At 63.4% G+C, this 56,252-nt stretch carries 53 protein-coding genes and 1 pseudogene (1 of these 54 cut by a window edge); 35 read left to right on the top strand and 19 right to left on the bottom strand.

The features are described from left to right. Positions 1-189: 189 nt before the first annotated feature. Entirely contained in the window at positions 190-801 is a 612-nt protein-coding gene (locus B5V02_RS03475; protein ID WP_111542839.1) for a thymidine kinase, read from the top strand. 112 nt (positions 802-913) lie between these two features. Here the strand turns inward: B5V02_RS03475 and B5V02_RS03470 are convergent, their stop codons facing one another. Beyond that, on the bottom strand, positions 914-1,810 hold the full coding sequence (locus B5V02_RS03470) for a DMT family transporter (protein WP_111543713.1): 897 nt from the start codon (positions 1,808-1,810) through the stop codon (positions 914-916). 100 nt (positions 1,811-1,910) lie between these two features. On the opposite strand from B5V02_RS03470, the gene B5V02_RS03465 reads away from it, so the two are divergent. The 9 genes from B5V02_RS03465 to B5V02_RS03425 all read left to right on the top strand — a co-directional run bounded on the left by B5V02_RS03465 (position 1,911) and on the right by B5V02_RS03425 (position 13,165). Continuing rightward, positions 1,911-2,768: a LysR substrate-binding domain-containing protein gene (locus tag B5V02_RS03465; protein WP_111542838.1), complete on the top strand. Its 858-nt coding sequence runs from the start codon at positions 1,911-1,913 to the stop codon at positions 2,766-2,768. A gap of 144 nt (positions 2,769-2,912) precedes the next feature. Further along, entirely contained in the window at positions 2,913-3,302 is a 390-nt protein-coding gene (locus tag B5V02_RS03460; protein ID WP_111542837.1) for a c-type cytochrome, read from the top strand. A 310-nt stretch (positions 3,303-3,612) separates the two neighbouring features. Continuing rightward, complete coding sequence (locus B5V02_RS03455; RefSeq protein WP_111543712.1) at positions 3,613-4,701, top strand: hypothetical protein; 1,089 nt, start codon at positions 3,613-3,615, stop codon at positions 4,699-4,701. A 31-nt stretch (positions 4,702-4,732) separates the two neighbouring features. After that, entirely contained in the window at positions 4,733-5,878 is a 1,146-nt protein-coding gene (locus B5V02_RS03450; RefSeq protein WP_111542836.1) for a hypothetical protein, read from the top strand. Between the two features lie 48 nt (positions 5,879-5,926). Next, positions 5,927-6,718: a Fic family protein gene (locus tag B5V02_RS03445; protein WP_111542835.1), complete on the top strand. Its 792-nt coding sequence runs from the start codon at positions 5,927-5,929 to the stop codon at positions 6,716-6,718. A gap of 2 nt (positions 6,719-6,720) precedes the next feature. Further along, positions 6,721-8,631 (top strand): AAA family ATPase, encoded by a 1,911-nt coding sequence (locus tag B5V02_RS03440; RefSeq protein ID WP_111542834.1) that lies wholly within the window; start codon positions 6,721-6,723, stop codon positions 8,629-8,631. A 9-nt stretch (positions 8,632-8,640) separates the two neighbouring features. Further along, entirely contained in the window at positions 8,641-9,945 is a 1,305-nt protein-coding gene (locus B5V02_RS03435; protein WP_111542833.1) for a DUF6638 family protein, read from the top strand. A gap of 103 nt (positions 9,946-10,048) precedes the next feature. Then, a complete protein-coding gene (locus B5V02_RS03430) occupies positions 10,049-11,173 on the top strand; it encodes a DUF2333 family protein (RefSeq protein ID WP_111542832.1) in 1,125 nt (374 codons plus the stop codon). Positions 11,174-11,485: 312 nt separating this feature from the next. Beyond that, the gene (locus tag B5V02_RS03425; RefSeq protein ID WP_111542831.1) at positions 11,486-13,165 is read left to right on the top strand and encodes a formate--tetrahydrofolate ligase; all 1,680 of its coding nucleotides are present in this window, start codon (positions 11,486-11,488) and stop codon (positions 13,163-13,165) included. A 67-nt stretch (positions 13,166-13,232) separates the two neighbouring features. Here the strand turns inward: B5V02_RS03425 and B5V02_RS03420 are convergent, their stop codons facing one another. Continuing rightward, entirely contained in the window at positions 13,233-13,877 is a 645-nt protein-coding gene (locus tag B5V02_RS03420) for a cysteine hydrolase family protein (protein ID WP_111543711.1), read from the bottom strand. A 127-nt stretch (positions 13,878-14,004) separates the two neighbouring features. Between B5V02_RS03420 and B5V02_RS03415 the strand changes: the two genes are divergently transcribed. After that, positions 14,005-14,997 carry a GlxA family transcriptional regulator gene (locus B5V02_RS03415; RefSeq protein WP_111542830.1) on the top strand — a complete coding sequence of 331 codons (993 nt, stop codon included), beginning with the start codon at positions 14,005-14,007 and terminating at the stop codon, positions 14,995-14,997. Positions 14,998-15,002: 5 nt separating this feature from the next. On the opposite strand, the gene B5V02_RS03410 is transcribed toward B5V02_RS03415, so the two are convergent. Continuing rightward, positions 15,003-15,560 carry a sugar O-acetyltransferase gene (locus B5V02_RS03410; RefSeq protein WP_111542829.1) on the bottom strand — a complete coding sequence of 186 codons (558 nt, stop codon included), beginning with the start codon at positions 15,558-15,560 and terminating at the stop codon, positions 15,003-15,005. Positions 15,561-15,745: 185 nt separating this feature from the next. Here B5V02_RS03410 and B5V02_RS03405 point away from each other — a divergent pair, with 185 nt between their 5' ends. From B5V02_RS03405 to B5V02_RS03390, 4 genes are all read left to right on the top strand, one after another. Beyond that, entirely contained in the window at positions 15,746-16,207 is a 462-nt protein-coding gene (locus B5V02_RS03405) for a DUF4126 domain-containing protein (RefSeq protein WP_111543710.1), read from the top strand. Beyond that, positions 16,204-17,580: an FAD-containing oxidoreductase gene (locus tag B5V02_RS03400; RefSeq protein ID WP_111542828.1), complete on the top strand. Its 1,377-nt coding sequence runs from the start codon at positions 16,204-16,206 to the stop codon at positions 17,578-17,580. Before B5V02_RS03405 ends, B5V02_RS03400 begins: the two co-directional genes overlap by 4 nt. Before the next feature lie 115 nt (positions 17,581-17,695). Further along, entirely contained in the window at positions 17,696-18,874 is a 1,179-nt protein-coding gene (locus B5V02_RS03395; RefSeq protein WP_111542827.1) for an MFS transporter, read from the top strand. Positions 18,875-18,963: 89 nt separating this feature from the next. Next, positions 18,964-20,019, top strand: a complete 1,056-nt coding sequence (locus B5V02_RS03390; RefSeq protein WP_111542826.1) for a M14 family metallopeptidase — start codon at positions 18,964-18,966, stop codon at positions 20,017-20,019. A 1-nt stretch (position 20,020) separates the two neighbouring features. Here B5V02_RS03390 and B5V02_RS03385 read toward each other — a convergent pair whose 3' ends face one another. After that, positions 20,021-20,791 (bottom strand): isocitrate lyase/PEP mutase family protein, encoded by a 771-nt coding sequence (locus B5V02_RS03385; RefSeq protein WP_111542825.1) that lies wholly within the window; start codon positions 20,789-20,791, stop codon positions 20,021-20,023. 318 nt (positions 20,792-21,109) lie between these two features. Between B5V02_RS03385 and B5V02_RS03380 the strand changes: the two genes are divergently transcribed. Then, the gene (locus B5V02_RS03380) at positions 21,110-23,299 is read left to right on the top strand and encodes an anthranilate synthase (RefSeq protein ID WP_111543709.1); all 2,190 of its coding nucleotides are present in this window, start codon (positions 21,110-21,112) and stop codon (positions 23,297-23,299) included. Positions 23,300-23,304: 5 nt separating this feature from the next. Next, the gene (locus B5V02_RS03375) at positions 23,305-24,252 is read left to right on the top strand and encodes a cation diffusion facilitator family transporter (protein ID WP_111542824.1); all 948 of its coding nucleotides are present in this window, start codon (positions 23,305-23,307) and stop codon (positions 24,250-24,252) included. An 8-nt stretch (positions 24,253-24,260) separates the two neighbouring features. On the opposite strand, the gene B5V02_RS41410 is transcribed toward B5V02_RS03375, so the two are convergent. Both B5V02_RS41410 and B5V02_RS41405 read right to left on the bottom strand, forming a co-directional pair. Beyond that, on the bottom strand, positions 24,261-24,620 hold the full coding sequence (locus tag B5V02_RS41410; protein WP_245445665.1) for a hypothetical protein: 360 nt from the start codon (positions 24,618-24,620) through the stop codon (positions 24,261-24,263). Between the two features lie 29 nt (positions 24,621-24,649). Then, a complete protein-coding gene (locus B5V02_RS41405; protein WP_245445663.1) occupies positions 24,650-25,342 on the bottom strand; it encodes a hypothetical protein in 693 nt (230 codons plus the stop codon). Between the two features lie 101 nt (positions 25,343-25,443). Here B5V02_RS41405 and B5V02_RS03365 point away from each other — a divergent pair, with 101 nt between their 5' ends. The 5 genes from B5V02_RS03365 to B5V02_RS03345 all read left to right on the top strand — a co-directional run bounded on the left by B5V02_RS03365 (position 25,444) and on the right by B5V02_RS03345 (position 30,536). Further along, positions 25,444-25,881, top strand: coding sequence for a DsrE family protein (locus B5V02_RS03365; RefSeq protein WP_111542823.1), 438 nt, complete (start codon positions 25,444-25,446; stop codon positions 25,879-25,881). 61 nt (positions 25,882-25,942) lie between these two features. Then, positions 25,943-26,725, top strand: coding sequence for an SDR family NAD(P)-dependent oxidoreductase (locus tag B5V02_RS03360; protein WP_111542822.1), 783 nt, complete (start codon positions 25,943-25,945; stop codon positions 26,723-26,725). Between the two features lie 58 nt (positions 26,726-26,783). Next, a complete protein-coding gene (locus B5V02_RS03355) occupies positions 26,784-27,098 on the top strand; it encodes a putative quinol monooxygenase (protein ID WP_111542821.1) in 315 nt (104 codons plus the stop codon). Between the two features lie 64 nt (positions 27,099-27,162). Further along, a complete protein-coding gene (locus B5V02_RS03350; protein WP_111542820.1) occupies positions 27,163-28,266 on the top strand; it encodes an AbrB family transcriptional regulator in 1,104 nt (367 codons plus the stop codon). A 158-nt stretch (positions 28,267-28,424) separates the two neighbouring features. Next, on the top strand, positions 28,425-30,536 hold the full coding sequence (locus B5V02_RS03345) for a TonB-dependent siderophore receptor (RefSeq protein ID WP_111542819.1): 2,112 nt from the start codon (positions 28,425-28,427) through the stop codon (positions 30,534-30,536). A 92-nt stretch (positions 30,537-30,628) separates the two neighbouring features. Here the strand turns inward: B5V02_RS03345 and B5V02_RS03340 are convergent, their stop codons facing one another. From B5V02_RS03340 to B5V02_RS03320, 5 genes are all read right to left on the bottom strand, one after another. Beyond that, positions 30,629-31,612: an ABC transporter ATP-binding protein gene (locus tag B5V02_RS03340; RefSeq protein WP_111542818.1), complete on the bottom strand. Its 984-nt coding sequence runs from the start codon at positions 31,610-31,612 to the stop codon at positions 30,629-30,631. Next, positions 31,609-32,628 carry an ABC transporter ATP-binding protein gene (locus tag B5V02_RS03335; protein ID WP_111542817.1) on the bottom strand — a complete coding sequence of 340 codons (1,020 nt, stop codon included), beginning with the start codon at positions 32,626-32,628 and terminating at the stop codon, positions 31,609-31,611. The genes B5V02_RS03340 and B5V02_RS03335 overlap by 4 nt, the downstream gene beginning before the upstream one ends. Then, positions 32,618-33,592: an ABC transporter permease gene (locus B5V02_RS03330; protein ID WP_111542816.1), complete on the bottom strand. Its 975-nt coding sequence runs from the start codon at positions 33,590-33,592 to the stop codon at positions 32,618-32,620. Before B5V02_RS03330 ends, B5V02_RS03335 begins: the two co-directional genes overlap by 11 nt. Next, complete coding sequence (locus B5V02_RS03325) at positions 33,592-34,620, bottom strand: ABC transporter permease (protein ID WP_111543708.1); 1,029 nt, start codon at positions 34,618-34,620, stop codon at positions 33,592-33,594. Before B5V02_RS03325 ends, B5V02_RS03330 begins: the two co-directional genes overlap by 1 nt. Before the next feature lie 100 nt (positions 34,621-34,720). Next, positions 34,721-36,394 carry an ABC transporter substrate-binding protein gene (locus tag B5V02_RS03320; protein ID WP_111542815.1) on the bottom strand — a complete coding sequence of 558 codons (1,674 nt, stop codon included), beginning with the start codon at positions 36,392-36,394 and terminating at the stop codon, positions 34,721-34,723. Between the two features lie 239 nt (positions 36,395-36,633). Here B5V02_RS03320 and B5V02_RS03315 point away from each other — a divergent pair, with 239 nt between their 5' ends. After that, the gene (locus B5V02_RS03315; protein ID WP_245445661.1) at positions 36,634-37,440 is read left to right on the top strand and encodes a helix-turn-helix transcriptional regulator; all 807 of its coding nucleotides are present in this window, start codon (positions 36,634-36,636) and stop codon (positions 37,438-37,440) included. 111 nt (positions 37,441-37,551) lie between these two features. After that, positions 37,552-38,451: a proline iminopeptidase-family hydrolase gene (locus B5V02_RS03310; protein ID WP_111542813.1), complete on the top strand. Its 900-nt coding sequence runs from the start codon at positions 37,552-37,554 to the stop codon at positions 38,449-38,451. Positions 38,452-38,477: 26 nt separating this feature from the next. On the opposite strand, the gene B5V02_RS03305 is transcribed toward B5V02_RS03310, so the two are convergent. The 5 genes and pseudogenes from B5V02_RS03305 to B5V02_RS03285 all read right to left on the bottom strand — a co-directional run bounded on the left by B5V02_RS03305 (position 38,478) and on the right by B5V02_RS03285 (position 42,319). Then, a complete protein-coding gene (locus B5V02_RS03305; RefSeq protein ID WP_111543707.1) occupies positions 38,478-39,557 on the bottom strand; it encodes a siderophore-interacting protein in 1,080 nt (359 codons plus the stop codon). 175 nt (positions 39,558-39,732) lie between these two features. Further along, positions 39,733-39,897, bottom strand: a pseudogene (locus B5V02_RS03300) (LysR substrate-binding domain-containing protein); the annotation flags it as partial. A 6-nt stretch (positions 39,898-39,903) separates the two neighbouring features. Beyond that, positions 39,904-40,218, bottom strand: a complete 315-nt coding sequence (locus B5V02_RS03295) for a nuclear transport factor 2 family protein (protein ID WP_111542812.1) — start codon at positions 40,216-40,218, stop codon at positions 39,904-39,906. 153 nt (positions 40,219-40,371) lie between these two features. Then, complete coding sequence (locus B5V02_RS03290) at positions 40,372-41,148, bottom strand: esterase family protein (RefSeq protein ID WP_111542811.1); 777 nt, start codon at positions 41,146-41,148, stop codon at positions 40,372-40,374. Between the two features lie 4 nt (positions 41,149-41,152). Beyond that, positions 41,153-42,319 carry an ATP-grasp domain-containing protein gene (locus tag B5V02_RS03285; protein ID WP_111542810.1) on the bottom strand — a complete coding sequence of 389 codons (1,167 nt, stop codon included), beginning with the start codon at positions 42,317-42,319 and terminating at the stop codon, positions 41,153-41,155. Positions 42,320-42,759: 440 nt separating this feature from the next. Here B5V02_RS03285 and leuA point away from each other — a divergent pair, with 440 nt between their 5' ends. The 4 genes from leuA (at position 42,760) to B5V02_RS03260 (ending at position 48,234) form a co-directional block, all read left to right on the top strand. Further along, positions 42,760-44,523, top strand: a complete 1,764-nt coding sequence (gene leuA, locus B5V02_RS03275; RefSeq protein ID WP_111542809.1) for a 2-isopropylmalate synthase — start codon at positions 42,760-42,762, stop codon at positions 44,521-44,523. Between the two features lie 183 nt (positions 44,524-44,706). Beyond that, positions 44,707-46,467, top strand: a complete 1,761-nt coding sequence (locus tag B5V02_RS03270) for a tetratricopeptide repeat protein (RefSeq protein WP_111542808.1) — start codon at positions 44,707-44,709, stop codon at positions 46,465-46,467. A 231-nt stretch (positions 46,468-46,698) separates the two neighbouring features. Further along, the gene (locus B5V02_RS03265) at positions 46,699-47,502 is read left to right on the top strand and encodes an alpha/beta fold hydrolase (protein WP_111542807.1); all 804 of its coding nucleotides are present in this window, start codon (positions 46,699-46,701) and stop codon (positions 47,500-47,502) included. Positions 47,503-47,616: 114 nt separating this feature from the next. Then, positions 47,617-48,234: a hypothetical protein gene (locus B5V02_RS03260; protein ID WP_111542806.1), complete on the top strand. Its 618-nt coding sequence runs from the start codon at positions 47,617-47,619 to the stop codon at positions 48,232-48,234. On the opposite strand, the gene B5V02_RS03255 is transcribed toward B5V02_RS03260, so the two are convergent. Continuing rightward, positions 48,218-49,147: a metallophosphoesterase family protein gene (locus B5V02_RS03255; protein ID WP_111543705.1), complete on the bottom strand. Its 930-nt coding sequence runs from the start codon at positions 49,145-49,147 to the stop codon at positions 48,218-48,220. The genes B5V02_RS03260 and B5V02_RS03255 overlap by 17 nt on opposite strands. A 71-nt stretch (positions 49,148-49,218) precedes the next feature. Between B5V02_RS03255 and B5V02_RS03250 the strand changes: the two genes are divergently transcribed. Continuing rightward, positions 49,219-49,716, top strand: coding sequence for an NUDIX domain-containing protein (locus B5V02_RS03250; protein WP_111542805.1), 498 nt, complete (start codon positions 49,219-49,221; stop codon positions 49,714-49,716). Position 49,717: 1 nt separating this feature from the next. Here the strand turns inward: B5V02_RS03250 and B5V02_RS03245 are convergent, their stop codons facing one another. Continuing rightward, positions 49,718-50,707 (bottom strand): glutathione S-transferase family protein, encoded by a 990-nt coding sequence (locus tag B5V02_RS03245; RefSeq protein WP_111542804.1) that lies wholly within the window; start codon positions 50,705-50,707, stop codon positions 49,718-49,720. A gap of 272 nt (positions 50,708-50,979) precedes the next feature. Between B5V02_RS03245 and B5V02_RS03240 the strand changes: the two genes are divergently transcribed. The 6 genes from B5V02_RS03240 (at position 50,980) to B5V02_RS03215 (ending at position 55,786) form a co-directional block, all read left to right on the top strand. Next, positions 50,980-51,516, top strand: a complete 537-nt coding sequence (locus B5V02_RS03240) for a GNAT family N-acetyltransferase (protein WP_111542803.1) — start codon at positions 50,980-50,982, stop codon at positions 51,514-51,516. 61 nt (positions 51,517-51,577) lie between these two features. Next, a complete protein-coding gene (locus tag B5V02_RS03235) occupies positions 51,578-52,339 on the top strand; it encodes a 3-hydroxyacyl-CoA dehydrogenase (protein ID WP_111542802.1) in 762 nt (253 codons plus the stop codon). A 6-nt stretch (positions 52,340-52,345) separates the two neighbouring features. Then, positions 52,346-53,521, top strand: coding sequence for a CaiB/BaiF CoA transferase family protein (locus tag B5V02_RS03230; RefSeq protein WP_111542801.1), 1,176 nt, complete (start codon positions 52,346-52,348; stop codon positions 53,519-53,521). Positions 53,522-53,556: 35 nt separating this feature from the next. Further along, positions 53,557-54,348, top strand: a complete 792-nt coding sequence (locus tag B5V02_RS03225) for a HugZ family pyridoxamine 5'-phosphate oxidase (RefSeq protein ID WP_111542800.1) — start codon at positions 53,557-53,559, stop codon at positions 54,346-54,348. 141 nt (positions 54,349-54,489) lie between these two features. Next, a complete protein-coding gene (locus B5V02_RS03220; protein ID WP_111543704.1) occupies positions 54,490-54,831 on the top strand; it encodes an ArsR/SmtB family transcription factor in 342 nt (113 codons plus the stop codon). 151 nt (positions 54,832-54,982) lie between these two features. Beyond that, a complete protein-coding gene (locus tag B5V02_RS03215) occupies positions 54,983-55,786 on the top strand; it encodes a TrmH family RNA methyltransferase (RefSeq protein WP_111543703.1) in 804 nt (267 codons plus the stop codon). A gap of 2 nt (positions 55,787-55,788) precedes the next feature. Here B5V02_RS03215 and B5V02_RS03210 read toward each other — a convergent pair whose 3' ends face one another. Beyond that, a protein-coding gene (locus tag B5V02_RS03210) for a coiled-coil domain-containing protein (protein ID WP_111542799.1) crosses the window boundary here: on the bottom strand, positions 55,789-56,252 show its end. It continues 673 nt past the right edge of the window; only the last 464 of its 1,137 coding nucleotides appear in the window; its start codon lies off the right edge, out of view — the gene reads right to left on this strand; the stop codon is at positions 55,789-55,791.

Here is a 56,252-nt window from a genome sequence, read left to right as displayed (position 1 = left end):
CAAACACCATTCTGGTGTGGTTTCAAGCATCAAGGCAATCACGATCAACGGCGCAGGCTGGCCAATCAGCGACACGCTTCCTGCTTTTGCACTGCGCGGGCGTCGTTTTTTTGGGGCGGGGGTCGTTTCTTGGGGGAATGCGGCGGCGCCCCCTCCCCGCGTCGGGATAAGTCGGCTTAAAAGGGCGGCATGGCCAAGCTCTACTTCCACTATGCGACGATGAACGCCGGCAAGACGACGATGCTGTTGCAGGCGTCGTACAATTATCGCGAACGCGGCATGCGCACCATGCTGTTCGTCGCCGGCCACTACCAAAAGGGCGACAGCGGCCTGATCTCGTCGCGCATCGGCCTGGAGACGGAAGCCGAGATGTTCCGCGACGGCGACGATCTGTTCGCCCGCGTCGCCGATCACCATGAGCATACGACCGTGCATTGCGTCTTCGTCGACGAGGCGCAGTTCCTCGAGGAGGAGCAGGTCTGGCAGCTCGCCCGCATCGCCGACCGGCTGAACATCCCGGTCATGTGCTACGGCCTGCGCACCGATTTCCAGGGCAAGCTGTTTTCCGGCTCGCGCGCGCTGCTGGCGATCGCCGACGATTTGCGCGAGGTCCGCACCATCTGCCGCTGCGGCCGCAAGGCGACGATGGTGGTGCGCCTCGGCCCCGACGGCAAGGTGGCACGTCAGGGCGAGCAGGTGGCGATCGGCAAGGACGTCTATGTCTCGCTCTGCCGCCGCCACTGGGAGGAAGAGATGGGCCGCGCCGCGCCCGAGGATTTCATCGGCTTCACCCAGGCCTGACCAGAGCGGTTCTTCGTTTCACGGAAACGCAGAACCGCTCTATCTCTCTCTTTGTTTTGACGCAATTCCGGACGGAAAACCGTTTCACACTTTTCCTGGAATTGCTTTGGGCTCACACAGTCGAGACACGCCGTCTCGGAAGCCGCCAGCCGAGCCGCACACCAAGCGTCGCCAGCGCAATCAGCGCCATGCCGGCAGCCTGCGCCGGTCGGAGCGGATGCCCATAGATCGCCCAGTCGACCATGATGGCGACGACAGGGTAGATGAAGGTGATGACGCCGATCACCGGTGTCGTCAGGCGCGGAAAGGCCGAATTCATCAGCACATAGGCAATGCCGGTATGCAGGATGCCAATGCCGAGCAGCCAGCCCCATGACGCAGGCGCAATATGTTGGCCGATGTCAGCGAACGGAGCGAGCATGACGACACCCACCACCGTCTGGCAAAGCACCGTGATTTCCGGGCGCTGTTGCCCAAGGCCCTTGGCAAGGATCGTCGCAACGGCATAGAGCAGGGCAGCACCCAGGGTCAGCGCAATACCCAGGGCCCAGTATGGGTCGGCATGGCCGTGCGCGACAACGAGGCCGCTGGCCAGCACGACGCCGAGAAATGCGCCAAGCATCCATAGAATCTGGTCAAGCGAGATGCGCTCCTTGAGAAAGACCACGCCGATCAGCACCACGAAGAATGGCTGCACATGGTAGACGATCGTCGTCGTGCCGATCGACGTCATAGCGAAACCGGCGAAGAAGGCCGTCCAGCTCAGCACCATGCAGACGCCGGCAAGCGCAGCGAGGCCAAGCCGGGACAGAGACAGCGTTCGGTCCGGCAGATAGCCGCGCAGCAGGCACCATGCGGCCAGGAATATCGTGCCGAACACGCATCGCCAGAAGACGACGGTGACGGGATGAAGCCCCGATTCCGTGACGAAGGCGCCGACCGTGCCGGCAATCACCATCGCCAGGGCGAGGCTCGCGGCCGGGAAACGGGCGGTCGATGTATCTGTCATGAGGCGTTCTTCCAGATGGTGCGGCAGCATCTGGCCAGTTCGGAAGCTCTCAAACAAGCGAATAGATTTGTAACTAGCTATTCGATATGTTGATAGCACCATGGCCACTCCGCTCGACCTCAACCTGCTGAAAACCTTCGTCGCCGTCGTCGAGAGCGGCAGTCTTTCCAATGCCGCACCACGGGTCGGCCGCAGCCAGTCCGCCGTCAGCATGCAGATGCAGCGGCTGGAGGAGATGGTCGGCAACCAGCTTCTGGTGCGTGGTCCCAGAACCGTCACCCCTAACGCGATCGGCGAGGATTTCCTGATCTATGCGCGCCGGCTGCTGAAATTGTCGGATGAGGCATGGGCCAGCGTCACCCGGCCGAAGGAAACCGGCAGCGTGCGCCTCGGCGTGCCGGACGACTACGCTGCCTTCCTCTTGCCGCCCGTGCTGTCGCGTTTCGCGGCGGAACACCCGTTGGTGACGGTGGAACTGATCTGCGAACAATCGACCGCGCTGGTGAAAACGTTGGCGGAGGGACGGCTCGACCTGGCAATCGTCACTCGACTGCCGGAACAGCCGCTCGACGTGATCCGGCTGGAGCGCTTCGTCTGGGTGGCCTCGCCCAACCATGTCGCCTGGGAGAACGATCCCTTGCCCGTCGCTTTGTTCGAACCCGGCTGCGCCGCCAGGATGAATGTCCTGCAGGCGCTTGGCGATGCCGACCGGTCCTATCGCTGCACCTATTCCAGCGCCTCCCTGCTTGGCCTGATCGCAGTCGTCCAGGCCGGTCTTGCGGTCGCCGGCCTCGCCCAGCGCAGCGTGCCGCCGTCACTGCGCATCATCGGCGGCAATGAAGGGCTTCCCGTGCTGCCGGATCTCGAAATCGGCATCCTGCGCAACCCGCTATCGACGACACCGGCGGTCGAGCGGCTGAGCGATTTTCTGCGCCGTGACCTGGCACAGCAGGCCTGACTGCAGTGCCCCCGACTTGCGATAACATTGTCATGGCATTCGACATCAAGAGCCGCCGGGCATCCTCCCAGTCCCGCCACGATGCAGCGTTTGTTAAGGCCTCGGTCCTATAAGACCGTCAGCCAGAACTCTCCGGGGTCAGCCATGTTTCGAGCCGCTTCGTCTGCCAGCATTCTTCTCCTTGCCACCTCGCTTGCCGCTCATGCCGGCGGTGACCCGGCGCTGGGCAAGCATGTCTTCAACCGGTGCATCGCCTGCCATGAAGCCGCCACCGACCGCGACAAGGTCGGCCCGCATCTGATGGGCGTCGTCGGCCGCACCGCTGGTAGCGCCGAGAGCTTCCTTGGTCACTACTCCGGGGCGATGAAGAGCGCCGGTGCTGCCGGCCTGGTCTGGGATGAAGCCAACCTCGCCGAATATCTCAAGGCGCCTCGGCTCAAGGTGCCCGGCAACAAGATGATGTTTGCGGGCCTGACCAATGACGACGATATCGCCAATGTCATTGCCTATCTGAAGGCCGATCCCAAGCCCTGAGCAACCGCCGGGTACGTCGCATGACGACGCCGGCTTCACCGGATATGATACGCCTGCAACTGGAATTCCAGGGGCGTCCGCGCCTGCGGGGATCGACTGCCTTGCCGGCACAGAAGTTCAATGACAGTTGAACTACGCTTGGCCTGCAAGCTAATCACGCCATGACCCCGTCTTCACTATCTTTCAAGACCGTGACGAATTCTTTTGTTTTCGGGGCGGGTCTTGTCTTGCGTCTTTCAATCCCCGGATGCCCCACATATATTCGCCGCTGTTCGCGACCAGCGACGTGATGCCGAAGCGGGAGGCCCCAATGGCGACATTGCAGAATTTTGATGCCGAAATTGCCAAGACCAAGCAGGTCGTGCAGGACATGCGCACCAAGATCGAGCAGTCCGGCACCGTGCTTGATACGCTCGCCACCGCCGACAAGAAGATCGGCGACGCCAATTTCGACATCGAGAACGCCCGCATCGAGGACGTGCTGAAACAGCAGAAGGTGATGGAAGGCAACATCGCCGACCTGATCATCGGTCTGGAGGACGCCACCAACGTCTTCGGCGCAGAGTTCGAGAGCATGAAGAACTACACCGGCTGGGAAAACTTCGTCGGTATGTTCTCCAGCCAGAGCAAGCAGCGCATGCGCACCGACCGCGTCCGCAACATGTCGCTGGCCGGCAACCTGCAGGAATTGCTGGCCAAGTCCGACACCATTGTCGGCATCCTGAAGGCGCAGAAAGAGGTCCTCGACCAGCGCTACAAGACCTCCGAGGCCAGCCTGTCGCAGGTCATCGAGCGCCGCAAGACCACCATGTCCAACCTCGAAGCCGTGCAGAAGCGCATCGAGGAGCTCAACCCGATGCTGCTCGACATCGAAAACAAGATCGCCGCTTCCACCAGCCAGAAGGACCGCACGCAACTCGAGGGCGAACGCTCCAAGCTGGCGACGGAATACAACGAAAAGCAGGCCAAGGAGCAGGAGTTGCTGGCCGAGAGCCAGACGCTCGAGCGCTACACCTCGATGTTCCAGACCTTCGTCGATTCGCTCAACAACCAGATCGCCGCGCAGTCGACACTGATCAACAAGCTGACCATCGATACCGAACAGCGTATCGTGCTCTACAAGGCGCTGGAAGATTCGCTGAAGACCGCCGCCCAGCAGGACGTCGCCCACAAGATCAACACGCTGGGCAGCCAGGTCGACAACACCGCCGAGGAAACCATGGCCGGGATCGGCGCAGCTTCGCAAAAGCACATTGGCGACCTGCTCGAAATGCACGAGAAGAACATGGTCGCCAGCGCCGACATCCAGCGCCGCAAAAAGCTGGCCGACGATGCCTTTGCCCGCCGCTTCGACGAGGTGCTGAAGAAGCACAACGCGGCAAACTACGTGCAGTCGTAGGGGTGACAGGACTGCCCGCGAGCGCACAGGCATGACCCCCGAAAACGAAGCGGCGGCACGGTATTTCTCCGCCATCACGGCCGCATTGAGCGGCCTTGAAGTGTTCATGCGCGACGACCGCTCGCCGCTCTACCGGCATGGCATCGTCGCCAAGATCGTCGCCGAATACATCGCCCGGCTCGACAAGTCGTTTGCCTGCTGGCGCAACCGGCTGGGTTTCATGGACACGTTCCGCATTTCGCGCGCCGAAAGCGGCTTCCCGGTGTTCCAGAACCTGCTCGAACTGGAAAACGACCGTCGCCAGGCCGACGCGCGGCTTGCCAACATTCCGCTGGCCGGCGAGTTGCGCGAGGAAATGGCCGACTTCATCCTGCGCCACAAGGAATTCCCCGAGGCGCTGCAGAAGTCGATGGCCGAACGGCTCTATCTCGAGGACGTGAAAAGCGAGAACACGTTCGGCCCGTTCACGCTGGCGCAGACAGCCAAGGTCTCGGTCAATCCAAAGACGGCGCGCCCCTATTATCTCGTCCACTGGGCGACGTTCGACGGCAGCGCCAACCTGCCGCTGGTCTACATGGTGACGGTGGAGGATTCTTCCGAAGCGATGATCAGCCAGCTTGTCGACAGCAACGGAAAGCTCAACGAAAAGGTCGACATTCCGCTGCCGGTCGACGGCCTGCTCAATCCTGAACTTGCCCACCGCTTCGACGATTTCACCGAGAAGAATTCGGCCTATACGCTGTCACCGGCGACCATCGCGGTCAACCTCGACAAGGATTTCGAGCCGCTGCACCCCAAGCAGCTGCGCCGTGTCGTGCTCGGCCCCTTCTACTCGGCAGGGATTACCGACAACAATTCGACGGTGACCGAGGTGCTGGCCAAGGTGCGCAAGCCGGAGAATGCCTGGCTGCTGACCTGGACCATCCAGGAGGTCTATTCCAAGGCCGAGAAACCCGGCCGCAAGGGGCTGTTTTCAAGTGAGAAGACGACGCAGGAATTCTTCGTCAACACCGACGATCTGGAAGCCGCGCGCCAGGGCGTTTCGAGCTACGAGAACCATGCATTGATCCCGCACGAGGCCTACCAGGCACTCTACGCCGCCGGCGAGGCGCAGAAGATCTTTGCCGGCTACAAGGTCCACATCCTGTCGAATGGGCAGGTGATCAGCGATGTGTGAGAGCTCCGCTCACATCGGGCAACGTCACGCCCAATCGAGGCGTAAACAATGACGCCCGCAGGCACAGTTTTCGCCAAGAAGCGTCAGCTTGACGCCTTAAGGAAGAGAGTTCGACCCGGCGCTTTGGACGGCCTGGAGCACAGTCAGCGGATCGACATAACCTATACGTCAAACGCGATCGAGGGCAATACGCTGACGGCGGGCGAAACCGCCTTGGTCCTGGAGAAAGGCATCACGATCAGTGGAAAGCCGCTTAAGGACCACCTTGAGGCCATCGACCATGCAAGGGCGTTGAACTGGGTATTGGAAATCGCTTCCCAAAGCGATACGCCGATAGTTGAAGCGGATATCCGTAACCTGCACCATCTGGTTGTAGGAAATTCCAAGCCCGAAATTGCCGGTCGTTATGCCGACAGCGCCCGCTATGTGAACACCGATGTCGGTGTTCACAATTTCCCAACACCGACGGAAGTACCCGCGCTTATGGAAACGTTCTGCCACTGGCTGGGCGCAGCACGCCAATCGCCGCAGACCGCCTTCGAAGCCCATCGACGGCTCGTCGGCATTCACCCCTTCAACGACGGCAATGGCCGCACGGCACGTCTCCTGATGAACCTTGTGCTGGCGCGCGCGGGCTATCCGCCTGTGGCGATCCGCCCCGAAGATCGCCCAGCCTACATCGCCGCGCTTGAAATCGCCCAGCGCGGCGGGGGTCACGCTACCTTGGACAGGTTGCTTTTCGACAGGCTGGATCAGACGCTGGACATGTACCTCGGCGCCGCGCGCCAGGCGCAGGATGCTTCTGCCGAGGCCAGCAAAGTAATCCCGATAAGGAGCTGAGCATGGATACCGGCCTGACCACCATCCCGGAAGCATCGATCGAAAAGCACCGCGCCACCGCGCAGAGCTTCATCACCCGCATCGTCGTGCTGGAAGACCCCTCACGCGAGTCCGGCACCGCGCTTGCCGGCACCAACCGGCGCTTCGTCTCGACCGTCTCGGTCGGCTCGGTGCGGCGCACGCGCGAGGTCGAGCTCTCGAAGACCGTCGGCGCCGTCCACCCCGACGACCAGCTGCTGACCATCCCGCAGCACACTCTGTTGTTTCGCGCCCGGCGCGGCACGGCCATCGCGCTGGCCATATCGGACGTCTTTGCCGAAGGCTCGGACCTCGAAGGCCTGCAGGCCAGGAACACCCGCGCCCCGCTCGAAGGCGACGAGGCGTCCACTTTCAAGAAGCTTCTGTCGGCCTCGGCCTACATCTCGGCCTTCAGCCTCACTTCCTATCTGTTCCAGCTGATCGACAGCGACGGCGAAGCGCCCAACGACATTCCCGAGCCGGACTTCCTGTTCGACACGCAGCAGGATGCGGTGAAGTCGATCCTGGCCGGCCTCGACAAGGCGATATCAGGCGCGTCGGACGACGCCGACCTGATGACCAGGGCTCGCGCCTTCGCCCGCGTTGCCATCGACGGACTTCTGGCGCGCAAGGGCCGCTTCGACGGCATCGGCCCGTTCGAGAACGCCCATATCCGCATCGATGCCGATGACTTCACTCTCGATGGTTTCGACGTCGCGCCGGGCAAGCGGTCGAAGCCGCTGGTGATGACCTTCAAGAAACCGGAAGAGGTGGTCGGCAACCACATTGCCAAGTACCAGTCGGTCAAGCTCGCCAGGATGCTGATGGCCTACGATTTCGAGCGCGAGCTCAACCCGTTCGTCGAGCTCGGCGGCTTCCTGTTCACCTTCATCGGCGACGGCGCGCCCGGCACCGGCAAGACGACGCTGATCCAGATGATCGCCGGCCTCGTCAACGGCTACTGCCAGGTCGCCGGCTACCCCTTCGCCTATGAGAATTTCGGCGTCGACCAGATCTCCTCTTACCAGGGCAAATCAGGCCAGAACTGCCGCCAGTTCCTCAACAATGTCTTGAACCCGCGCGTCATCGGCTTTGGCACCATCGACGACATCGACCAGGTGGCGGCGCGCCGCTCCGACGACCGCGCCTCGGCCGGCCAGCAGGAGATCACCGGCGTTTTGATGGATGCCTTCGCCGGTGCTGCCACCGTGGTGCGCGGCAACTGCTCGTTCGGCATGTTCTCCAACTACCCTGAAAATGTCGACGATGCGCTGCGCCAGCGCGCCGGCGCCCGCTGGCTGGTCGATGGACCCCAGACGCGCGACGACTACATCGACATCTTCGTGCTGCTTGCCGGCAAGAACCACAAGATCCCGCTCGGCGACCACGATCTCTACGCCGCGCAGGAGATCCAGCGCGCCGTGACCGAGGCCTATGAGGAGCATGAGAAGCCGCAGGAAGACGGCTTGATGAAGGTCTACGAGCGCTACATGAAGGAGAACGGCGCGCCGAAATCGATGGCCGATATCGGCACCTATCTGCACCTGATCAAGGATGCCGAGCCGCGCTTCACCGGCCGCGCCATCAAGAACGTCACCGACGCCATCAAGATGCGGGCCATGGACATCGAGCTTCCCGACGACTGGTTCGAGAAGCCGGAAGCTTTCATGCACAAGGGCTATGACGAGAAGAAAGCGATGATCGAGGAACTGCGCGGACCCTTCTCGATGGACATGGTCATGCAGGAGATCAACCGCTACGCCGACAGCGAGTTCCGCTATTCCGACAAGTCCGACGATTCCGCCGTCGAAAAACTGCTGCGCGACGCACGCCTGCGCGAACGGGCCGCGCGCGAGATGGAAGAGATGAAGAAAAAGGGGCTGTGGAATGCGTGAAGGTACGCAATGACCCACGCCAAGAAACCCGACCTTTTGCGCGACAATGAGCTGATCTATGGCCGGCTGCTGACGGTCGACGAGCCGCATCTGATCCAGCGCTACAACAAGGCGCTGGCCGCGTTCGGCTTGAAGCCGACGAAACTGAAGAGCTTCCAGATCGACCGCACCGGATTCTCGCCCGAAGTGGCCGAGGAATGCGGCGACTATGACTACCTCGACCCCAACGAGGTCAATCGCCGCTTTATCATCCTGACGCCGTCGCAGATCGACCTGCCGGTGGTGCACACCGCCTTCTCCAACACCTCGCAGCTGATGTTCGAGTTCATGTCCAAGAACCAGCGAGCCATCGACGCGCTGACCATCAAGGACGTCATCTACGGCGAGATCGAGGATTCCGTTCCCAAGGTCAACGACATCGAGGACCTGCTGTCGATCAGCCAGGTCGAGTTCAAGGTGCTGTCGGCCGAAGACGTGCTGGGCAAGGCCGCCGAACTCGGCAAGCTCGTCGACCGGCTGAAGCAGGAGCCCGACGCCTGGCGCGACAACGCCATGCTGACCCGCATGGTGGAACTCGCCAAGATATGCGGCGACATCCGCGAGAATGCACTGGTGCCCGACCAGGTGATCTTCCGCCACAATGCCTATTGGACCAGCCATTTCGGCGGTCTCTACGTGTTCGTCGATCCGGACATGACGACGGTGATCAGCGATCCGGCCGCACCCGGCTTCCGCCGCTCGCGGCCGTGGCAGGTCAGCTATCTCTCGATCAACGACGCCGACAAGGTGTTCAAGTTCCTCGCCACCACCGGCCGCATCGAGCTGCCGCGCGCTTCCTGGATCGAAGCCTCGGGCTATCTCGAGCATCGCGCCGAGATGGTGGTGCGCGCGCTGATCCGCGACGCCGAGCCCGACCGCAACCTGACCGACGTCGACAAGGTCTGGCTGCAGACCTGGATCCAGAGCCATGCCGACCTGATCACCAGGGATGGCGACTTTCCCTTCCTCAACGCCGCCAAGCGCGAGATCGCCCAGCTCGGCCACCTCAAGATCGAGGATGTGTTCCCAACGCAGCGTTTTCTGGTGATCCGCGCCAAACCCGACCATCCCGACGCCTGGCTGACCAACCGCCTGATCTCGGATTTCGTGCCGTCGGACTTCGTCTCGCGCTACATCTTCAACAAGCAGGGCTTCTACAAGGACTATGACGGCTTCAGCGACGCCTGGCGATCGCATGTTGTGGACGTTCTCAAAACCACATATTTGAAGGACAAGGTGGCGTTTCGCACACGCCTCTACGGCCTGACTGATTAGAACGAAATGACCCGTCATTTCGTTCTAACTTATTGTTTTAGCGCATGATGTAATCCAAAAAGTCTGCAACTTTTTGGCATTATGCTGAGGGGGTGACATCGCCATGCTCGATCCGATCGTGAACTTCTTCACCCGGATTTTCCAGTGGATCGGCCGTGGTATCGGCCTCTTGATCGGTGTCATCCTGTGGCCGTTCCTATGGGCCGGGCGCTGGTACACGCAGCGCGGCTGGATCCTGAAGGCGGCGGTCGGCGTCGCCTTGCTGGTGCTGATCGGCCTCTATGCCAACTTCTTCTACGCCACCCAGTGGTGGAACAATTTCAACCCGAACTATCCCGACACCTACACTTTCGACAAGCGCAACGTGTCCGCCGGCGAACAGGTTGCCGCCGGCGCTGGCACGGATACCGCCAAGACCTGCGGCAACTCCGGTATTGCCCAGATCGCCGCCGACCTGACCGACTTCAACGTCAACCAGAATGCTTGGATCTCGTCGATGATCCTCTACAAGCTCGGCCTGTTCGGCATCGATTGGGACCACACGCCGTGGATGGACAACCAGGCCTCGTTCCAGCGCGGCATCAACCAGGCGGTGCGGCGCACCGCGACGGAACTCGCCGACAACCTCGGCCGTGTCCGCACCACATCGCAGATCGATGCCGATCTGCAGGACGCGCGCGGCAATCTGCAGTTCGACGAATACACCTGGTATTTCGGCGTGAGCCCGTTCGGCCCGAAGACGCCGACACCGAGCTACTATCGCGACGCGGTGCGCAAGCTGCGCTCCTTCAACGCCCGGCTCGCCACCTGCCAGGCGACCTTCGATGCCCGCGCCGACAATCTGAAACAATATATCGATCGCATCGCTTCGGACATCGGCTCGACCTCGGCCATCCTCAAGGAACGTGCCGAAAACCACAACAATGGCTGGTTCGATTTCCGCGCCGACGATCGCTACTGGTTCGCCTATGGCCAGCTCTACGCCTATTACGGCCTGATGAAGGGCGCCCAGGCCGACTTCGAGGACGTCATCAAGGAAAAACACCTGCAGAGCCTGTGGGACACGATGGATGCGCAGTTTGTCTCGGCGCTGAAGATACAGCCCTTCATCATCGCCAATGGCCGCGAGGATGGCTGGCTGCTGCCGACGCATCTGACGACGATGGGTTTTTACGTGCTCAGGGTGCGCTCCAACATGGTCGAAATCAGCAACGTGCTGACACAGTAACGCTGCTCTGCCACAGCCATTGCGATGGCGAATTTGCGCCGTCGCTTCTGTCGCATTCCGTGCATTGTGCGGCTGTTTTGAGACGGCGGAGCGCCGCGTCCTCTGGCTTCTATACGGCGCGGCAACGGAGCCAGGAAGAACCGATGACAGGTCGGCCGATCCGCAGAGGAATTTTCTTCATAGGAAACATAGTTGCATGCAAGTTGACGCCGCGGCTGCGACAGGGTTAGAACATGCCCGCGCCCGGTTCCAACCTGCTTGCGAGTGAGATCAAACCCGTCCCCTCCACCGTCCAATCAGAGGAAAGCCGTCATGGCCGAAGTGAAGTCCGACATCGAGATCGCGCGCGGCGCCAAAAAGAAGCAGATCCAGGAGATCGGCCAGAAAATCGGCATTCCGACTGAACACCTTTTGCCTTACGGCCACGACAAGGCCAAGATTTCCGCCGAGTTCATCAAGTCGGTGAAGGGCAACAAGGACGGCAGGCTGATCCTCGTCACCGCCATCAACCCAACGCCCGCCGGCGAAGGCAAGACGACGACCACGGTCGGTCTCGGCGACGGCCTGAACCGCATCGGCAAGAAGGCGATCGTCTGCATCCGCGAGGCTTCGCTCGGCCCGAATTTCGGCGTCAAGGGCGGTGCCGCCGGCGGCGGCTACGCACAGGTCGTGCCAATGGAGGACATGAACCTCCACTTCACCGGCGACTTCCACGCCATCACCACGGCGCACAACCTTTTGTCGGCACTGATCGACAACCACATCTACTGGGGCAATGAGCTCGGCATCGACACCCGCCGTGTCGTCTGGCGCCGCGTCATGGACATGAACGACCGGGCGCTGCGCGAGATGATCTGTTCGCTCGGCGGCGTCGCCAACGGCTTTCCGCGCGAGGGCGGCTTCGATATCACCGTTGCCTCGGAAGTCATGGCCATCCTGTGCCTGTCCACCGATCTGAAGGACCTTGAAAAGCGCCTCGGCGACATCATCGTCGCCTATCGCCGCGACAAGTCGGCCGTCTATGCCCGCGACCTCAAGGCCGATGGCGCCATGGCCGTGCTGCTCAAGGACGCCATGCAGCCGAATTTGGTGCAGACGCTGGAGAACAACCCGGCCTTCGTGCATGGCGGCCCGTTCGCCAACATCGCGCATGGCTGCAACTCGGTGGTCGCCACCACGACGGCACTGAAACTGGCAGACTATGTCGTCACCGAAGCCGGCTTCGGCGCAGACCTTGGCGCGGAAAAATTCTTCGACATCAAGTGCCGCAAGGCCGGCCTGAAGCCGGCGGCGGCGGTCATCGTCGCCACTGTGCGCGCCATGAAGATGAACGGCGGCGTCAAGAAGGAAGATCTCGGCAAGGAAAACGTCGAGGCAGTGAAGAAGGGCTGCGCCAACCTTGGCCGCCACATCGAGAACATCAGGCAGTTCGGCGTGCCGGCGGTGGTGGCCATCAACCACTTCTATTCCGACACCGACGCCGAAATCCAGGCGATGAAGGACTATGTCGCCTCGATGGGCGAAGAGGCGATCCTGTGCAAGCACTGGGCCAAGGGCTCGGCCGGCATCGAGGAACTCGCCAACAAGGTGGTGGCGCTGGCTGAATCCGGTGCCTCGCAGTTCGCACCGCTCTACCCCGACGCCATGCCGCTGTTCGAGAAGATCAACACTATCGTCCAGCGCATCTATCGCGGCTCGGAAGCGATCGCCGACAAGTCGGTGCGCGACCAGTTGCACGCCTGGGAGCAGGCCGGCTACGGCCACCTGCCGGTCTGCATGGCCAAGACGCAGTATTCCTTCTCGACCGATCCAAACCTGCGCGGCGCGCCGACCGGCCACACCGTGCCGGTGCGCGAGGTCAGGCTGTCGGCGGGTGCGGGCTTCGTCGTCATCATCTGCGGCGAGGTCATGACCATGCCCGGCCTGCCCAAGGCGCCGTCCTCGGAGAAGATCTTCCTCAACGAGATGGGCCAGATCGAAGGCTTGTTCTGATATCTAACGTCTCGACAACAAAAAGGGTGCCGCAGCGATGCGGCGCCCTTTTTGTTTCCGGATATTGCTATGCCGCGTTGCGCGACAGCGCCCGCTGATTGGAGCCGAAGATCGTGTCGCGTTCCGGCAGTGTCCCGGTCTTCAGGCATTCGACCCATTCGGCGATCTTCAGCACCGCCGCGAAGCGCGACTGCAGGATGATCGTCACCACGCGGTGGATCTCCTCGGCCGAGGCGTAGCCGGCGCTGTTGGCGTAAGGCACGGAGCCGGTCGCGTCGGACAGGAACTCGACCGCAAAGCCCATGTGGACGGCGTGGATGATGGTCGACAGATCGCAATTGTGCGTCATGTAGCCGACCACCGTGAGCGTATCGATGGCGTTGGCGCGAAGCCAGTCCTCCAGATCGGTGCCGGTGAAGGCGGAGGGCAGGTTCTTTTCGACGTAGTGGTCGCGGCTGCGCCTGGCGATTTCGGGGTGCAGTTCACCGCCATGGCTGCCCTTGGCGAAGATCGGCGAGGTCTCGGGCGCCATCTGCTTGACGACCACCACCTTGATACCGGCTGCCGCCGCCGCATCCATGGCGCGTGCCACATTGACGACGCTGTCGCGGAACGGCGGATGCTGGATGGCGAGATTGCCGCCATCATAATCATTCTGGACGTCGATGACGACGAGCGCGCGGCGCGGCGTGGTGTTGGCTGGGTCAGACATGGTGTTTTCCTTTCCGGCTTGAATGCGATGGGGCCGAAAATAGGCGGGTCGCCAAGCGGTCGAAAGTGTCCCGATTGACATCATTCGAAAGAATTGGGACAATCCGCTTTCACTTGCTGGAAGCACCATGACCGACCCGATCATTGCCGTCCTTGCCTTCGACGGCATCAGCCCGTTCCATCTCTCCGTGCCATGCCTGGTGTTCGGCGAGGACAGGACGGCGCTTGGGCTGCCGCGCTTCGACTTCCGCATTTGCGCGGTCAAGGCCGGCCCGGTCCACACCGAAGCCGGATTGACCGTTGCCGCGCCGCATGGGCTCGAGGGCCTCGACGGCGCCGACATCGTCATCATCCCAAGCTGGTATCATCTGGGCGAGGCGCCAGCGCCAGTGTTGATGGAGGCGCTGCGCAGAGCGCATCAGCATGGCGCATTGATTGTCGGCCTGTGTCTGGGAACCTTTGCCATTGCCGCAGCCGGGCTGCTTTCAGGGCGCCGTGCCGCGACGCACTGGGCCTATTCCGAACGGCTGCAAAAACTCCATCCCGACATCACTGTCGATGCCACGGTGCTCTATGTCGACAATGGCGATGTCGTGACATCGGCCGGCGTTGCGGCTGGCCTCGACTGCTGTCTCCACATCGTACGCGCCCGTTATGGCGCGGAAGCCGCACTCCGGCTCGCCCGCCAGATCGTCCTTTCGCCGCATCGCCAGGGCGGGCAGGCACAATTCATCGAGCATCCGGTGGCGAAAAGCGAGAACGCCGACCGCTTCACCCAGGCGCTTGACGCGGTTCGCGCGACGCTTGCCGCGACGCACAGCCTGGACCGCGTTGCCGAGGCCGCCGGCCTGACCCGGCGCACCTTCACCCGCCGCTTTCAGAAATCGATCGGCACGAGTTTCGGCGAATGGCTGACCAGCCATCGCATCGAACTGGCGCAGCGGCTGCTGGAGGCAACGGAGAAGTCGATGGACATGGTGGCCTTCGAGGCCGGCTTCGGCAGCGCCACATCGCTGCGCCAGCATTTTTCAGCACGGCTCAAGACGTCACCGGTGCAATACCGGCGTGAGTTCTCCAGGCGGACCGATCAGAAGGACGAACGCATGGTGCTTTCGTCCTGATCTGTTCAATCCCGTTTGACCGCCCGCGCCGGATTGCCGACCACCGTGGTATTCGCGGCCACATCGCGCGTCACCACTGCGCCGGCGCCGACGATGGCGCCCTCGCCGATGCTGACGCCACCAAGGATGATCGCGCTGCCGCCTATCCAGGCGTTGGTGCCGATCTCGATCGGCCTGGCGATCTCAAGTCCGGCTTGCCGTCCGGCGGCGGCCTTGTGATGCTCGGCGCAATAGATCTGCACATTGGGGCCAAGCAGCGTTCCCTTGCCGATGCGCACGCTTGCCGTGTCGAGAATGGTGCAGCCGGCATTGAGAAAGACGCCGTCGCCGAGAAAGATGTTGAAGCCGTAGGCGCAGTGGAACGGCGCCTCGATGCGGGCGCCCTCGCCCGCCCTGCCGAGCAATGCTTTCAAGCCCGGCCCGAGGTTTCTACGCTGCCGTGGCGGCAGCGAATTGTGCTCGAACACCGCGTCGCGCGCCGTCATGCGCAATGCCTCGAGTTCGTCGTCGAGGCAGGTGTACCATTCGCCGGCCGCCATCTTTGCACGCTCGCTTCCAGCCATGACGGTGTCTCCCTGTGACATCCTTGCCAAAGCACACTTGCAATGAACGGGAAAGTGCCAGCGTCCCGCAACACCGGGCGCAAAATCCATTCGGATTTTTCGAGGTCATGTGCTGGTCAAATGCCCGGCCTATGCTAGCCTGTTCTTGCAAGGCTGTCCTGGCCGGCGATGAGGGGAAATCGACCATGTTGTATATTCTTGCACTTCTGATCGGCGTCATTGCCGGCCTTCGTGCCATGACCGCGCCGGCTGCCGTCGCCTGGGGCGCTTATCTCGGCTGGCTGCCGGTCGCCGGCACCTGGGCCAGCTTCATGAGCCACTGGGCCGCTGTCGGCATCTTCACCATCCTTGCCATCGTCGAGCTGGTCACTGATCAGCTGCCGTCGACGCCGAGCCGGAAGGTGCCGCAGCAGTTCGGCGCCCGCATCATCATGGGCGCCTTCACCGGCGCCGTCATCGGCGCCACCGGTGGCGCCACCATCGGCGGCCTGATCGCGGGCGCCATCGGCGCTGTCATCGGCACGCTGGGCGGCGCCGAAGCACGCGGCCGGCTGGCGGCCGCCTTCGGCAAGGACCCGCCCGCCGCCTTCATCGAGGACGCAGTGGCGATCATCGGCGGCCTGCTGATCGTAGCGGCGGTGGCATGACGGCCAAGACTTTCGACGCCATCATCATCGGCGCCGGACAGGCCGGCCCTTCCCTGGCCGGCCGGCTGAACGCTGCCGGCATGAGCGTGGCGCTGATCGAGCGCAAGCTGGTCGGCGGCACCTGCGTCAACACCGGCTGCATGCCGACCAAGACCATGGTCGCCAGCGCCTATGCCGCGCATCTGGCGCGACGCGCCGCCGACTATGGCGTGACGCTCGGCGGCCCCGTTGGCGTCGACTACAAGGCGATCAAGGCGCGCAAGGACAAGGTGTCGAACGACGCCCGAACCGGGCTCGAGACCTGGATCGCCGGCATGGACAAATGCACGCTCTATCGCGGTCATGCGCGTTTCGAATCCGCCAACACCGTGCGCGTCGGCGACGATCTTTTGACCGCCGGGAAGATCTTCCTCAACACCGGCGGCCGCGCCTCGGTGCCCGACCTGCCCGGCGTCCACGAAATCGGCTATCTGACCAACTCCTCGATGATGGATCTCGACGTGCTGCCGCGCCATCTCGTCGTCGTCGGCGGCAGCTATATCTCGCTCGAATTCGCGCAGATGTTCCGCCGCTTCGGTAGCGAAGTCACCGTCATCGAAAAGAGCCCGCGCCTGACCGGCCGCGAGGACGAGGACGTCTCGGCCACCATCCTGTCGATCCTCGAAAACGAAGGCATTGCGGTTCATGTCGGTGCCGACGACATCGCTTTCGCCAGACAGGGCAAGGACATTGCCGTCACCTTCTCCGCCGGCAAGCCGCCTGCGGTCGGCTCGCATGTGCTGCTGGCTCTCGGGCGCACACCCAACACCGACGATCTCGGCCTCGACAAGGCGGGCGTCGAGGTCGACCGGCGCGGTTTCGTCACCGTCGACGACCAGCTGCGCACCAGCGTGCCCGGCATCTGGGCGATGGGCGACTGCAACGGCAAGGGCGCCTTCACCCACACCTCCTACAACGACTATGAGATCGTCGCCGCCAACCTGCTGGATAACGATCCACGCAAGGTCAGCGACCGTATCGAGGCCTATGCGCTCTACATCGATCCGCCACTCGGCCGCTGCGGCATGACCGAGGCTGCGGTGAAGAAATCCGGGCGCCGGGCGCTGGTCGGCCAACGGCCGATGACCCGCGTCGGCCGCGCCGTCGAAAAGGGCGAGACGCAAGGCTTTATGAAGATCCTGGTCGACGCCGACACCAGGGAGATCCTAGGCTGTTCGGTGCTTGGTCCCGGCGGCGACGAGGCGGTGCATTGCGTGCTCGACCTGATGTACGCCAAGGCGCCCGTCGACACGCTGGCACGTGCCGTTCATATCCACCCGAATGTCTCGGAACTGCTGCCCACCATTGCCCAGGAACTGAAGCCGCTGGCCTGATGTACCGGCCATTAAGCTCTCGACTTTATGCATTGCTGCATTGCAGCAATGCATGTTGCGATTGGCAAGAGTCTACGCGCATTCTCGGATTGAACCGATTCAGTCTGGACGCTCCATGCCCTTGCCGATCCTTGCGCTTGCCATTGCGTCCTTCTGCATCGGCACCACCGAATTCGTCATCATGGGCCTGCTGCCGGAGGTCGCCGCCGACCTCGGCGTGTCCATCCCTTCGGCTGGCCTGCTGGTCACCGGCTATGCGCTCGGCGTCGTCTTCGGCGCGCCAATCGTGGCGATGGCCACCGCGCATCTGCCGCGCAAGCCGGTGCTGGTGGGTCTCGCCGCGCTGTTCGTCGTCGGCAATCTGTTCTGCGCCATCGCACCCAACTACTGGATGCTGATGGCCGCGCGCGTCTTCACCGCCTTCGGCCACGGCGCCTTCTTCGGCATCGGCTCGGTCGTTGCCGCGAGCCTTGTGCCGCGCAACAGGCGGGCCAGCGCCATCGCGCTGATGTTCGCTGGGCTGACGCTGGCCAACATCCTTGGCGTCCCGGCCGGCACCGCCCTTGGCGAGGCCTTCGGCTGGCGCGCCACCTTCCTTGCCGTCGTCGGCATCGGCCTGATCTCGGTCGCTTGCATCGCCTGGCTGGTGCCATCGGACGTCGCCGAGCCAAGCGGTGGCGGCCTGCGCGGCGAGCTGCGCGTGCTGGGCAAGCTGCAGGTCTGGCTGGCGATGCTGATCGCCGCCCTTGCCTCGGCCAGCCTGTTTGCCGTCTTCACCTACATAAAGCCCTATCTGACCGACGTGTCCGGCCTGTCCACCTCCGCGGTCACCTGGGTGCTGCTGCTGTTCGGCGCCGGCATGACCATCGGCAACATCATCGGCGGCAGGCTCGCCGACTGGAAATTGATGCCGACGGTTATCGGCACGCTGCTGTTGCTGGCGCTGCTGTTTGTCGGCTTCATGCAGTTCGGCGCCATAGCCGGCGTTGCCATCGGCATCGTCTTCCTGTGGGGCCTGCTCATCTTCGTCGTCGTGCCGCCGCTGCAGATCCGCGTCGTCGAGGCGGCTTCCGAAGGGCCGAACCTCGCCGCCACGCTGAACCAGGGCGCCTTCAACGTCGGCAATGCCGGCGGCGCCTGGATCGGTGGCGTGGCCCTTTCCGCGGGCGTTTCCTATGCCAATCTGCCGCTGGTCGGCGCGGCATTGGCACTGCTGGCGGTCATCGTCGCGGTGCTGTCGCAGACGCTGGATCGGCGCGCGCCTGTCGTCCCGCTTCAGGCTGCCGCGGAATAGCCGCTTGCGCCCATAGCGCGGCAGGCTGGACCAATCGACATCGGCACCTTCCAATGGGCATGTCTTGTCGCTCTTGATGGAGGAAAGTCATGCAGAAATCGATCGAGCGCATTGCCGGCGAAAGCGAAGGTGTTTCCTACGAATTTCCGCTGTTCCGCTTTGCCGGAACCGACAAGGCCGCTCCGTCAGCCTATCTGCAGGCAGCACTCCATGCCGGCGAGTTGCCGGGCGTCGTCGCCATCGACGCGCTGATGCCGATGCTGGCCAAGGCCGAGGCTGAAGGCCGCGTCAAGGGCGACATCACCGTCGTGCCCTGGGCCAACCCGATCGGCCGCGCCCAATATCATTTCGGCGAGCATCAGGGCCGCTTCCATATCGGCACCCGCACCAACTTCAATCGCGGCTTTCCGCTGCTTGCCGCGCCCGACGCAGCACTCTTGCCCGACACCACCCTTGGCTCCGTCGACCAGCGGCTGAAGACCCGGCTGGTGCGGCTTTCCCTCGGCCACGACATCGTGCTCGACCTGCATTGCGACGACGAGGGCCTCGCCTATCTCTATGTCCATACCAGCCTGTGGCCGGCGATGGCCGATTGTGCCGCCGCCATGGGCGTCGATGCGGTGATGCTGTGGAGCGAAGACACCGACGGCACGTTCGAGGGCGCCTCGATCATGCCCTACCAGAACGTTCCCGATGAGGTGGCCAAGCTCGACCGTCGCGTCGCCACCACGGTCGAATATCGCGGCATCCTCGATGTCGACGGTGCCTTGGCCGCCGCCGATGCCGAAGGCCTCTACCGGCTGCTGGTGGCGCGCGGCGTGATCACCGATACCGCCCTGCCCGCAACTGATCCTTTCACCGGTGTCGTGGCCCCGCTGGAAAACATCGACATGATGCCGGCACCCCGGGCAGGTGCCGTGCTTTACGATGTGAAGCCCGGCGACCGCGTCGCCAAGGGCGCGCGCCTCGCCACCATCGTCCACGCACCGGGTGAAACCGATGGCCGCACCGAAGTGTTCGCGCCGCAGGACGGCATCGTCTTGACCCGCCGCTCGCGCCGCATCATCCGCGCCGGCGAGGATCTTTTGAAACTCGTCGGCGACAGCAGGAGCGCCAACGCGCGCTCCGGGACACTGGAGGACTGAACTAACCTGAGATCGCCTGGCGCGCCTTCGCCTCCAGCCATTCGGCCATCTGCCGGTAGGGCACCGGGCCGTGGCTGATGCGGGCGACGCCGAGTTCCGCCAGCCGCTGGCGCGGCGGCACATGCGCCAGCGCGATAATGTTGACCGGCAACGCGATCGCCTTGCAGAGCGCCTCGATCAAACCTTCATCGCCAAGACCCGGCGCGAAAAAGCCGTTCGCCCCGGCCTTTTCAAAGGCATTCGCCCGCTCGATCGCCTGGTCGAGCAGCGCCTTGTCGTGCGCATCCGGCTTGGCCTTGAGGAAGATGTCGGTTCGGGCGTTGAGGAAGGCCGGGATAGCCGAGGCCTTGACCGCCGCGGCGGCGGCTTCGATCCGCTTCACCTGCACGGCGATGTCGTGCAGTCCGGTGCCGCCGACAATCTGATCCTCGAAATTGAAGCCGATGGCGCCGGCCTGAACGGCAAGCCTCACGGTGCGGGCGACGGTGTCCGGATCGACGCCATAGCCGCCCTCGAGATCCATGGTCACCGGCAGGTCGACTGCGGCGGCGATGCGCCTGATGTTGTCGAGTGCCAGTTCCAGCGGGATTTTCTCGCCATCGGCGTATCCAAAGGCCGCCGCCACCGGCCAGCTTCCCGTGGCGATGGCTTTGGCCCCTGCTTTCTCGACGATCTTTGCCGAGCCCGGGTCCCAGGCATTGTAGAGAACGATCGGGTTTCCCTTGACGTGGAGGGAATGGAACGTCCGTGCGCGGTCGATCTGCTCGGTCATTGGTGTTTTCCCATATTCTGCTGTTGGACATCCAGCCTAGACGGGACCGCTGGCTCAGGCGATGTGCCATGAGCCGCAGAAGCGGCGGCCAACGAACAGACTTTTCAAACCTGTTGCGCATCCCGCTATTCGCAGCTATGGATTTCGTCATGAACATGCGTTCGACCAAGACCATTTGGTGGTGGGCCTGCTGACAGCGGCCTGTTCGAACGCGTGCGCGTGAAAATAGAAGGTGGCCGCAACGGAATGTCCGGGCGGCCATTTGTTTTTTCAAGCCATTCCCGGGTCCGTTGCCCCAAGAAGCTGATGGAGACGGCAGTGACGATGAAAGTTCTGGAAAACGGGGCGGAAAGTTTCGTGACGGCGGGTGGCATCACCATCATCCGCGAGCGCCACGACCGGCCCTATGCGGGCGCGATTGACGCTTATGTCGACGGGCTGAATGCGCGCCGGGGCGCGGTGTTTTCCTCGAACTACGAATATCCCGGCCGCTACACGCGCTGGGACACCGCCATCATCGATCCGCCGCTGGTCATTTCGGCGCGTGGCCGCGCCATGCGCATCGAGGCGCTGAACGGCCGTGGCGAGGCGCTGTTGCCGGTCATCGGCAAGACGCTCGGCAGCCTGGCCGATGTCGCCATCGTCGAGAACTCCAAGAAACTGATCCGCCTCGACGTCGCCAAACCCGGCCGTGTCTTCACCGAGGAGGAACGCAGCCGCGTCCCCTCGGTGTTCACCGTGCTACGCGCCATCACCGCTCTGTTCAAGACCGAGGAAGACGCCAATCTCGGCCTCTACGGCGCCTTCGGCTACGACCTCGCCTTCCAGTTCGACCCGGTCGACTACAAGCTCGAGCGCAAGCCAAGCCAGCGCGATCTCGTCCTGTTCCTGCCCGACGAGATCCTGGTCGTCGACCATTATTCGGCCAAGGCCTGGACCGACCGCTACGACTATTCGGGCGATGGGTTTTCGACGGAAGGCCTGCCCCGCGACGAAATCGCCGAGCCGTTCAAGAGCCCCGACTGCATCCCGCCGCGCGGCGACCACGATCCGGGCGAATACGCCAATCTGGTTCGCAAGGCCATGGATTCGTTCAAGCGCGGCGATCTGTTCGAGGTCGTGCCCGGCCAGATGTTCTATGAGCACTGCGAGACGCAGCCGTCCGAGATTTCGCGCAAGCTGAAGTCGATCAACCCCTCGCCCTATTCCTTCTTCATCAACCTGGGCGAAGGCGAATATCTGATCGGCGCCTCGCCGGAAATGTTCGTGCGCGTCAACGGCCGCCGTGTCGAGACCTGCCCGATCTCGGGCACCATCAAGCGCGGCGACGACGCCATTTCGGACTCCGAGCAGATCCTGAAGCTGCTCAACTCCAAGAAGGACGAATCCGAGCTCACAATGTGCTCCGACGTCGACCGCAACGACAAGTCGCGGGTCTGCGAGCCGGGCTCGGTGCGCGTCATCGGCCGCCGCCAGATCGAGATGTATTCGCGCCTGATCCACACCGTGGACCACATTGAAGGGCGGCTGCGCGAAGGCATGGATGCCTTCGACGCCTTCCTGTCGCATGCCTGGGCGGTCACCGTCACCGGCGCGCCGAAACTGTGGGCCATGCGCTTCATCGAGCAGAACGAGAAGAGCCCGCGCGCCTGGTATGGCGGCGCGATCGGCATGGTCAATTTCAACGGCGACATGAACACCGGCCTCACCTTGCGCACCATCCGCATCAAGGATGGCATTGCCGAAGTGCGCGCCGGCGCCACATTGCTCTTCGACAGCATTCCCGAGGAAGAAGAAGCCGAAACCGAACTGAAGGCATCCGCCATGCTCTCCGCCATCCGCGACGCCAAGACAGGCAATTCCGCCAGCACCGAGCGCACCACCGCCCGCGTCGGCGACGGCGTCAACATCCTGCTCGTCGACCACGAGGACAGCTTCGTCCACACGCTGGCCAATTATTTCCGCCAGACCGGCGCCAACGTCTCGACCGTGCGCACGCCGGTGCCTGAGGAAGTCTTCGACCGGCTGAAGCCTGATCTTGTCGTGCTGTCACCCGGCCCCGGCACCCCGAAGGATTTCGATTGCGCCGCCACCATCAAGAAGGCCCGCGCCCGTGACCTGCCGATCTTCGGCGTCTGCCTTGGCCTGCAGGCGCTGGCCGAGGCCTATGGCGGCGAGCTCAGGCAACTGCATGTGCCGATGCACGGCAAGCCGTCGCGCATCCGTGTCTCGAAGCCGGGCATCATCTTTTCGGGCCTGCCCAAGGAAGTCACCGTCGGCCGCTATCACTCGATCTTTGCCGATCCGGTGCGCCTGCCCGATGATTTCATCGTCACGGCCGAGACCGAGGACGGCGTCATCATGGCCTTCGAGCACCGCAAGGAGCCGATTGCCGCGGTGCAGTTCCACCCGGAATCGATCATGACGCTCGGCCACAATGCCGGCATGCGCATCATCGAGAACATCGTCGCCCACCTGCCGCGCAAGGCCAAGGAAAAGGCCGCCTGACGACCATGGCCGAAGCCGAGAACACGATGGCGATCGCGGCCAAAGCCGCCGCGAAGCGCAAGGTCGCCAACCTTGCCTTCTGGTCGATCATCATTGCCGCAATCGTACTCGGCCTGAAGCTCGCCGCCTGGTACATCACCGGCTCGGTGGCGCTCTATTCGGACGCGCTGGAATCGATCGTCAACGTCATTGCCTCGATGGCCGCCTTCTGGGCGATCCAGGTCAGCTACAAGCCGGCCGACCAGGATCATCCCTTCGGCCATCACAAGGCCGAGTATTTCTCGGCGGTGCTCGAAGGCGTGCTGATCGTTCTCGCCGCCCTTTTGATCCTCAACGAGGTCTGGCGCTCCTGGCAGGCGCCGGCGCCCATGGAAAAGCCTTGGAACGGCCTCGCGGTCAACGGCATCGCGACGGTCATCAACGCCTTCTGGGCCTGGACGCTGATCCGCGCCGGCAGGGCCGAGAAATCGCCGGCGCTGGTCGCCGACGGCAACCACATCATGACCGATGTGGTGACCTCGGTCGGTGTGTTCGGCGGCCTGGTCGGGGCAATCCTGACCGGCTGGCAGATCCTCGACCCGGCACTGGCCGTCCTCGTAGCGCTCAACATCCTGTGGCAGGGCTGGCATGTCATCGGCTCGTCGATGAACGGCCTGATGGACCGCGCTGTCGACACGGCAGAACACATGCACATCCGCGACGTCATCTCGGCCAACTGCAAGGGCGCATTGGAGGTGCATGACCTCAAGACGCGCATCGCCGGCCGCGCCACCTTCATCGAGTTCCATCTGGTCGTCGACGCCGACATGTCGGTCGGCGCCAGCCATGTCATCTGCGACCGCATCGAGGACGCGCTGAAAGCCGAAATCCCCTCGGTGCGCGTCACCATCCATGTCGAGCCCGACGACGAAGCCAAGCTGCCCAAGGGCACGACCGCTGTGCCCTTCGCCTGAAGTTCAGCTCACGGCGCGCAGGCCGATTGCGGCATCGGCTGCAGCCGGTAGACCTTGTCGTCGGACTTCGTCTTGCCGTCGGCGGCCTTTGAGCACAGGTCGACGATCGCCAGGCTGCTGTTGGGATTGGCCAGCATCATCGTGCCATTGGCGCCGCGCTTGAGGAAAATCTCCTTCTGCGCGATGTCGCAGGAAAAATCGCTCATCTTCGAACTTGCCGCGCAGCGCCACTGGTCGGCCTCGCCCTGGCAGGAATAGGTCTGCGTGACCTTGGCCGATTTCTGCCGCGTGGTAACGGTAACGGCAATGTCGGCGCCGTCGGGCCAGTTGGCCGCGTCGCCCCCTGAAGCAAAAGACGCCAGTTCCACCGGGCCGCGGAAAACCCGGATCGATTGCGTCAACTGGTCGGGATGGGAGCATCGTAGTCGCGCCCATAGCAGAAGGCCTGATCCGGCTTCAGCCGTTCGCGCAGCGGGGGCCCGAGCGCCGGGTCGATCGGATCGATGCGCGCGAACTCCGCCTTGCAGGTCGCGGCCGGCATCGGGTCGAGGCGGAAATTGTCATCCTCCTTGCCCAGCGCCTGCCTGTCATATTCCGCCGCGCCCAGTTCCTCTTCCGACCCGGCATCGAGATAAAGATCTGGCTGCACGTCGGTGAGGATCAGGCGTCCTTTGTCATCGACTTTCAGCGAGGCCAGGGTGCGGTCGCAGTCCATGCCGCAATGGATCGGGCCTGTCTTGCCGTCCTCGGACTCGTGATTGCACCAGCCGCCGGCCCATTCCGGCGCCTTGGCGCCGCGCACGGTCGTGGCAACGAAGGCGTTGTAGGACGAGTCGGAATTCGCCGTCGGCTCCTCGTTCGGCCGGCTGACCGGATCATGGCCGTAGTAGAAAAAGATCCGCGCCACCTTCTGCTTCGGATGCGCCTTGAGATGTGCTGCGTCATAGACGCGGCCGAAACAGGCATCGGCGCCGTTGGGGCTGAGTTCGGTGAGCTTGAGTGCGTCATCGGCGAAGGCCGAGCCGGCAAGCACAGCAAGCAGCGCGCCAAATCCGGCGCTGGCTACTGTCTTCCATTTCCCAGACGCCATGTAACCCCTCCTCGCATCGACAGGACGCCACGTCAATTTATGCTAGTATTACGGCCGCAGCCACGCATTTTGCGGTGCGCCGCCAAGCGGAGGAGAATGCGATGCGCCGGCGCGATATGTTCCGCGCGGTTCTTGCCGGAACCGGGACGTTTTTTGGCCTGCGGGTGGTGCAGGCAGCCGCCACGGAGCCTGCCAGGCAGAAGGTGGCCTTTCATCTGAGCGATCTCGACAAGGTCAATTTCGTTCTCGGCAACATCAAGAACCACTATGACGGCACCGGCGGTAATGTCGACATCGTGCTGGTCGTGCATGGTCCGGCCCTTGCCGCCTTCAAGTCGAAAGGCATATCGGCCGCGATTTCCGGTCGCTTCGCCAGCCTGGTGCAGCAGGGGCTCAATCCGCATGCCTGCGCCAACACCATGCAAGGCATGGATATTTCCTTGACCGACCTGCTCGACGGTTTCCATGCCGCCGACAGGGGCGGCGTCGTCAAACTCGCGGAACTGCAGGGCCAGGGCTACGTCTATCTGCGCCCCTGAGGCTTGAACATCCGGGCACCAAAGGCCTACGAAGGACTGGCAGAAATCCCGGAGGACGCGCGTGCCAGCCACCACCACACTCAGCATTCCCGATCTCGCCGGCAAGGCGGTACTGGTCACCGGTGCATCGACCGGCATAGGCGCGGCCCTGGCGTCGGCTTACGCCGCGCAGAAATGCAAGGTGGCGTTGCACTACAATTCGAGCCGCGACGCCACCGAGGCTCTGGCCAAGACCATTGCCGACGAGGGCGGCGAGGTGTTCCTCGTCCAGGGTGATTTCTCCGTTCCCGCCGATGTCGAGCGCGTCGTCGAGGACAGCGCGCAGCATTTCGGCCGCCTCGACGGGTTGGTCAACAATGCCGGCGGCATGCTCGGTCGCGTGCCCTATGCCGAGCAGACCGAGGCGCATTACGACGCGGTGATGGACCTCAATGCACGTTCGGTACTGACCGCCTCGCGCAAGGCGATCCCGTGGCTGAAGAAACAGGGCGGCTTCATCGTCAACACCTCGTCGATCGCCGCGCGCAACGGCGCCGGCGGCGGCGCCGGCCTCTACGGCTCGGCCAAGGCCTTCGTCTCCAACGTGACGCGCGGCATGGCCAAGGAGCTGATCGGCTTCGGCATCCGCGTCAACGCGGTGGCGCCCGGCACCATCCTCACGCCGTTCCACGAGCGCTATTCGACCGACGAGCAGATGAAGGGCATGGTCGCCACCATTCCACAGGGACGTGCCGGCACCGCGCAGGATTGCGTCGGCGCCTACCTGTTCCTCTCTTCCGACCTCTTGAGCGGCTACATCACCGGCCAGGTGATCGAGGTGAATGGCGGCCAGTTGATGCCTTGACCGGCTATCTGCATACTGACGATCTATCTTGTCGAAAACCTTGAAGGGAGACAGAGGAATGTACGGACTGATCGGCAAGATGCGAGCGGCGCGCGGCCAGCGCGACGCGGTCATGGATGTCCTGCGCGCCAGCACCAGCACCGGCGCCCTGCCGGGCTGCCTGAGCTACATCATCGCCCGCGACCCCGCGGATGCCGATGCGATCTGGGTCACCGAAGTGTGGACCGACGCCGAAAGCCACAAGGCCTCGCTGCAGCTCCCAGAAGTCCAGGCGGCAATCGCCAAGGCGCGGCCGTTCATCGCCGGCTTTGAATTCCAGGTCGAAACCCACCCTGTCGGCGGCTTCGGCCTCGCCGACGCCAAGACCGGCTGAGGCAAGCATCCTTTTTCGGCGCAGCGGGGTTCGCATCGCCCGGCTTCGAGTCTAAGACCAAAACATGGATTCCTCGGCCGAGCCGTCACCCCCGGATCTGCCCGCCATCGAGCGCATGGCGCGCATGCGCAAGCTCTGGCAATGGCTGGCGATCCTGACCGTCTCCGCCCTGTTTGCCGGCGCGCTGGAATTCGCCGCCCTGCCGGCGGCGCTGCTGATCGGACCGATGCTGGCGGCCATCGTCGCCGGCACCAATGGCGCCACGGTGCGCGTGCCGCGTCTTCTGTTCGGCGCCGCCCAGGCGATTGTCGGCGGCCTCGTCGCCAGTTCGATCTCGGCCGACATCTTTCCCGTCTTTTACCAGGAATGGCCGCTGTTTCTCGGCGTCGTGGTGGCCACCGTCACAGCCTCCAGCCTGCTCGGCTGGCTGATCAGCCGCTGGCGCATCCTGCCCGGCACCACCGCCGTCTGGGGCTCGTCGCCAGGTGCCGCCACCGCCATGGTGCTGATGGCCGGTGCCTTCGGCGCCGACCAGCGCCTCGTCGCCTTCATGCAGTACCTGCGCGTCATCTTCGTTTCGATGACGGCGGCGCTCGTCGCCAAGATGTGGGTCGACACGTCGGGCGTCGAAATCCCGCCCATTATCTGGTTTCCGCCGATCGACCGCCAAGCTTTCGCCGCCACCATCGGCATCGCACTTGTCGGCGGCCTGGCGGGAAAGCTTTGCGGGCTGCCCTCGCCCTTCTTTCTCGGCACCTTCATCTTCGGCACCGTCATCCATCTCGGCCTTGGCGTGGAGATGCAATTGCCGCAATGGCTGCTGGCCTTGAGCTACGCGATGGTCGGCTGGTCGATCGGCCTGAACTTCACCCGACCGATCCTGCGCCATGCGACGCGCGCCTTGCCGCAGATCATCGCCTCGATCGTGGCGTTGATCGCCTTTTGCGGCGGCCTTGCCTTCATGATCAGCCATCTGCTCGGCATCGATCCGCTGACCGCCTACCTGGCGACCAGCCCCGGTGGCATGGACAGCATCGCCATCATTGCCGCCGCCGCGCAGAACGTCGACATCTCCTTCGTCATGGCGCTGCAATCGGCGCGCTTCCTGATCGTGCTGCTGGTCGGCCCGAGCGTGGCGCGGCTGGTGGCGAGAAGCGTCAGGCAATAGAGCAAGGTCGCCCGTGGTTGGCCGAACCCCGACCAGCGTTGCCGCTGTGTGACAGCACCCGGCAGTCTGCGCACAAGTCCCGAAAAAATACTTGACTCACATACTCATATTTGAGAGCGCGGGAGCGCAATCCTGCATGAGACAGTGGAGACGAGTTGATGCGAACGCGGCCGACGACATGGCGCCTGGGGATATCATTGCTGGGCGGTACGGCGATGCTCGGCCAGCCTGGCGCCGCACGCGCCCAGGACAGCGAGACTGCCCCCGTCCTTGGCAAGATCGAGGTCACTGCGCAGAGCAACGAGATCCTAGTTCAGGATGGCTACGTCGCCAAGAAGGACCGCATCGGCACCAAGACCGATACGCCGATCGCCAGGATTCCACAGGCCATTTCGGTGGTGACGCAGAAGCAGATCGAGGACCAGAAGCCGCGCACACTGAACGAAACGCTCGGCTACACGGCCAGCGCCAATCCCAACAGCTTCGGCTTCGACACCCGCTACGACGCGTTCTTCCTGCGCGGCTTCCAGGCCTTCTACAACGGCATGTTCCGCGACGGGCTGCGCCAGTACAACGGCCCCTCCGCCTGGTTCAAGACCGAGCCCTACGGCATTGAGGGCGTCACCATCCTGAAGGGCCCGGCATCGTCCCTTTACGGCGTCAGCGGCCCGGGTGGCATCGTCAATGTCGTCACCAAGCGCCCCAAGGATGAGCCGTTCCGCGAAATCGAACTGCTTGCCGGCGAACACAACCGGTTCCAGGCCGCGCTTGACGCTTCCGGGCCGGTGACCGAGGACGGCAGCATCCTCTATCGCTTCACCAGCCTCGGCCGCAAAAGCGAGACCGAATTGCCTGCCTATCCCGACGACAAGATCTATCTGGCGCCGGCTGTCACCTTCAAGCCGGACGAGGATACGAAGCTGACAATCCTCGGCGAATATTCGAAATCGGTCACCGGCGGCACGGCGGCCTTCTACAATTCGAGCTATGGCGTGCTGTCCAACGTCTATGAGGGCGATCCGGCCTGGAACGATTTTGCCCAGAACCAGGGCCGTATCGGCTACGAGTTCGAGCACCGTTTCAACGACCTGCTGACGGTGCGGCAGAACCTGCGCTACAACGCCGTCGACAGCGACATCGAGTACGCAGGCCACTACTCGATCGGCGCCGACCAGCCACTGCAGCGCTACTGGGGCCACTACACCGAGAACATGAAGAACTTCGTCGTCGACAACATGGCGCAGTTCGAGTTCGACACCGGCCCGGTCAAGCATACCGCTGTCGGCGGCATCGACTATGCCTGGTCGGACTATGATGCCGGCAGCGGTCTGTCCTATGTCTCGGTCGACGACATCAAGGCGGCTGCGGTTCCCCACTCTGGCGGACAGGAGATGAACCAGCTCGGCGCCTACCTGCATGACCAGATGGAGTGGAACGACTTCACCCTGTTCGCCAGCGGCCGCTACGACTGGGTCGACACCACCTCCACCGCCGCCGATTTCAGCACGTCGAAGCAGAAGGACAGCGCCTTTTCGGGCCGGCTTGGCCTGTCCTACCAGACCGAATGGGGCATCACGCCCTATGTCAACTATTCGACCTCGTTCTCGCCAAACATCGGCTTCGTCTATGACGACGTCTCCAGCACTGTCGGCCGCGTCGCCCGCCCGACCATCGCGACGCAGAAGGAGATCGGCGTCAAATACGAGATCCCGGACCACAATGCGACCGTCAGCGCCGCGCTGTTCGACATCGACCAGAAGGACGGCGTCGTCTTCGACGCCTCGACCGGCATCAACAAGCAGCGCCAGCTCGACCTGAATTCGCGCGGCGTCGAACTGGAGGCCAATGCCTCGCTCGACAACGGCTTCAGCTTCATCGCCTCCTACACCTATCTGCGCGTCAGGATCGAGCGCGGCGCCGAAGGAACCGATGGGAACGAGCTGTCGGCGACGCCGAACCACATCCTGTCGCTATGGGGCCACTACCAGTTCGAGAACGGCACGCTGGAGGGACTGGGGCTGGGCGCGGGCGTGCGCGTCGCCGGCTCGAGCTATGGCGACGACACCAACACCTTCAAGAACGACGCACGCGCCTTCGTCGACGCCTCGCTGTCCTACGATTTCGGCACCCGCAACCCGAAGCTCGAAGGCGTCAAGCTGCAGGTCAACGCCAAGAACCTGTTCGACAACCGGCAGACCATCTGCTCGGCCGGCTATTGCTACCGCGACGAGGGCCGCTCGCTGTTCGCCAGCCTGCGCTATCGCTTCTGAAGGCAGGCTAGAGCCACATCGGGATGTGCTCTATCTTATTGTTTGAGCATGATCTTTCCCGAAAACCGGACGCCACTTTTCGGGATCATGCTTTAGCCTGCCCTCGGATGGTGGCAGGCGACGAAGTGGTTCTTGTCGACGAGCGAAAGCACGGGACGTTCGTGGCGGCACATCGAAGTCGCCGCCACGCAGCGCGTATGGAAACGGCAGCCTGACGGCGGGTCGAGCGGGCTCGGCAAATCGCCCTTGAGTATGATCCGCTGGGCCGGCCGGTTGTCGACGTCGGGAACCGGCACCGCCGAGCGAAGTGCTATGGTGTAGTGATGGCGCGGCGCAGAAAAGACAGCGTCGACCGGTCCGGTTTCGACGATCGAGCCCATATACATCACCGCCACCCGCGACGAGAACTGCCTGACCACCGAGAGGTCGTGGGCAATGAACACGTAGGTCAGGTTGAACTCGTCGCGCAGATCGGCCAGCAGGTTGATGATCTGCGCCTGGATCGACACATCCAGCGCCGATACCGGTTCGTCGGCAACGATCAACCGCGGCCGCAGTGCCAGGGCGCGCGCGATGCCGATGCGCTGGCGCTGTCCACCCGAGAATTCATGCGGAAAGCGCTGGGCATGCTCGGGAAGCAGCTCGACGCGGACCAACAGATCCTCGACGCGATCCGCCATTTCCGATCGCGACAGTTTTTCGTGAACGCGGAACGGGTCGGCCAGGAGATCGCCGACGCGGCGGCGTGGGTTGAGCGAGGCGGCCGGGTCCTGAAACACCATCTGCATCTGGCGGCGTATCGGCCGAAGCTGCCGTTGCGAGGCCTTCGTTATGTCCCGGCCCTCGAATTCCAGCGACCCGGAGGTGATTTCGGTGAGCCGGACGAGGCAGCGCCCCAGCGTCGATTTTCCGCAGCCCGACTCGCCGACGATGCCAAGCGTCTCGCCCGGGAAAATGTCGAGCGAGATCTGCTCCACGGCATGGACGATCCGCCGTTGAAAGGGCGAGCGCCCCACCGGATAGTGTTTCGACAGATCGCTGGTCCGCACCAGCGGCTTTGGCCTGGTCTCGATCATGCCGGCACGGCCCCGGCGGCAAGCGTCCGGCGCAGCTCCTGGCGCCTGTCCTGCGGAAGAAAACAAGCCGACCGGTGTCCTCCCGCACCGCCAAGCGAAGGCTGCGCGGCACAGGCATCATGCCGGAACGCGCAGCGCGGCCCGAAGGCGCAGCCCTGCGGCATCTGGCTCAGTTTCGGCGGACTGCCGGGAATGGCCGTCAGCCGCGCGGGACGCGGACCGTGCATCGGCGGAATCGAACCGAACAGGCCCCATGCGTAGGGGTGAAGCGGCTCGCGGAAAAGCTGCCCCTTGCCGCCTTCCTCGACAACGCGCCCGGCATACATCACCAGCACGCGATCGGCGACTTCGGCGACCACGCCAAGGTCATGGGTGACCAGGATCACGGCGGATCCGAACTCATCGCGCAATCGACCGATCAGCTCCAGGATTTGCGCCTGCACTGTCACGTCGAGCGCCGTCGTCGGCTCATCGGCGATCAGCAGCGCCGGATTGCACGACAGCGCCATGGCGATCACGGCGCGCTGGCGCATGCCGCCGGACAGCTGGTGCGGGTAACGGTCGACGGCACTGTCGGGGCTCGGCAAGCCAACCGCGTCGAGCAAGTCCACCGCCCGCTTGCGCGCGGCAGTGCGCGACACCCTTTCATGCGCGCGGATCTGCTCGATGATCTGGTCGCCGATCGTATGGACCGGTGTCAGCGCCGTCATCGGATCCTGGAAGATCATCCCTATCTGCCGGCCGCGAACGGCGTCGAGCGCACGGCGCCTGAGCCCCAGCAACTCCTGGCCGAGAAAACGCACCGACCCGGTGACGACGGCGTTGGGGCTGCTGATCAGCCCCAGGATGGCAAGCAAGGTCTGGCTCTTGCCCGAGCCGCTTTCACCGACGACGCCGATGATTTCGCGCCGCTCGAGCGAAAACGAGACGCCGCTGACGGCAGGCACCACACCACCCTCCGTGCGAAACGAGACGCACAGGTTCTCGACGACCAGCAGCGGCTTGTCAGTGGGCATCTCTAACCCTCGGATCGATGAAGACAAAGGCGACGTCGACGATGAAATTGGCCATGACCACGAAGAACGAGGCATAGATGACTGTCGCCAGGATCATCGGCAGATCGAGCGTCTGCAAGGCCCCGTAGGTGAGCTTGCCGACCCCTTGCAGGCCGAAGACCACCTCCGTCAGCAAGGCGCCGCCGCCGACCAGGGCGCCGAAATCGAGCCCGAACATGGTGACGAAGGCGACGAGCGAGGTTCTGAGCCCATGATGCATCAGCACCCGCCGCTCGCCGATGCCCTTGGCGCGCGCGGTTCGGATGAAATCCTCCTGCATGGTCTCGATGATCGAGGCCCGCAGCACGCGGCCGTAAAGCCCGATGTAGAGCGTGGCGAGCGTGAACCAGGGAATGACCAGCGCCTTGAACCAGCCCCAGGGATCTTCGGTGAAGGGAATATAGCCGAGCGGCGGCACCCACGAGAACAGCCAGCTGTCATGCCAGCGGCTCTGTGTGACCAGATTGGCGACTTCGCCCAGCCAGAAGACCGGAATCGACACGCCGATCAGGCTGAGGATCATCAGCGTCCTGTCGAGCCATGTGCCGCGCGTCGCTCCGGCGACCACGCCGACGATCAACCCGCCGAGAACCCACAAGACTGCAGCGCCAAGCACCAGCGACAAGGTGATCGGGATCGCCTCGAGCACCGTTGGAACGACCTTCTGGCCGCGATTGACGAAGGAGGTGAGGTCACGGCTGATGAAGAGCCGCTCCATCATCAGCGCGTATTGGACGGGCAGCGGCCGGTCGAGGCCGAAATCGTGCCGCACCTGGACCAGCGTCTCCTGCGATGCGTTGCGCCCGGCAATGCGCGCCGACGGGTCGGCGCCAGGAGTGGCGAAAAAGATCAGGAAGGCGACGACGCTGATGCCGAACATCACCAGCACCATTTGACCCAGCCTGGACAGGAGCGCCGTCAGCATCAGGCGACCCTGATCGACGATTTCGGGTCGAGCGCGTCGCGCACCCCGTCGCCCAATATGTTCAGCGCCAGCACGCAGATGACGATTGCCATCCCTGGCGCCAGGGCGACGATCGGGCGCGAATAGAGAAGCCCTTGGCCGTCCTGGATGATCGTTCCCCAGCTGGCGTCGGGCGGCTGCACGCCGATCGACAGGAAGGACAGCGAGGATTCGGTCATCATGTTCAGCGCCAGGATGAGTGGCACGAAGACGATGACCCGGGTGATCACGTTGGGTAGGATATCATACAACAGGATGCGCCAGGGCGACGCACCGATGCCGATCGCCGCCGTGACGAACTCGGCCTGCATCAGCGACAGGACATGACCGCGGATGGGTCTGGCGACATAGGGGACATAGACGATGCCGATGATGAAGATCGGCAGCCAGAGACTGCCGGAGCGGATTTCGATCGGCCCGATGGTGATGCTTTGCGTGATCAGCACGATGGACAGCGAAATCGCCAGCAGGAAGATGGGAAACGCCCATAGCACATCGAGGATGCGCGACAGCAAGGTATCGACCAGCCCGCCGAAGAAGCCGGAGACGACGCCGAGCAGTGTCGCCAGGCCAAGGCATATCGCCGCCGCGGCGCCGGCGATCAGCAGCGAATTGCGCCCGCCGTAGAGCAGGCGCGCGGCGACGTCGCGGCCCTGGTTGTCGGCGCCCAGCATATAGGGCCCGAAATCCCAGGTCGGTCCGAGCGGCGTGAACCCCAGGCCGAGCCCCTCGGTCGAAGGTTCCAGCACCTGCCTGGTCTCGCCGTTAATGACGATCTCGCCATTGAGATTGGTGGCGAAAGGATCGGTCCGCGCCACATGGCGGGCGTAGAGGGGGGCGGCCAGGCAAGCAGCAGTGATCAGCACCAGCACACCGAACGCCATGATGGCGGCCCGATCGGCCTTGAGCTTGCGCCACGCGGTGCGCCATGGCCCCTCGGCACCCCGGCGGCTCCGAACCAGCGCTTGCCCGCCACTCGTATTGTCCATGATGGGTATGAATTTCAGATCGGCGGGAAAAGCAACCGCGGCGGAGGATTGCGCATCGCTCCGCCGCGGATCGGATTGGGCCTGATCACTCAACCCACGATCACTCGACCCAAGACTGGCTCATGATCCAGTAGAATTGCGGGCTGAAGACGAAATTCTTCAGCCGCGGCGAGATCAGGTCGACGCGCTTGGGCGTGAAGAGCACGGCCACGGGTGCTGCGTCGGTCACCGCCTTGTCGACGGCCGTCCACAGCTGCGCACCCTTGGCCGGATCCGCGATCATGCCGGTCTGAGCCTCGGCCATCTTTTGGTCGATCGACTTGTCGCAGAAGCCGGAGATGTTGACCGAGGCGTCCGAGCCGGGCGTGAACGAGGCGCAGCTGAACAGCACCTGCAGGAAATCCGAAGGCGCCGGATAATCCTGGAACCACTGCGAGATGGAAATCTGCACCTTGTTGTTGGTGTTCTGGATGTAGGTGAACTGGATGTTCTGGGAGATTGGCTTGACCGAGGTCTTGTAGCCCAGGCCGTTCAGCACATCCTGCAGATACACGCCGATCGATTTCGACACCTCGGTGTCCTCGGTGATGATCGTCACCTCCTGGCCGGCCGTTCCGGAGGCGGCGATCAGCGCCTTGGCTTTCTCCAGATCAGGTGCGGACCATTTCTCACCAGGATTGGCCGAGAACGGGCAATAGGGTGCGTAGGACGGGAAATTCGGCGGCAGGATCTGGCACGACGGCTGCGCCAGGTTGCTGCCACCGAACAGCTTGACGATGGCGGCGCGATCGATGGCGTAGTTGACGGCCTGCCGCACGCGGATGTCGTTGAAGGGCGCGAGGTTGGTGTTCATCGGCGCATACCACATCGCCGTCAGCGGATGCACGGACACCTGCTTGGCGTATTTGGTGCCCAGTTCCGCCAAACGGTCCGCCGGCGGCGGATCGAACATCCAGTCGGCCTGGCCGTTCTCCACGGCGGTGACCGCCGCCTCGTCGGTGAGACCGAAGCCATAGTCTATCTCGTCGGGATATCCGGCCGGCTGCGCCTCCTTGCTCCATTCCTTGAAATGCGGATTGCGCACCATCTTGAGCAGGCTGTTGGGATCGTAGCTGGCGATCATGTAGGGCCCGGTGCCGGGGATGGGCACGGTCCCGGAATCCTTGAGCGGCGCTTCGGCGGGCAGGATCGCCGCATGCGGGATCGAAATCTTCTGCAGGAAATCGGGATCGGGCGCCACCAGATTGAAGGTCACGGTGCTTGCCGCCTCGTCGGCGACGACGCCGCCCTCGAGCGTGCAGGTCGCCGGCGTCTTGAGGCATTTGTCGGCGCCGACGATGCCGTTGTAGAGCGTGCCCGTGGTTGGACCGCTGATCTTGAACATGCGCTGGAACGATGCCACGACATCGGCCGTCGTCAGGTCCGATCCGTCGGCGAACTTGATGCCCTTGCGCAGCGTGAAGACGTATTTCTTGCCGCCGTCTTCAGGCTTGGGCAAGCTCTCGGCCAAGTCCGCCACCACCTCGAAACCGGTCTTGTCGCCGGTCTTGCGGAAGGTCACCAGCCCGTCATAGAGGATGTAGTTGATCTGGAAATATTGCAGCGTGTAGTTGATGTGCGGATCGATCGTGCCGGCAGCGGCGTTGGCGAGAAGCTTGAGCGTTCCGCCGACCTTGCCTTCCTGTGCGGCGGCACCGGTGACGGGCGCCATCAGCATGAGGCCAGCCAGGCCGACACCGGCCATCATTGCGCTAAGAACCTTCCGGGATCGCATCGTCTTGCTCCTCTTGGGAAAGTGGGTGATCCGCAACGTGCGCCAGGCACACGCCGGACCGTGATCCATCGCACACAGCCTATGGCGCGCGAAACCCGGCGGGATAGCTGTGAATTAAGATAGTTTTGGCACGCGGACGCGTCGCGGACAACAAGCCGTGACCGCGTATTGCTCATTTGTTGGGCATTTGGTGAACATGCCCGTTTGACAAACATTGGCTGGCGAGTAAGCTTTTGCTCATGCAGGGCGTGTCCGGCGATTTCGAAAGTGAATTTCACATAGGGATGGATGTCGACGCCGCGATGGCGGCAGCGATGCGTGTGCTTGCGCCCGCCGGCTTCACCTCGCTGATCTACGACTATACGCCGGTCCCGGTCAGCCACGATGGCGAATTGATCACGCCTTCGCTGATGGCGCTCGCCAACGTGCCGTCGGGCATGCAGGATCTCTGGTGCAAGGGTGGCTACTATCAGCTCGATCCGGTGCAGGAGGCGGCACTCGCGGTGTCACGACCGTTCCTGTGGTCGCACAAGGGGTTGCAGAGCCCGGTCATGCGGCGCATCCTCCAGCGCAAGCATGATCCGGTGGTGGGCTACCTCCTGGACACCAAGATGACATGCGGCGTGACGGTACCCATCCGCTTCGACGGCGGCGATCTCGCTACCTTCACCGCGATCCGCCTCGATCCGGAGCCGAATTTCGAAGCCGAGGCACAGATGATGTTGCCTGGCATTGGCGACCTTGGCCACCTGTTCCATGACTGCGTCTATGCCGGCTTCGACCAGCGCACCAGGACAAGCCAGTATTTCCACCTGACATCGCGGGAGCGACAGTGCCTGAGCCTGGCGGCTTGCGGGTTGACGGCCAAGCAGATCGCCCATGAGATCTGCCGCAGCGTGCCGACCGCGACGCTGCATCTCAACGCCGCCAGCCGCAAGCTCGGCGCCCGCAACCGCTTCCATGCCATCGCCCTGGCGGCCCATTACCGGTTGCTCGCGCCGATCGGCCAGGGCCAGAACCTGTCCCGCCAGATCCGTCAAAACTAACGTTATTGCTAGCTGGTCGCCTGCCGGTCCGCCTCTATACCCTTTGCCGTGAACAACGTCGGAGACCGCTGATCGGCGGTCGCCGCCGAGCCAGCCAGGCGGAGGAACACGATGGACGATCTTGCAGTATCGGAAGGTTTCAGCGTCTACGGGCCATACAGGACCTGGTACCGTGTGACGGGAGACCTTGGCTCCGCCAGGCTGCCGTTAGTCGTTGCCCATGGCGGGCCCGGCTGTACCCACGACTATGTCGACAGCTTCAAGGACATTGCCGGCTTCGGCCGCGCCGTGATCCATTACGACCAGATCGGCAACGGCCGATCCACCCATCTACCGGACAAGGGCGGCGACTTCTGGACGGTCGAATTCTTCCTTGGCGAACTGGATGCGCTGCTTGCCCATCTGGGCATCCAGCAGCGCTACGCCCTGCTCGGCCAATCCTGGGGCGGCATGCTCGCCGCCGAGCACGCGGTGCGCCGGCCAGCGGGCCTCAAGGCCCTGGTGCTCGCCAACTCGCTTGCCTCGATGAAGCTGTGGGTCGAAGGCGCGGGGCAGCTGCGCGCGGAGCTGCCGGCGGCGGTGCGGCAGGCGCTCGATCGCCACGAAGCGGACGGCACGACGGACCATCCCGATTATCTCTCGGCGACCCGGGCGTTCTACGACCGGCACGTCTGCCGCGTCGTGCCTTGGCCGGCGGAGGTGGCGCGCACCTTCGCCGCCATCGACGCCGATCCCACCGTCTATCACACCATGAACGGTCCCAACGAATTCCACGTCGTCGGCACCATGCGCGACTGGACGATCATCGACCGGCTGCCGCTGATCGAGGCGCCGACATTGGCCTTTCGCGGCTTTTTCGATGAAGCCACGCCAGCCTGTGTCCAACCCTTCCTCGACCATATTCCCACGGTCGAGGGCCATGTCTTCCCGCTCTCGAGCCACATGCCGCATGTCGAGGAAAGGCAGGATTGCATGGCTGTCACCGAGGCCTTCCTGGCCCGCCATGACTGACGCAAGTCGCCCAAAAGTGACCCCAGTTATTCGTCGTCGCCCTCATCATCACCCTGCGCGCTCCGGCGCCAGTAGGCGGTGACCAGGTGCCGGTCGCGCGACAGGCCCCATTGCTTGCGCACGATCTTGCGGATCTCGCGGAAATCGCCGAATTCGCAACCGGCCCAGACATGGAGGCCGTCGGCAAGCGCCATGTGGCTGCGCTCGCGCAAGGCGGCCGGCAACAGGCCGGCGGTGCCGGCCTCGCGACCATGCCGGTAAAGCCAGGTGACGTCGATGTTGTCCCCTTGCGCCAGCGCGATGCGGTCCTCCGGGCCATCGACCTCGATGAGGACCTCGGCGCGGGTTGACGGCGGCAGATGCTCGAGGATCCGGCCAATGGCGGGCAGTGCGGTGTCGTCGCCGAGTAGAAGCAGGGTCTCCGCCACGGGGGTGTCGCCGCCGCCAGGTCCGATCATGCCGATGACGTCTCCCGCCCGCGCGTTTTGCGCGAAGGTGGCGGCTGGCGTGTCATAGCCGGGGTGCAGCACGAAATCGACATCGAGCCAGCCGCTTGCGGCATCCACCGCCCGGATCGTGTAGACCCGCACGGCAAGGGCATCGTGGCCCGAGGGCCAGACCAGCAGCCCGTCAACGCCCATCGACGGCCAGACCGGCCGCCTGCCGCGTGGCGGCAGCAGCAGCCGCATATGCAGGCCGCCATGCGTAAACCGGGCGAGATCCCTGCCGGCGAAGCGCAGGCGCTGCATGTGCGCCGAAATCCGCGTCGACGACATCACCGTGATCTCGCGGAAGAACACCGGCATGCCGGCATCGCTGCCATCGCCTTGCCAATGGATGCCGCTGGTCGTGCCGAGATGTTCGGCGATATGGCCGGCGACCGTCATCTTCATGTAGGACAGGCAGGTTTCGTCTTGCGCCGCGACCTGGATCAGCACGCTTTCATCTTCGAGCGTAGCGCTCAACGAACCGTAGTAGAGGCGAAGCTCCCATCGGTTGGCGATGCCGGTGTCGATCTCGAATTCGCCGTGCTCGGCGCGCAGCCGGTCCATCACCGACCTGATCGCCTCGTCGCTGATACGGGTTAGCGCGCTCAGTTGGTCCATGCTCGAGCCTTTCGATAGCGGTTGAAACGAAGCCGCCAGAAAGATCTCAGCGTCGTCCCATCGTCGGGCATGCCACAGCGTCGCCGGCGTTTCCATAGCAAACTTGATGAAAGTAATCATATTTTGGCGAGACGTCAGGGAAGTCACAAGACCGTGAGCCGCTCGGCTTCCTGGCCTATCGCCCGACAGCAAGCCGCTCAGGAAGGAAGTCGACGAAGACGCGAACCTTCGGCGACAGATAGCGGTTGGATGGCCACAGCATCCTGAACTGGCCGCGGCCATCGATATGGTCGTCGAGAATGGTGCTCAGTTTGCCCGCCTGCAGCGCCTCGCTGACCAGTGAAAGTCAGGCGATGACGAGGCTCGCTATGCGATCGCCGTGCAGCGTGAAGGTCATGTCGCCCTCGCCGTTGAAGCCGTTGCCTGTGACGGCGATGCGGACGCGATAGGTGCCTTCGGCCGCCGCGATACGGACGATGCGGAGATGGGACTGCACGCCGATATTGTCCGACTGGTTCCAGCCCGCGATCTGCTCGCGGCCCTGGAAAGACCGGCCCCAGTCGCTCAACGATGCGTCTGATGTGAACGTGTCGAGAAAGGCTTCCGTGTCGCCGGCATTGGTGGCTTCCAAAAAGTGGCGGATGGGGTCGGGTATGGTCATTCGTCTGTGCCCAAGGTGCGTTGAGATTCAGGTCTGGCTGAGTCGAAAATGGTGGTTTCCGAGAACCGGAGCGGAGCGTACTTAGGTACGTGAGCACCGGAAGCGCAGGAAGCCGCCATTTGCAGGCCAGCCTCACCTGAATATCAATGCACCTCAATCCAGCCTGTGCATCAGATCGTCATCCAGCCAGCGGCCGAAGAAATAGACCAGTTGCTTGTGCCACCACGGCCAGTCATGGCTGACATCGCCGCCCCAATAGTCGACCCAGGCGGGAATCGACTTGTCGCGCAGGATCTGTTCCAACCGGCGCGTCTCGACCAGCATCCGCTCCTCCCAGGCGCCCTGCCCGCAGCAGAAGATCAGCCTGAGCGCCTTCAGGCGGGCGAGCAGCTTGGGATCGACGATGCCGGGGAGATAGTCGAGCGGCGAGTTGTAGAAGATGTCGCCTTCAAGCGCCTTGCCGAAGAAGTCGCGGGCCGAATAGACGCCCGACAGCGCGATGACGCCGCTGGCGAGTTCGGGAAAGCGGAAGACGAAGTTCGACGAGTGGTAGCCCCCCATCGAACAGCCGCAGAATAGCGGCTTCAGCTTGCGCCCGCCATTGGCTTGCGCGGCCGTGGACAGGAATTCCGGCAGCGCCTCCTCGCGCACGTAGCGGAAATAGGCCTCGTGGCGAGCGATACGGTGGGCGGCGTCGGCATGCTTGTCGAAGAAGGATTCCGAATCGATGCCGTCGACCGTGAACAGCTGGATGCGGCCGGTGTCGATGAACTCGGCCAGCGCGCCGACCCCGCCGGAATCCTCGAATTGGTAGAACCGCCCTTGCGAGGTCGGGAACACCACCACCGGCCGGCCGGCATGGCCGTAGCGCTTGTATTCCATGTCGCGGTCGAGATTGCGGGCGAAAGTCTTGTGATAGGAGATGTCCATCGCCTCACGCCTTTTCCGCGTGGATGTAGGCGACCGCGTCGCGCAGCGCCGCTTCGTCCTTCGAGCGCATCTGGTAGGCGTAATTTCCCATGGCGCGGCTGAAAACCTCTTCGATGGCCTGATGGTGGACGATCTTGTCGCGATGGGCGGCTAGCACGTCCTCATGGCTGTGCAAATAGCTGAGGCGCCGCTTACGGCTGGCATAGGCGGTGAAATACTTGCCCTCATACGGCCCGCCGGCGGCATCCCTGACCACCATGTCGGCCCAGGCGGCATAGACGTCGATGTCGAAGGTGTAGTTGATGGCATCGGTCATCCAGGCGCCGGGCGGGCGCATGTTGACCTCCAGCGCGATGACGCGGTCGTCCTTGGTCTCGAACAGCTCGATGTGGAAGAAGCGCTCGCGCACGTCGAACGCCTTCAGGATCTTGCGGCCGGCCTCCTCGACCGCCGGGCTGATCTTGGGAAAGCAGGTGTAGCTCATGTGGCGGTCCTTGTTGACCACCTCCATGACGCTCTGGTCGTAGCGGTGGCTGGCGGCCAGCACCACCTCGCCATCGCGGTTGACCAGCCCGTCGAAAGTCACCACCAGCCCCTCGATGAACTGCTCCATGACGAAAGTCACATCCTCGGGCTTGTCCCTGAAGAACTGGTCGAGCTCGCTGGCGTTGGAAATCTTGAAGGTGTTCGAGGCGCCCGAGCCGCTGTCGGGCTTGACCACCACCGGATAGCCGACGCGGCGGATGAAGGTCATGGCGCCGGCCCGGTCGGAGCATTTGCGCTGCGCGATGGTGTCGACGCCGCTCTTGCGGAAGAAGGCGCGCATGCGGCTCTTGCGCTTCAAATTCTTTACGAAATCGAGCTTGGTGCCATAGATGTTGAAGTCGGTGCGGATGTTGGCTTCCAGCTCCAGCCAGTGCTCGTTGAGCGATTCAAAACGATCGATACGGCCCCATTTGTGGATGAAATGCCCAATCGCCCGGAACACCGGATCGTAATCCTCCATGTCGGGGACGCGGTAATATTCGCTGAGCGCCGCCTTCAGCTTGCCGTCGAGCGCCTCATAGGGTGCGTCGCCGATGCCCAGCACCCTGGCCCCGGCCTTCTTCAAGCGGTCGCAGAAATCCGCGCCATTGACGGGAAAATGCGGCGAGAAGAACACGAAATTCATGGATGACCCCTCCCGGCAACAGGACATCGCAGCCCCTTCGACGCCCAAGTCTGGCGCATTTGCAGCGCGTGGGGAAGAGCACTCACGTTAGCGATAATATCCAACCGAACCCGGTCCGCCATGCGGCCCCACTTGCCTCCCACAAGCCGCTCCTGTATGAGAACCGCCATGAACACGCGCACCACCAACGCTTCCCGTCCGACCGGTTTTTCCGGTGAGACCGTGCGCGCGCTGGCTTCGACCCTGCTTCTTCTCGGCCTTATCGGCGATCGCCGGGTTCGCTGAAGGAGCGCCCGGCGGTCGAACCGCCGCTCAAGCACATGCTCCTTGGCCAGTCTCAAAATTGGCACGTCACATCAAGCGAACGAAATTCTGGTAAAGGCGCCGCTCGCCATCAAGCCATCTGAGGGTGGATCCGTGAGCCGCCGGGAGAAACGACGATGAACGCACGAGAAGAAATCCGCTCCCATGCCGCGGTAGCCGGCAAGGATGCGGCAAAGGGCACGCCCGACATGGCAGCCCGGGGCATGCCGGACGCAGCCCGCAAATATCAACCCTACCCCACCGTTGGCCTCACCGACCGCACCTGGCCCTCGAAGGTCATCGACAAGGCGCCGATCTGGTGCTCGGTCGACTTGCGCGACGGCAACCAGGCGCTGATCGATCCGATGGGCCACGAGCGCAAGGCGCGCATGTTCGGCCTGCTGCTCGACATGGGCTTCAAGGAGATCGAGATCGGCTTCCCGTCGGCCTCGCAGACCGATTTCGATTTCGCCCGTTGGTGCATCGAGGAAGGCAACGTACCCGCCGACGTCTCGCTGCAGGTGCTGGTGCAGTGCCGGCCGGAACTGATCACCCGCACCTTCGAGGCGCTCAAGGGCGCCACCAACCCGATCGTCCATTTCTACAATTCGACCAGTGAGTTGCAGCGCCGCGTCGTCTTCGAAAAGGACGTCGGCGGCATCAAGCGCATCGCCACCGACGCGGCCAAGATGATCACCGACATGGCGGCCAAGGCCGGCGGCGGCTATCGTTTCGAATATTCGCCGGAGAGCTTTACCGGCACCGAGCTCGAAGTGGCGCTGGAGATCTGCAACGCCGTCACCGAGATCGTCAGGCCGACGCCCGACAACAAGCTGATCATCAACCTGCCGTCGACGGTCGAGATGTCGACGCCCAACATCTACGCCGACCGCATCGAATGGATGTGCCGCAACCTCGACAACCGCGAGAACCTGCTGGTCTCGCTGCATCCGCACAATGACCGTGGCACCGGCATCGCCACCACCGAACTCGGCCTGATGGCCGGCGCCGACCGTGTCGAAGGCACGCTGTTCGGCAATGGCGAGCGCACCGGCAATGTCGACATCGTCACGCTGGCGCTCAACATGTACACGCAAGGTGTCGATCCGGGGATCGACTGCTCCGACATCAACCGGATGAAGGATGTCTACGAATATTCGAACCAGTTGAAGATCCCCGAGCGCCATCCCTATGTCGGCGAGCTCGTCTACACCGCCTTTTCCGGCTCGCACCAGGATGCCATCAACAAGGGCATGAAGGCGCTGAAGAAGGCCAACACGAGCCTGTGGGAAGTGCCCTATCTGCCGATCGATCCGGCCGATGTCGGCCGCAGCTACGAAGCGATCATCCGCATCAACTCGCAGTCGGGCAAGGGCGGCATCGCCTATGTGCTGCAGGCCGATTACGGCCTCAACCTGCCGCGTAATTTGCAGATCGAGTTCAGCCAGGAGATCCAGGCGATCACCGATGCCGAGGGCAAGGAAGTGCCGGTCAGGCGCATCTACGAGCGCTTCGTCGAGACCTATGTCGATCAGCCGGCCGCGCGGCTGAAATTCCTCGATCACCACACCTATCCCAGCACCGAGATCAAGGGCCGTCGCGTCGTCGAGGCGGTCATCCTCGACAACGGCAAGGAAGTGACGATCACCGGCACCGGAACCGGTCCAATCGACGGGTTCGTCGATGCGCTGTCGCGCCATCTCGGCATCGAGATGTCGGTGCTCGATTATTCCGAGCACTCGATGCAGCGCGGCTCGAACGCCTCGGCCATCTCCTATGTCGAGATGGAATATCCTGATGGCAAGCTGTTCGGCGCCGGCATCAATACCAACATCGTCGCCGCCTCGCTGGAAGCGGTGATGTCGGCGGCCAACCGTATCGTCGTCAAAAAGGCCGGTTGACGCACGACCAGAACGAAGGTCGGAACCCTCCCATTCGGTGACCGGTTCCGATCCTTCGCATCATTAACCACCAAAGAATTATCCGGTGGGGTACGTGATCGCATAATGGGTGCATACTTGTGTGGCGGTGCGGGAACTATATGATCGCGCCTCAACCTGTGCCGACTTCGAGAGGATCGACACTTGCAGCATGCCACGCCTGCCGCCCCCGCAGTGCGCGAGACACTGGAGCGACTGCTTGCCAGCCAAACGTTCGGACGATCTGAACGCGCGCGCAAGTTGCTCCGTTATCTTGTCGAACGCGAACAAGCCGGCGAAGCCGATAGGCTCAAGGGCTTCTCCATCGCTATGGATGTTTTCGGCAAGGACGGCGATTTCGATCCGTCCACCGATGCCGTGGTGCGGGTTCAGGCGGGCAGGCTGCGCGAGCTTCTGCAGCATTATTTTGCCAATGAGGGCATTGCCGAGCCGGTCCGCATCGCCATTCCGCGCGGCGGCTATGTTCCTGCCTATGAACTGAACGCGATCCGGTTGCCGGATGTTTCCGCGCTGAAGCTGGACGGCACTGTATCTGCAGATCGGGCCAACGACGCCAGCACGGGCATGCCGGATCCGGTTTTGCCGGCTTCCGCGACGCCCACCCCCTCTGTGGCGCGCCATCTCCGCTTCTTCTGGATGGCGATCACCCTGGTCATCGCCATGCTGGGCGTGCTGATCCTTCGTCAGGGCAGCAGCGCCTTGCTGACCGGCGGCGGCGACATGTCGGCAACGCTTGAGACCGCCGGCGCGACCAGCAGCATTGCGTCATCGGCAATGGCCGACGACCTGCCGCTCGTCCATATCGACGTCAAGGCCGAAGGCACTGACGCCAGCCGTGTCGCCGCGTCGCTGCGCGCCGGCCTGAGCGGCTTCGATACGATCGACTTCATCGGCCGCGACACCGTCACCGATCCGGCCGACGATGCCACCAGCTTCATATTCGACATCCTGCCTGGACCGAACGCAGGCGATATCACCATCGAACTGCAAAGCATGGCGTCCGGAAGGGTGCTTCTTTCACGCAATCTGACCCCTGCCGACAGCGCACCAGCCGCAGTCGAAGACCGTATCGCCGACATGCTGAGTTCGGCGCTTCCCGCCTCGGGCACGATCTACAACTATATCGAGCAGACCGGTGCGCCAAACGGTCTGACGCAATGCCTGCTGCTCAACGACAAATATTATCTCGACCAGAACGCCAGAACCCATGAGGCTGCCTATCGCTGCCTCGAAAATTTGGCCAATGGCGGAGCGACGTCCTCGCTCGTCTATTCGGAACTTGCGTCCCTGCAGGTCGAGGCGGTCTCCGATCATTACGCCTATCCGCCCAATGCGACGATTGAAAAGGCCGTGGAGTTTGCCCATCGCGGCGTGCAGATGGGACCGACCAGCCCTTATGCACATCGCGCCTACGGCTACGTCAGTTCGCGTCTCGGCAATACGTACGAAGCGATCCGCTGGATGCGCAAGGCCTACGAACTCAATCCCTACGATCTCGGCATGGCTGCCGCCTACGGCTACGGGCTGATTTTCGCCGGCCGATACGCGGAGGGAACGCCGATCCTGGCCCATGCGGCGGAGACCTTCAGCGGCCACTCGACATGGTGGGACTACGGGCTGTTCGTCGGCGAATTCATGCTCGGCGACATGAACAAGGCCGTCGCGGCCAGCATGGCACTGAGGACGACGGCAACGAAATCGCACTATCTGGCGGCGCGGCTGATCGGCGCCAAGGTTGCCGGACAGGATAATCTGGTGAGCACGCTGCTGGACGAACTGAACACCAAGTTCCCAAAATTTGCAGCCGATCCGCGCGCGACCTTCGTAGAGCGGAAATATCCGGCCGACCTGACCGACCGGCTGGTCCAAGCTCTGCGCGCCGCCGGACTCGGCAACGCAAGCTAGAAGCAATTCCAGGAAAAGTGACGAACCGCTCTATCTCCAATCGACATCCGCAGATTAGGCGCGCCGCGTCCCAATGGATTTCCTGCGCTCCAACAGCCGAATGCCGGTTGGTGGCCGAGTTCCGTCCGCAACCGTACAAATCGCGAAAATTTTACTGGTCATCACGCTAGACTAGGAGCAATTCAGCCACAGTTGGTGTCGCGCATCCTGCAATAACAAAAATCAGCTTTCATGACCGCATCGCTTTTTGCCGCCGAACAGGGTGCTGGCTCGAGGGCCATAGTCCTGCTGCATGGTTTCGGCGGCAGCCACGATGTCTGGCGCGAGGTGATTTCCTCCCTGGCTCCTGCCACGCACACGCTGGCCTATGATCTGCCGGGGCATGGGCTGTCGCTCGATTTTCCCGCGGCCGGTCCGGCCAAGGTAGCGGCAAGGGCCGTGCTCGCCGATCTCTCAGAACGGAGACTGAAGCGCGTTCATCTCGTGGGCCACTCGATGGGCGGCGCAGTGGCGATGCTGATGGCGCTGGCCGAGCCCGAAAAAGTCGCCTCGCTGACGCTTCTGGCGCCGGGCGGTCTTGGCCCCGAGATCAACGGCCCGCTGTTGCGCCGCTATGCCGGCGCAGCAGACCGGTCTGAGATTCGCGCCTGCCTTGCTGCCATGTCCGGCCCCCACAGCCCGCCCCCGGAGCGCATCGTGGACATGCTTTGCGAGATGCGCGGACGTCCCGGCCAGATGCCGAAGCTGACCGAGATCGCAGCCGCCATGACCTTGGACGATCGGCAAGGCGTCATCCCGCACGATCGTCTCGACGGGCTGAACATGCCGGTGATGGTGGCGTGGGGAACCGACGACGCGGTGCTGCCCTTTACCCAGGCGGATGATCTGCCGTCGCATTTTCATGTCCACCATGTGCTGGAGGCCGGCCATATGCTGGCCGAGGAAGCACCCGACCTCGTCGCCGAGATCATTCGCCGCAACACCAACCGGCGCGCCAGGCCACAGCGCCAGAAATTCGCTGCCGCGGCCAGCTGACCTTTCGCGCACAACACTTAAGCTGGACACGCCTCGATCCCGTTGATCTCGCCAGTGCATTTTGCCGGCGGCTGTGTTAACCCCGTGTTAACCAAACCCGCGAGGCAAACGCCGATGAAGGAAGCAGGCGAGAAGACCATCGATCCGTCGAAGCAACTGTCCGATGCCGTCCGTGATGTGAAGAATGCCTTCGCCGACCGCGACGACGTCGTCGTCGATATGCGCGAGGCCCATCGCATGCGCCTCGATCTGCTTGCCGCCGAACTGGCGCCGGTTTTTGCCGACGTTCCCGCCGACATGGACAATTTCGACTTTGTCGTCTCGTCCGGCTTGCAGCCGCGCCTGTGGATCGACGCCGTCAGCCATGTCGCCATGGGGCGCGACCGCCGCACCTATCGCTTCCTCAAGGACACCCGCATCGGCCGGGTGGTGCTTGCCGAATCGACCGAGATGAAGCCCGTTGCGGATCAGGTGACGCGCTATGTCGCCGAGCGGATCGTTGAGCGTCAGAGGATGATGGAAGGCGGGGTCGAACTGGCTGTCGCCGGCATGAAACGCGCCGATGTACTGGAAGCCGAACCGCCACTGCGGTCGACGACGCGCAGCAAGCGCTGGTCGGCCTTTCTGTCCGGCCTTGGCGTGATCGCCGCCGGCGCGCTGGTCGGACTGGCGGTGTCGGTCGTCCTGTTCTGGGACCGCATCGTCGCCATGGTTCTCAGCTTGCGGCCATAGCCGCGCCGGCCTCCGCGCCAAGCTCCAGCGTCTGCAGATCGGATGGCGGTATGGCAGGCCCGGTCAGGCCGCGCCGCGTCAGCCGGATCCGCCAATTGCCCTTTTCGCCATCGATGTCGAACAGATTGTACTGCGCCGCCGGGTGCTTGCCGCCCGGCGCCTGACCGGCGGCAGCGACGCCGACCACCGGAACCTTGGCGCCCCGGTTGCCGATGAAGAACAGCGACGGCAGATGCGAATGGCCGTGCAGGACAAGTTCGGCGCCATGGCCGCGGATGATCTTGTGGAAGCGGGCAATGCCGAACAGCCGCTTGTGCTGAGGGACGGCGCCGCGCACCGGCGGATGATGGATCATGATCGCGCGAAACAGCCCTTGTCTGGCCGTCGTGTCGAGCAGCTTGCCAAGCCGTTTCGCCTGACCCTCCATGAAGAAGCCGTTGGCCATGAACGGCGCCGTGGCACGCGCCGTCGAGACGCCGATCAGCGCAACATCGCCGCGCACGCGTAGATAAGGAAAGGCATTACGGTCGACCGGCGTGTTGATGCCGTCGCCGCTCATCCACGCCGCCCAGGACCGGCAGATTTTGTCGAAGGCGCCGGGCACATAGGCGTCGTGGTTTCCAGGAACGACTGAAACATCATGCGGCGATCCCAGCGTTTCCAGCCAGTGCCTGGCCATCTCGATCTCGCCGTCGAGCGCCAGATTGACTAGGTCGCCGGTGACGGCGAGGTGATCCGGCGTGTTCGCCTTGATGTCGGCGACGATCGCGTCGATGACGGCATCATGCATGTGGCGGCGGCGGTTGCGCTGCCAGTTGACGTAGCCGAGCACGCGCTTGGAGGCGAGATCACGATAGGATACATCGGGGAGCGGCCCCAGATGGACATCGGAAATATGCGCGAGCCTGAACATCCATCCTTCATAGGCGACGGGCGCCCCGCTTTCCACCCAAGGTTTCCTTTCCACCCACGGTTTCGCACCTAATGGAGACTGATCCGGAAAAGACCTTCCGCCAGACCGGTTGGGCGGGCCTCCGGGCCCGGCTGTTCCATCTCTATTTCGTGCTGCGGCGGCCGATGACGCTTGGCGTGCGCGGTCTCGTCCACGACACCGCGTCCAATTCCATCTTCCTCATTCGCCACACTTATGTGCCGGGCTGGCAGCTTCCCGGCGGCGGCGTCGAAGCCGGCGAGACGCTTGCCGAGGCGCTGGCGCGCGAACTGGCCGAGGAAGGCAACATCGCACTGACTTCGCCGCCGGCGCTGAAGTCGATGCATTTCAACCGTCGCGCCAGCCGGCGCGACCATGTCGGTTTCTATCTGATCGAGCATTTCAGCCAGACGACGCCGAAGCTGCCGGACCACGAGATCGCCGAGTCCGGCTTCTTTCCCCTGGACCGTTTACCGGAAGGCACGACGCCAGCGACGCTACGGCGGATCGCCGAGGTTTTTGGCTGCGAGCAGCCCTCGCCCTACTGGTAGGTCACGCCGCTTTCTTGAACCGCATGCGGTCATGCGGCGCGCCATAGTCGAGTTCCGGGCCAACCGGCACGATCCGCGTCGGATTGATGGTCTCGTGGCTGCCGTAATAATGCGCCTTGATGTGGTTGAGGTTCACGGTCCCGGCGACGCCAGGCACCTGGTAGAGGTCGCGCAGATAGTTGGACAGGTTCGGGTAGTCGGCGATGCGGCGCAGATTGCATTTGAAATGCCCGACATAGACCGGGTCGAAGCGCACCAGCGTGGTGAACAGCCGCCAGTCGGCTTCGGTGATGCGATCGCCCACCAGATAACGTTGCTTTGAGAGGCGGTCGTCCAACGTGTCGAGAGCCGAGAACAGTTCGCCGAACGCTTCCTCATAGGCGCCTTGCGTGGTGGCGAAGCCGGCGCGATAAACGCCGTTGTTGACGGCGGGATAGACCAGCGCGTTGATCGCATCGATCTCGCCGCGCAGCGCCTTCGGATAGAAATCGAGGCTGGCATCGCCCCATTCGTCGAAGGCCGAATTCAGCATCCGGATGATCTCGGAGGATTCGTTGGAGACGATGGTCTGCTCCTTTTTGTCCCACAGAACCGGCACCGTCACCCGGCCCGAATAGGCAGGATCGGCCCTGGTGTAGATCTGGTGCAGAAAGTCGAGGCCGTAGAGCGTGTCGCCGGTTGCGCCATCCTGCGCCGCGAACGTCCAGCCATTGGCGCCCATGAAATGATGCACCACCGACACCGAAATGATGCCTTCCAGCTTCTTCAGCGCGCGCAAGATCAGCGTCCGGTGCGCCCACGGGCAAGCAAGCGAGACGTAGAGGTGATAACGGCCAGGCTCTGCCTTGAAGCCGCGGCTGCGGCCCTCGGCCGGCGTCCCGTCGCGGGTGATCCAGTCGCGCCACTGCGATTGCGCCCGCACGAACTTGCCGCCGCTATCCTTGGTGTCATACCAGCGGTCCTGCCATTTGCCTTCGACCAGCAATCCCATCGAATGTCCTTTCCTGCTTGGCTCCCATGTAGGGTGCGAAGCCACGCCGTGGAAATCACCTAGCGCTGAACAGACCGTCAAGCGGACGGGTGGACCAGCAAGCCGCCGATTGCAGCGGCAAGAAATTGATGCTAGCGGACAATCCGCATGTTCGACTTTGCTTGGATCCGGTTTGACCGACGACGAAAGGGCGCCCGCGCTTGATGAAGCGCTGACTGGCGAATGCTGCCGTTTGCAGCAAACCTTTCCTCCGATACCGGAACGCAAAGACCATGAGCCTTGCCGACGTGAAATACCTGCCGGAAACCCCGGCGCATGACCTCCAGATCGAAGCCATCAATGAAGAAGCCTTCGGGCCCGGCCGCTTCGTGCTGGCCGCCTACAAGATCCGCGAGGCGGGCGGGCACGAACGCTCGCTGTCCTTTGTCGCTGTCGACGGCGACCTCGTCGTCGCCTCGGTGCGCATGACCCGCATCGCTGCCGGTGCTGGCCGCGCGTTGATGCTCGGGCCGCTTGCGGTGCGGCCAACCTTCAAGAATCTCGGCATCGGTCGCCGGCTGGTGGCGATCGCGCTGGAGGCCGCCGCCAAGGCCAACGCGCCCGCCGTGATGCTGGTCGGTGACGAGCCCTACTACGGACCGCTCGGTTTCAAGCGGATCCCGCGCGGCCAGATTTCGATGCCGCGCCCTGTCGATCTCGACCGGTTGCTGTCGCACGAGATCGCACCGGGCGCGGTCGCCAAGCTTTCCGGCGAGGTCTGCCACGCCGAACAGGCCAGGGTTGCCGAGCATATCGCAGCGATGGCTTGACCTTCCCCGTCGATCTGGCGCCTGATCCGTTTCACTGTCCCTGAGATCAAAGGATGTCGGCATGAACCCGAATGGCCAGATCGCGATCGTTACCGGCGGCGGCTCCGGTCTTGGCGAGGCAACGGCGCGCGCGCTGGCCGCCAAGGGCGCCCGCGTTGCCATCTTCGATGTCGGTATTGATCGCGCGGTGAAGGTCGCGGCCGAGATCGGCGGTATTGCCGTCCAATGCGACGTCAGCAATGCCGAGAGTGGAACTGCCGCTCTCGCCGAGGTCGCGGCCAAGCTTGGCGAGCCGCGTATCCTGGTCAATTGCGCCGGCATCGCCATCGGCATGAAGACGATCGGCAAGGATGGTCCGCATCCCCTCGATCAGTACCGCAAGGTGATCGAGGTCAATCTGATCGGCACGTTCAACATGATCCGCCTCGTCGCCGACCACGCCGCGAAGCTCGATCCGCTGCAAGGCGGCGAGCGTGGCGTCCTCGTCAACACCGCTTCGGTGGCCGCCTATGACGGCCAGATCGGCCAGGCCGCCTATGCGGCGTCCAAGGGCGGCGTCGTCGGCATGACACTGCCGGTGGCGCGCGACCTCGCCCGTTCCGGCATCCGTGTCTGCACCATCGCGCCCGGCATCTTCAAGACGCCGATGATGGCCGGCATGCCGCAGGACGTGCAGGATTCGCTGGGCGCCGCCGTGCCCTTCCCGTCCCGCCTCGGCGAGCCATCCGAATATGCGGCGCTTGCGCTGCACATCATCGAAAACCAGATGTTGAATGGCGAGACCATTCGTATCGACGGCGCCATTCGCATGGCGCCGAAATAGCCGGTCATGAGCGCCGGCCTGTCCGCTGCCGGGAAGACCGGTCCGCTTGCCGGACTGAAAGTGATCGAGATGGCCGGCCTTGGCCCCGTGCCGCTGGCCGGCCTGATGCTGTCGGAGATGGGCGCCGAAGTCCTGCGCATCGAACGGGTAGAATCGGACCGAGCTCTCCCGTCGCTGCCGGATGAATACAACATCGACCGTCACGGCCGCGCCATCCTGCGCCTCGACCTGAAACGCCGGGAAGGCACCGATCTGGTGCTGCGCCTCGCCGAAAAGGCGGACATGTTGCTGGAAGGGTTTCGCCCCGGTGTCATGGAGCGGCTGGCGCTCGGCCCGGAAGCGGCGCTGGCGCGCAATTCTGCGCTGATCTACGGCCGCATGACCGGCTTCGGCCAGGACGGGCCGCTGGCGGGCCGCGCCGGCCACGACATCACCTACCTCGCCTATTCAGGCCTGCTGCACGCAATTGGCCACGCTGACAACCGCCCCGTCCCGCCGCTCAACCTCGTCGCCGACTACGCTGGCGGTGCCGTGATGCTGGTTGCCGGCGTGCTGGCCGCCCTGTTCCAACGATCGCGCACGGGCAAGGGCGAGGTAATCGACGCCGCGATGATCGAAGGCGCCTCGATGCTGGCGGCGCCCGTGCACGCCTTGATGGCGGCCGGCTTGTGGAGCGACAGGCGCGGCGCGAACCTGCTTGATTCCGGCGCCCCCTTCTACGACACCTATGAGACATCAGACGGACGCCATGTCGCCATCGGCTGCCTCGAGCCGCAATTCTTCGCCGAATTCGCCAGTCTGCTGCCGCTCGACGAGCGTTTTGTACGTGGCCAGTACGACAAGGCACTGTGGCCGCCGATGCGCGCAGCCATTGCCGATCGGGTCCGGCAGAAATCGCGCGACGACTGGGACCGGCTGTTTGCCGAAACCGATGCCTGCGTTGCCCCCGTCCTATCACTGCAGGAGGCCAAGCATCACCCACACAATCGGGTGCGCAACGCCTTTGTGACGGCGGGCGCATTTGAGCGCCCGGCCCCGGCGCCGCGTTTCTCCGGCTCGCGGCCGACACTGGCGACCAAGCCCGCCGACAACGATCTCGCCCCGTCGACAGTGCTTGCACGCTTCGGGTTTTCGAAAAACGAGATTGACGGCCTTGTCAAATCCGGTTTGTTTGACAGATAAGCGGAGAGGTAAAATCAACTTATTGCGGTGATGCCTTGGACGAACCGAAGAAGGACGTGATCCGCGCGACGGACGCCGAGGCGATCCGACTGGGCAAGACGCTCCTGCGCAGCGCCCGCTTTGGCGCGCTGGCAGTGATCGAAGCACAGACAGGTTCGCCGCTGGTCAGCAGGGTCGGCGTGGCCACCGACATCGATGGCGCGCCGCTGATCCTGGTGTCGATGCTCTCGGCGCACACCGGCGCCTTGCTTGCCGATGCGCGCTGTTCCCTGCTGCTTGGCGAACCCGGCAAGGGCGACCCGCTGGCGCACCCGCGCCTGACACTGATCTGCCAGGCGGCACGGATTGAGCGCGGATCGAGCGAACACGCCCGCACCGAGCGCCGTTATCTCAACCGCAATCCCAAGGCGAGACTCTACGCCGGTCTCGGCGACTTTTCGATCTTCCGCCTCGAGCCGCAACGCGCCAGCCTCAACGGCGGCTTTGGCAAGGCCTATCAGCTCGATCGATCGCATCTGCTCACCAGCGGACCGATCGTCGAGGACCTGGCGGCGAGCGAACAATCCGCCATCGATCATATGAACGCCGACCATCTCGATGCGATCGCCGTTTATGCACAGCATTTTGCGAACGTGTCCGGCAAAGGTTGGATTATTGCCGGATTCGATGCCGATGGCATGGATCTGGTGTCGGGTGACGATGTCTGCCGGGTCTTCTTTCCGCAACCCTTGGCGGCGGCGCCCGAATTGCGTCCCATTCTGGTCGATATGGTCAGGACCGGCCGGGCCGCGGCCGACGCCAAAATTGAACTAAATCATGCTGAATAAAAAGCAACACTTGAGATTTGAAGGAAATGTTCTACCTTTTATCGGTGACGCTGAATCGCAGCGCCCATTCACAGCTGAGTTTATGGAATCAGATGCCATTGCCCCCATGGCGTCAGGATGAACAAGAAGCATGGGGGATCGATGGTCTCGACTAAGCTAATCGCGAATGCCGGATCGGCAGCCGAATTTCTCATGCTGATGGGCAATGAGAAACGGCTGTTGATCATGAGCTATCTGATCGACGGTGAAATGTCGGTCGGCGCCATCGCCGAGAAGGTGATGCTCAGTCAATCCGCCCTGTCGCAGCATCTGGCCAAGTTGCGGGCGCTCGACCTCGTCGACACCCGTCGCGACCGGCAGATGATCTACTATTCCTGCAAATCCGATGCCGTGCGCGAACTGCTCGGCATGCTGGACGGCATTTTCGGCGGCAAGGAGGACCTCTCCCAGATGGCGCACCGTTTGCGTCGCGCCGGAACCTGACCGCCCTATAGCCACTTACCTCGCCGACCCTTTCAGGACGATGTGCGTATAGCTGATCGTCCTGAATTGTCGCATCGTGCTTTCCGAACCAAAGGTGAGCCTCGGCAATCGGTCCGGATTTTTGGGCCGCTGCGGTGGCCACGAGGAACGCATGGATCCCATTCGCATCGACGACCCGCAAGACCCGCGCGTTGCCGCCTATCTCGATATCCGCGAGCGTGACCTTGCGGGCCGGCAAGGCCGCTTCGTCGCCGAAGGCAAGGTGGTGCTCGACCTGCTGCTCTCGACTGGGCGCTTTGGCGCCGAATCGATGCTGATCTTGGAAAACCGGCTGGCCGGCCTCGAGGGCATCCTGCGCAAGGCGCCGGCGGACCTGCCGGTCTATGTCGCCGCCGGCGCGGTGATGGATGCAATCGCCGGGTTTCATATGCATCGCGGCATCCTGGCCATAGGCCGCAAGGGGACGCCGCGGTCGGCCGAGGCCCTGCTCGATGCCTTGCCGGCCCGCGCGCTGGTCGTGGTGCTCGTCGGCATCGCCAACCATGACAATATGGGTTCGATCTTCCGCAACGCCGCCGCCTTTGGCGCCGATGCGGTGCTCATGGACGCAACATGCTGCGATCCGCTCTACCGCAAGGCGATCCGGGTTTCCGTCGGCGCCGCGCTCAAGATACCTTTCGCGTCATTCACCGACACCGACGGCTTCTCGCCAATGCTCGCCCAACGGAGCTTCGCGCAATTCGCGCTGTCGCCACGCGGGCAGACCGACATACGCGATGCGCGGCGAAGCGAGCGCCTGGCGCTCTATCTCGGCACCGAAGGCGAAGGCTTGCCGGACAGCCTGCTCGCACGCCTGCACACCGTGCGGATTTCTATGTCGGAAGGCTTCGACAGCCTGAACGTCGCCGCAGCGTCAGCCATCGCGCTGCATCATTTCTCGGCAAACAGGAACTGATCTCAGCTTGCTGCGTCAGCCTTCTGCAGCGCCCGCACCCGATCTGCAAGACTGCGGTCACCGTTGCCGGAGCGAGCATCCGACGGTGCCGCCAATGCCTTGGCGATCGGCGAATCAGGTCCTTCGAGCTTGGCCGTCAGGTGGACGACCTCCGCTGCCAGTTCGTTCATCTGCTCGCGCAAGGCGGAGCTGCCATCCGCGGGATTGGACGCGGCCAGCGCGGTGAGATCCGCCTTCAGCCGCTTGTTCTCGAGCGCCAGCGCCGTCAGCCTCGCCTCGAGCCGCTCGCGGTCGCTGTCGAGCTTGGCGATTGCCTTGTCGAAATCATCGCTCTTGGCGATATCGCCGCCCCTGCCGACCAGCCGCAGCGCCGGCGTGCTGTCCTCGGCTTTCAATTTGTCGCGCAGCCGCGCCAGTTCCTTTTCGCGACGGTCGAGCTTGTCCTCGCGATCGGCAAGAGTGGCCA

The sequence above is a fragment of the Mesorhizobium kowhaii genome (assembly GCF_003253745.1).
Lineage (GTDB): Bacteria > Pseudomonadota > Alphaproteobacteria > Rhizobiales > Rhizobiaceae > Mesorhizobium > Mesorhizobium kowhaii.
Note: the sequence above shows the minus strand (reverse complement) of the source record. Positions and strands in the feature narration are given on the sequence as shown.

Bases quoted from the DNA above. Each gene is read 5' to 3' on its own strand.
- B5V02_RS03475 (WP_111542839.1), top strand. From the start codon at position 190: ATGGCCAAGCTCTACTTCCACTATGCGACGATGAACGCCGGCAAGACG.
- B5V02_RS03470 (WP_111543713.1), bottom strand. From the start codon at position 1,810: ATGACAGATACATCGACCGCCCGTTTCCCGGCCGCGAGCCTCGCCCTG.
- B5V02_RS03465 (WP_111542838.1), top strand. From the start codon at position 1,911: ATGGCCACTCCGCTCGACCTCAACCTGCTGAAAACCTTCGTCGCCGTC.
- B5V02_RS03460 (WP_111542837.1), top strand. From the start codon at position 2,913: ATGTTTCGAGCCGCTTCGTCTGCCAGCATTCTTCTCCTTGCCACCTCG.
- B5V02_RS03455 (WP_111543712.1), top strand. From the start codon at position 3,613: ATGGCGACATTGCAGAATTTTGATGCCGAAATTGCCAAGACCAAGCAG.
- B5V02_RS03450 (WP_111542836.1), top strand. From the start codon at position 4,733: ATGACCCCCGAAAACGAAGCGGCGGCACGGTATTTCTCCGCCATCACG.
- B5V02_RS03445 (WP_111542835.1), top strand. From the start codon at position 5,927: ATGACGCCCGCAGGCACAGTTTTCGCCAAGAAGCGTCAGCTTGACGCC.
- B5V02_RS03440 (WP_111542834.1), top strand. From the start codon at position 6,721: ATGGATACCGGCCTGACCACCATCCCGGAAGCATCGATCGAAAAGCAC.
- B5V02_RS03435 (WP_111542833.1), top strand. From the start codon at position 8,641: ATGACCCACGCCAAGAAACCCGACCTTTTGCGCGACAATGAGCTGATC.
- B5V02_RS03430 (WP_111542832.1), top strand. From the start codon at position 10,049: ATGCTCGATCCGATCGTGAACTTCTTCACCCGGATTTTCCAGTGGATC.
- B5V02_RS03425 (WP_111542831.1), top strand. From the start codon at position 11,486: ATGGCCGAAGTGAAGTCCGACATCGAGATCGCGCGCGGCGCCAAAAAG.
- B5V02_RS03420 (WP_111543711.1), bottom strand. From the start codon at position 13,877: ATGTCTGACCCAGCCAACACCACGCCGCGCCGCGCGCTCGTCGTCATC.
- B5V02_RS03415 (WP_111542830.1), top strand. From the start codon at position 14,005: ATGACCGACCCGATCATTGCCGTCCTTGCCTTCGACGGCATCAGCCCG.
- B5V02_RS03410 (WP_111542829.1), bottom strand. From the start codon at position 15,560: ATGGCTGGAAGCGAGCGTGCAAAGATGGCGGCCGGCGAATGGTACACC.
- B5V02_RS03405 (WP_111543710.1), top strand. From the start codon at position 15,746: ATGTTGTATATTCTTGCACTTCTGATCGGCGTCATTGCCGGCCTTCGT.
- B5V02_RS03400 (WP_111542828.1), top strand. From the start codon at position 16,204: ATGACGGCCAAGACTTTCGACGCCATCATCATCGGCGCCGGACAGGCC.
- B5V02_RS03395 (WP_111542827.1), top strand. From the start codon at position 17,696: ATGCCCTTGCCGATCCTTGCGCTTGCCATTGCGTCCTTCTGCATCGGC.
- B5V02_RS03390 (WP_111542826.1), top strand. From the start codon at position 18,964: ATGCAGAAATCGATCGAGCGCATTGCCGGCGAAAGCGAAGGTGTTTCC.
- B5V02_RS03385 (WP_111542825.1), bottom strand. From the start codon at position 20,791: ATGACCGAGCAGATCGACCGCGCACGGACGTTCCATTCCCTCCACGTC.
- B5V02_RS03375 (WP_111542824.1), top strand. From the start codon at position 23,305: ATGGCCGAAGCCGAGAACACGATGGCGATCGCGGCCAAAGCCGCCGCG.
- B5V02_RS41405 (WP_245445663.1), bottom strand. From the start codon at position 25,342: ATGGCGTCTGGGAAATGGAAGACAGTAGCCAGCGCCGGATTTGGCGCG.
- B5V02_RS03365 (WP_111542823.1), top strand. From the start codon at position 25,444: ATGCGCCGGCGCGATATGTTCCGCGCGGTTCTTGCCGGAACCGGGACG.
- B5V02_RS03355 (WP_111542821.1), top strand. From the start codon at position 26,784: ATGTACGGACTGATCGGCAAGATGCGAGCGGCGCGCGGCCAGCGCGAC.
- B5V02_RS03350 (WP_111542820.1), top strand. From the start codon at position 27,163: ATGGATTCCTCGGCCGAGCCGTCACCCCCGGATCTGCCCGCCATCGAG.
- B5V02_RS03345 (WP_111542819.1), top strand. From the start codon at position 28,425: ATGCGAACGCGGCCGACGACATGGCGCCTGGGGATATCATTGCTGGGC.
- B5V02_RS03340 (WP_111542818.1), bottom strand. From the start codon at position 31,612: ATGATCGAGACCAGGCCAAAGCCGCTGGTGCGGACCAGCGATCTGTCG.
- B5V02_RS03335 (WP_111542817.1), bottom strand. From the start codon at position 32,628: ATGCCCACTGACAAGCCGCTGCTGGTCGTCGAGAACCTGTGCGTCTCG.
- B5V02_RS03330 (WP_111542816.1), bottom strand. From the start codon at position 33,592: ATGCTGACGGCGCTCCTGTCCAGGCTGGGTCAAATGGTGCTGGTGATG.
- B5V02_RS03325 (WP_111543708.1), bottom strand. From the start codon at position 34,620: ATGGACAATACGAGTGGCGGGCAAGCGCTGGTTCGGAGCCGCCGGGGT.
- B5V02_RS03320 (WP_111542815.1), bottom strand. From the start codon at position 36,394: ATGCGATCCCGGAAGGTTCTTAGCGCAATGATGGCCGGTGTCGGCCTG.
- B5V02_RS03315 (WP_245445661.1), top strand. From the start codon at position 36,634: ATGCAGGGCGTGTCCGGCGATTTCGAAAGTGAATTTCACATAGGGATG.
- B5V02_RS03310 (WP_111542813.1), top strand. From the start codon at position 37,552: ATGGACGATCTTGCAGTATCGGAAGGTTTCAGCGTCTACGGGCCATAC.
- B5V02_RS03305 (WP_111543707.1), bottom strand. From the start codon at position 39,557: ATGGACCAACTGAGCGCGCTAACCCGTATCAGCGACGAGGCGATCAGG.
- B5V02_RS03295 (WP_111542812.1), bottom strand. From the start codon at position 40,218: ATGACCATACCCGACCCCATCCGCCACTTTTTGGAAGCCACCAATGCC.
- B5V02_RS03290 (WP_111542811.1), bottom strand. From the start codon at position 41,148: ATGGACATCTCCTATCACAAGACTTTCGCCCGCAATCTCGACCGCGAC.
- B5V02_RS03285 (WP_111542810.1), bottom strand. From the start codon at position 42,319: ATGAATTTCGTGTTCTTCTCGCCGCATTTTCCCGTCAATGGCGCGGAT.
- leuA (WP_111542809.1), top strand. From the start codon at position 42,760: ATGAACGCACGAGAAGAAATCCGCTCCCATGCCGCGGTAGCCGGCAAG.
- B5V02_RS03265 (WP_111542807.1), top strand. From the start codon at position 46,699: ATGACCGCATCGCTTTTTGCCGCCGAACAGGGTGCTGGCTCGAGGGCC.
- B5V02_RS03260 (WP_111542806.1), top strand. From the start codon at position 47,617: ATGAAGGAAGCAGGCGAGAAGACCATCGATCCGTCGAAGCAACTGTCC.
- B5V02_RS03255 (WP_111543705.1), bottom strand. From the start codon at position 49,147: ATGTTCAGGCTCGCGCATATTTCCGATGTCCATCTGGGGCCGCTCCCC.
- B5V02_RS03250 (WP_111542805.1), top strand. From the start codon at position 49,219: ATGGAGACTGATCCGGAAAAGACCTTCCGCCAGACCGGTTGGGCGGGC.
- B5V02_RS03245 (WP_111542804.1), bottom strand. From the start codon at position 50,707: ATGGGATTGCTGGTCGAAGGCAAATGGCAGGACCGCTGGTATGACACC.
- B5V02_RS03240 (WP_111542803.1), top strand. From the start codon at position 50,980: ATGAGCCTTGCCGACGTGAAATACCTGCCGGAAACCCCGGCGCATGAC.
- B5V02_RS03235 (WP_111542802.1), top strand. From the start codon at position 51,578: ATGAACCCGAATGGCCAGATCGCGATCGTTACCGGCGGCGGCTCCGGT.
- B5V02_RS03230 (WP_111542801.1), top strand. From the start codon at position 52,346: ATGAGCGCCGGCCTGTCCGCTGCCGGGAAGACCGGTCCGCTTGCCGGA.
- B5V02_RS03220 (WP_111543704.1), top strand. From the start codon at position 54,490: ATGGTCTCGACTAAGCTAATCGCGAATGCCGGATCGGCAGCCGAATTT.
- B5V02_RS03215 (WP_111543703.1), top strand. From the start codon at position 54,983: ATGGATCCCATTCGCATCGACGACCCGCAAGACCCGCGCGTTGCCGCC.